Raw genomic sequence first — 49,074 nt, forward strand, 5'->3', positions numbered from 1 at the left:
TTGTCGGTAAAATGCCGCGGAAATCGCGCAAAATATCATTTAAATTATCTTGCTCAATCGTCTCATCGGCAAAATAAACACCACTGGTGAGTGTGTAATCAGCAAATTCGTTTAATAACCTGAATTCTTGGCTAAAAAGTTGAGTATCTAACCCTAATACCCCTTCGCACAAACGACCTGGCGAGCCATCGCAGTTAAAAGCGTGGCTTCTTTCGAGATCGTTAAAGCTCGAAAGCGAGGTAAAAGTACTTTGCTCGTTTAAATGCCAATTCAGTTCAGCAATAAAGCCATAACCATCAGATTTATGAGGTGAGTCATTGTTAACGCTCACTGCAAAAAAATCATCACTGCCATCATTAAAACCAAAGTTATCAAAACAGCGGGTTGACCCTGCATCTGCAGGTGAACACAACTCACCCGTTAAAGGGTTTGCGACAACACCAATATTGCCTACAGGCTGGGCAATACCATCCCAATCTTCAATATGTGCTTGCAGGTAAAGTTCAACGTTATCCCACTCAGACAAAAAAGACACACGGGCATTTTTTTGCTCCATGCCAGCTGTGGGTGAGTCTGCATAGATATTATTTGTTGAGTATTCGTAGTCTTGATAGTTAACCGCAATTCGCAATGCACTAGAATCTGATAGTTGTTGGTTCCACATACCATCAACGCTGGTGGCGTTGTTATTGGCAACACCTAATGTCAACGCGCCATAGCTATCAAACTCAGGGCGATTTGAGCGTATAAGTATTGCACCACCGGTAGAATTACGGCCAAACAAGGTACCCTGCGGGCCGCGTAAAATATCGAGCTGTTCAATATCGTATAAGTTAACAATTTGATTATTAGCAGACCCCACCGCAACGCCATCAAGATACATGGCAACAGGTGAAGTATTCGCCGTATTATAATCAAGTAACCCCACCCCACGGATGCTCACAGCGGGAGGTGTCCCCTCTGCGGCGTTTTGGGTAATTTTAACGTTTGGCGCAAACAAACCAATTTCAGTTGAATCTTTAAAATGCTGAGCTTTTAAAATTTCGCCATCCACTTGGCTTACCGCTACACTTACGTCTTCAATTGCTTGCGGACGCTTTTGTGCATAAACGCTAATAACTTCCATGTCTTTTTCAGTCTCAGCTCCTTGTGCAACAGCGCTTGCCATTACACATGCCGCCAAGCTGGTGCTCGACAACATCATAAACTTAGGATCTTTAAGAAAAGGACGCTTCATTGGCTTTTAGACCTTAAAAGAGGGAAACTTGTTAAATTGTTGTAATTTAGTGGTAAGTATAGACCAAACAATAGATTAAAGTCGCATATAAATCATGAAATTTCATGACTTATACGCATACTTTTTTACAACTTTATTCACACTAACCTTTTTCGAATGCATGCTCTCCGCTGATTTCGCTTGGCCAACCACATATTGCCCGCGCTGTTTGCATACCGGCCATCACAGCAGCCTCAACACAGCCTGCATTAACGCCGGTTTTTATCCAGTCGCCAGTGATGCGCAAATTGACAAACTGACTGCCATCTGTAGCAAGGCGGTATTTACTCGAATCAACCACAGATAGGACATAGCGCTCACTGGGATCGACATTTACGCGCCAATATTGCTGCTCTAGTACAGGTAAAATGCTATGCGGATCACTGTAAAATACCTGCCAATCAAACTTGTTATCAATATAGGCTTCAGGCCAAAGTGGCCGCATATCTGCGCTAAACAAATTATGCATATTCAATTTTACTTCGGCTTTCATTTGCTCTGGGAATTGATGTGCACTGGCAGGTGGGTAGTTTTCGCAGCTAAATGCACTGCAAAAATAGGCAATGTTCACAGGCGTATTTTCACTTGGCCAATCTTCTTTATCGAGTAAGTTACCCATTGCCGCCCAAGTATCAAACGGCTCTACAAAGCCACTTAAAATAGGCCCTTCATGAGCAGCATTAGTTTGTGTAAAGCCAAGTTGTGCGTCGGTTTTATTCAACCATACTTGGCAAGCCTGAGTCGCCACACTTTGCACTTTTGTTGCTTGTTGAGAAAGCGCGTAATCTACAGCTAAAAGTTCAGAGGCAACGTGTTCAAGAGAGGCAACCGACACACCTAAAATCAGTGTATCAAAATCAATACCATAGCGAAGCGTCACTGTTGGCAATGGGGTACTAAAGTGTTCTTGATACACCTCTGGCCAATTACTCCAAAATGACTCTAAATTAATTTGATATTCTTGCAATAAGTGCGCTTGTTCAGGGCTGATTTGCTCATACAGTGGCTCACTTGGCCAGCATGGCAGCTGTTTTACATCAATGAGCGGTTGATAATCTTGGCCAACTAAACTCACCTGTTGGCAAAGCTCAATTTCACTCACCAGCGGCTCACCTTGGGCAGTTTGCCCAGCAGATAAGTTAGTTAACTGATGGAAAAACTTAAACTTAACACCGCGCTGCTTTAAAAGTTCATAAATTGGTGCGAAAATAACATCGCCCATGCCTGCTTGCATTTTCCACATTACGCCGCCTTTATAGCAAAGACCTATACGTAACATAGCAAGGGCGGCAACGCCGGCTTCAACATTGGGTTTACTAAAGTCACCTTTCGGGTAAGCAAACACCAAATCATAAAAGCCGCGCACTGGCGCTGAATCGACACTGTAAGTTTTATTCGCACCATTTTTTTCGAGCCACTGACGAAAATCGTAGCAATTAATGACACCAAAACCGTCGCGATATACTTTGTCTTTAATCAGTCCGGTGAGCATTGCAATCGCAAGATCAGCACAAATATAAAGTCTGCGCAGCTCCGGGTTGTCATCGAGTAAATCAATAACTTGGTCTTTAAACCAACGTTTTAACTTTCTGACGATATACCAGATCACCAGCCGATCGGCCTGTTTATCTGTATGGGTGGCCTGCTTTTCGGTGAACTGCAGCAAATGAGTTATCAGTGTTCGTGGGTTCGAGGCAATTTCTGCCGCACCTGCTTCAATATCATCAATAAACTGCTTTGCGCCATTTAAATGGGTATCAATGTCTGCTTTGATCTCTTGATACATGTGTTTGAGTAACGATTGATCCCGTGATTTTTTAGTCACTAAAATGGTTTTAGCATCTTGCTGCTGACAAACATGCTCAATGCCTTCGGTCCATTTTTTTAGCCATGCTAATGTCATGGTGACAAAGTCCCACACTGTTATATCTAGACTGCCATCAGCGGGGTTCCCTTCAACGGTAGGAAAATCTATCGGCCAAGTTTGCCATTCGTTATCAATAAACTCTTGTAAGGCAATAAAACTGTGTGGTTTAAATGCCTGCTGCCAAGTAGCCAATGAACAACTAGCAGGTCGATTGAGTGAGTTATACACCCCTTCTAAGGTGCGAAAGCTATTCACGTAGGCGCCAAACCAAACATGCAAACCATGCTCTTCGATTCGCTGTCCAAAATGGGCGTTTCGGCCACTCGCCCCTTTACCGCCAAGGCGCCAACCCTGTTGATAAACGGTAATCTCGCGCTGGCTTTGCCAATTAGCTTGCTCGGTTAGGTACACTGCCGCAGTCATCGCTGCAACACCGCCACCTACAATGGTGATTTTTTCTTTTTCCATGGTTACCCCTGTACTGGTAACAGTTGTGTTGCGCCAAGCTGATCAAAGTCCATATTGACGTAAAAAGGTAAATGAACCGCTTGTTTGCCAAGTGCAATGCCAAACATGTCATTCAGAGGAAAGCTCGCAAGAGCTTTTACATCCAAACTAAAATCATTGTGTAAAAGTTTTAATTGGTGAATTTTTTTGATTAACGATGGTGAGTGAACCACGCTTTGATAAACGGCTTTATCTCCTTGGCCATCGGGAAATTGTTTAAACAAAATCTGATCCATCTGCGGATGAATAAACCCGTCTAACAATTGTTTAAGAAGCGATAAATCAATGCCTTTAATTTGCGCATCAAACAAATCGGTAACGTGTTTAGAAAAATGCGATAAGTTATCGAGTAGGTTTTCCTTGGTACTTGCCTTTGTTTGTTCAATGGTTAATAGCTCATGCATTGCTAATTTAGAGTCTGGGTTAAACACATCAAAACATTCTAAAGAAATACTAAAGGCGCCCGCATCACTCACAGTCGTAGGCATTTGATATTCACACAGGTATTTATTGTAGCCCCAGGCTTCTCGGCCATTAATCAAAGCATAAATGTTATTGACGCTAATAAATGCCGGATACCAATATAAATGACTAATATCACCACCTTGCATTTTTGCTACTGGGAGCCAAATAATAATATCAGTTTCTTGCATCCAGCCATGCTCTGAAAACGGTGGCGTTAACGAAGAAATTTTTTCGATATCAGTGAAGGTAAGTAAACACGTGCTCCCTAACACATTAAACGAGGTTGATTCGGTTGCTAATAAATTTAAAGTTGCATCAACATACTGCTGCATTTTTTGCTCACACCCAGCAACAAAAAATCCGTACATTTGCGCATTGATCATTCGACAAGGTGGTTTAGCAACCGGGTTAGATAAGAAGTGGCTGTAATTTGATTGGTCCGTCATAGTCATTACTTATATTATTGTTTAGTAATGACTATAGACTAGTTTTTAATGGTTGGTGGCAACTTCTAGATGACAACTTTCTTTTAACAGTTGTTCTGTAAATTGCTGATAGCCAAGCTGATTAAAATTTTCAGATAATGGATTCATAAAACCATGTCCAAAGTCGGCTATTTCACAGCTCACCTTCGCTTTACTTTTTAATGTTGCAATCACAGGCTTTATATCAAAATGTTCTTCACTGTGAGGAAAAATAAATCGGCAAGGGACTTTGGCTTCAAGCTCAAGATGATGCCTGACTTGGGATGGATAAAAGGCAATAATTTTTTTAATGAATGAATTTTTTAACTCTGCTTGAGCTCGCCAAACAGCCGCTGCGCCTGCACTAAATGCAATAATGGTGGTTGGCTGACGAATAGCGGCCATTTTGACATGCACCCGTTCAAAATAACTATCATGACCGCAATGAGTAATAAAATGCTGATATTGAAACTGCTCGTTTATAGGGAGCTGAATTTCTCCTAAATAGGGATCGCAAAGACTCACTTTACCGCGAAGCTGCTGAGCAAGCAGCGATAAATGCGCTGTTTTACCAAATATATCTGACACCAAAAGGTAATTCATAAGCATACTTCTTATTGTTATTTTGTGCCTAATCACAATACGCCTGTTTCTGTTAAACATCCAGAAATTATTTTTGATGTTTAAAAAATAAACCTTGCGCTTAGTTAATTCTTACAGTAATCTACTTGTCTGGTTTTTAGAAACCACGCGGTTAACCCCTTACCTTGATCCAGTAATTCCCGCATATTCGTATAAATACTTGCAGCTTGTTTGCTGAATGACATTTCGATGAATTTTCAAATCATCACCAAACTGTCACAAACTTAGTCAACACTGTTAGCAAGACAACAAATGTCGGTCTGTATTTTTAAATGCCTTTTAAAGCTCTACAGACACTGACAAAAGAAAGAGTGAGTTTTATTATGTCATATAAATACAACGGATCTTTGATCCAGATCGCACATCCAGTGCAATCAATCTCGGTAAATAAACAGCGTGTAATTTTTAGTGACACGCAGGGCTTAAAAAATGCCATCTTCCAAAAGGCCAGTGATGCACGCCAATTTGTGAAGTGGTTAAAAGCCAACTAAACCCTACCGATAAACGCCAGCCAACAAGCTGGCGTTTTAGTTTTCACCACCAGCCTGCATATAGCTAAATTCCTGCTACACTTATATTTTTAGCCCATAAATAGGTAGTAAAAATGCGTTGTGTGTGGTCTATTTTACTATTACTTTTTTGCCTGCCTGTTGCTGCAACCAAGCAACCTAAGACCATTGAGTGGATCATGGTCGATTTTGCCCCCTACTACATCATGAATGATAAGTACGAAGGCACAGGTCGTGATGAAAGTGTGATCAAATTACTAGAAAAAGCACTCCCTGAAGTGTCATTTAAACGCACTTTATTGCCGGCTAGTCGTGCCGTGCATGAACTATCAAACCCGCACAACAATACTGTATGCTGTCGTTGTATCAAAACGAACACCGTAAGCAGCATATTCAGTTTACGAAACACTCATCAACAGTGGGTTTATCACCCTCCATTGCCATACGTAAAGAGTTAGCCGCAAAGCTTGAGTTAGACGTCACAAAACCAGTGTCCTTAAAATCGTTATTAGACGATAAACACTTGGCATTAGGGGTATCAATGAGCCGCTCTTTTGGCGCCGATATTGATAGCGTGATTAACGAAAGCCATGATTCAAATATCATCTCACGCCCTGGTAGAGACACCCTCGCAAGCTTGACTTATATGCTACAAAAAAAGCGCATTGATATATTACTTGGCTACCCAAGCGAGCATTACTATTTGGCGCATTCTATGGGCTTTGAAGATGAATTGACCCAACTGTCACTCACTGAAGCACCTGCATTAAGTGTTGGTTACATAGGTTGTACAAACAACGAACAAGGTAAAGAAACAGCAAAATTATTAGATGAAACCCTTGAAAAAATAGCGCATACAGATGCTTTTCATGACGTTTTAGTACGCTGGCTACCGGATAATTTGCAACCAATTTTAGAAAAGAGGTTAAAAGATAGAAACGAAAGTGCCGCTCATTGAGCGGCACTTTTATATTGACCAATCCGAGAATAAAGCGAATTGGTGGTCGTATGAATGGTGCTTACTTACGCACACCTTCAATAAATAAACCAATATCAACATGCGTTGAAGCAGGGCCAAGATTGTAGTCGATACCAAAGTCAGCTAGTTTTAGGCTTGTTTCACCTTCAAAACCAACACGGTAACCACCCCATGGATCTTTACCTTCACCAATTTTATCAATTTCAAAAGTAATGGTTTTAGTCACACCATTTAAGGTAAATTCACCTGTTACATCTGCTTCATCACCCTCTTCATCAAATTTGATTGAGGTACTTTTAAATGTTGCAGTTGGGTATTTATCAACATTTAAGAAATCTTTGCTGCGTAAGTGCTTGTCACGCTCAGCATGGTTTGAGTCGATGCTTTTAGTTTCAATCGTTACATTAATTTTAGACGCATTTGGCGCTTTATCGTCATAGCTAAAATCACCTGAGAAAGTATTAAAACGACCATGTAACCAGCTGTAACCTAAGTGCTTAATTTTAAATGTAACAAATGCGTGGGCACCGTCTGTATCAATAACGTAGTCAGCTGCATTTGCGTTTGCTGTTGAGAAAAGTGCAGCACTTAGTGCTGTGCCTAATAGTAATTTTTTCATGTTAATCATCCTTCAATGGTTTGATCATTCTAATTAAGGTTTTATCTTTATCGATAAAATGATGTTTTAGTGCCCCTAAAGCATGTAAAACAACCACAGCTATTAGCCCATACGCGGCATAAAAGTGAATTTTACCTGCAATATCTTCTTGGTTCGCCACCGACTCTGGTAATGCCGGCACAGCAAATAAATTAAATACTTCAATTGCACGGCCATCAGCCGTAGAGATTAAATAGCCAGATGTCACAATGACGATTAAAGCTAAATAAATTAGTTTATGGACTGAGTGAGCAACATGATTCATTGCTTTTGAGCTACCTGCAACAGGCTCAGGTTGAGTACCTAATAAGCGCCAACCAAATCGAAACAACAACAATGCCGCTAAGGTAATACCCACGCTTTTATGCAAGTCCAAAGAGCCTTTGTACCAAGCGTCGTAATAAGTTAGCTCAACCATATAAACGCCTAAGCCAAACAAACCAAACACCCCAAGTGCCATTAACCAGTGCACTAAGATGGCCACCCAGCCATAACTTGACTTTGAATTCTTTAACATACTCATTTCCCATGAGAATCGTGAAACTAGATACATCTTAAATGACGGCTTATATAATTAAAATAGCGTAAAACGAACAGCTTCTGTGCGTATATGCACACCCAGGGAAAGAGGAAAGTTGTAAGGGGAAAGGAAAAAGAAGGTGCTAGGTGCTAGGTGCTAGGTGCTAGGTGCTAGGTGCTAGGTGCTAGGTGCTAGGTGCTAGGTGCTAGGTGCTAGGTGCTAGCAGTAGTATGAATCCTCGTTAATAAAAGCGTCTAATTCTTAACGTGATAAATTTTTAGTTTTCTCACAACCGATTAATCGCTCACCCCAATAAAATCAGCCGATTTCAAAAGAAGTAACACCGAAAATACAGTTTAATGGCAAACTCGGAGAGTCGTTGGTATACATTCTGGCGGTTTCAAATGACACCTGCATGTTGTACTTCTGTGCTAAAGCAACAGCAGCTTGATTGATTTCTGGCGTATCAAGGAAAATAGCGTCAGAGGCACCCACTTTAGATTTTATAGCTAGAAATAGAGATTCAGCCATTTCTGGTGAGTCGGCAAATAGAGGGCCAATTTTAAAGCCATTCTGACATTTGCGAATAACGCCGTATCCTGCCAATTCCCCATTTTGCATTACGCCAAACGCATCGCACTGGGGTTGGCTTAACCACGCTTTAGTAAAGTTTGCCCTATTTACCGGGAAAAAAGCCTGTTCGTATGCGTCAATAATTTCGAATGGCACGGCATTAAGATCTACAATATCTGCATTTTGCGGTGACCTACCACCGCCTACTCCTGCAAAACGGATATTGCGATAAGCCAGATTAAAACCAGATTTTTTATAGTTTTCTTGCTGTTCCACCACACCATCAAGGCCGATATTCAACCCTTCAAGGCGCTTTAATGCGGCATTCCAGATTTGTATTCCGTAACCTTTGCCACGGTAACCGGGTTTAACAATGTAGAAGCCAATAAAGCCAAATGCATTGTGGTAATTAATGGCAGAAATTGTAGCGATAGGCTCATCGTCTAGAAAACCAACTAGAAATCCTTCAGGATCAGCTGCAAAATAACACTCTGCATCATTAAGGCCTGGATTCCAACCTTCTGCTGCAGCCCAATCAATCATGAGTTCGACTTCCTTTTTGGTCATGGTTTTGATTGTAAAGTGTTTACTCTGCATTTGCTTTCCTTAAAAAATTGAAAATAACTAAAACTTAATAGCTCTTTGTAAAGGGTGCTGCTTAGAGTATGCTATTTTTACAATTGCATACCTTAATACAGACAGCTAACTAATTGGAGCATGCTTAAGTTAGCCGCTATAAAAACGTATAGATATTCTAGAGTAATTATATTTTACTTGCTGTTATTTCAATCCTATACACTTCAACACCCTCCGTTCCAACCTCAATCGTTGCAGGTTCGTTAAGGTTTACCATTAACTTAGGTTCTTGAAATTTATTGTAAGAGCCATTTTCAAATTTATAGAGTGCTGATGTTAGTGTCACAGTTTGCTCGTTCAACGTAGGGGTTACATCAAATTTAAGAATATCATCTGCAGTCACTGTTTGAGTTTTGTCTTCTTCAGTTTTAACAACGTGCGTTTTTACAAGTTGATTATTCAAATAAAGGTTAAGGTCTAATTGCAAACTTTCTGCAGCTGAGGCACCAAATGCAGCGAGAGATAACAGTACCATTCCTAACTTTTTCATTATATTTTCCTTAATAGTTGGCTTACCCCAAAATGGGAAAACCAACTTATCAGTTACTGAGACTTGGCGCAATTGTTTAACACTCTGTAAGTTAAGTGTTTTATTCGCATATGAAGCAAATTTTCGTGACGAGCTACTTCTTCACTGATGATAGCCACTTGGCATGAAAGAAGTCACAACTTTGAAACTTAAAACTTACCGCTTAAAGCTTCTAACTATTAACTTCCAGCTATTCGCTTTCTTCCACTAAACCAACATAAATCTGGCTATTGGCATCTACCTGAAAGAAGCTGATCAGGTTTTCTTTCACCAGCTCTAACATGGCAATAAAGCTAACAACAACACCACTTCTGCCCTCTTCTACCGTAAAAAGAGTGCTAAAAGGCAGCTGTGATTGAGCCTCTGAGAGTTTATCTAAGATTAAGCTCATCCGTTCACGGGTCGATAAGGCTTCTGCGGTAATATGATGGTGTTCAAATGTTTTAGCTCGGGCCATAACGTCGCTTAGCGCAACTAACAAGTCTTTCATGTCAACGTCAGGTAACAGTACCTCACGCTCACTGAATTCTGGCACCAGTGCTTCGGCAACAAAAATATCGCGGCCTTCGCGAGGGATCTCATCAAGATTTTCGGCGGCTTTTTTAAATTGTTCGTATTCTTGTAAACGTCTTACAAGCTCAGCTCGTGGGTCTTCTTCCTCTTCAAGCTCTTCATGTTTTGGTAATAATAATCGTGATTTAATTTGTGCTAATAGCGCCGCCATCACAAGGTATTCACCTGCCAGCTCAAGCTGAAACTCGCTCATCATTTCAACATAACTCACGTATTGCTCAGTAATACTAAAAATAGAGAGCTCTAGCACATCGAGTTTATGTTTTTTGATTAAATACAGAAGTAAATCGAGAGGACCTTCAAAGGTTTCTAAAATGATCTCTAGCGCATCGGGGGGAATATATAAATCTTCAGGTTTATCAACCACTGCTTTGCCATGCAAAAAAGCCAGTGGCAGCTTTTGCTGTACTGGCTCTTGCAAATTATCTGGCGCGTCAAGCTCTGGGCTAGTCAATGAAGTCTCTACTCAAATGGTTTGGTATCACCACAACCGACACGTAAGATTTCGATGCTATCATCTGACAAATCAATTACTGTGGTTGCCTGTTCAGGAAGATAACCACCATGAATAATTAAATCAACTTGCTTTTCAATGCGATCGCGAATTTCATCAGGATCAGCCTCGGTATATTGCTCACCCGGTAAAATTAAAGAACACGACATTAACGGCTCACCCAATTCAGCTAATAAAGCGCAGGTGATTGGGTGTTCGATAACACGAATACCAATGGTTTTCTTCTTTTCGTTTAATAAACGCTTTGGTACTTCTTTAGTGCCTTTAAAGATGAATGTATAAGGCCCTGGGGTGTTATTTTTAATCAATCTGAATAACTGATTATCAACGCGAGCATAGGTAGATAGTTCCGATAAGTCACGGCAGACCAAAGTAAAGTTATGGTGTTTTTCAATGCCACGAATACGTTCGATGCGCTCTTTTGCTTGCTTATTACCAATGCTGCAACCAAGTGCGTAACCCGAATCGGTTGGGTATACAATAACACCGCCTTGCTTAATAATATCAACCGCTTGGCTGATTAAGCGTGGTTGCGGATTATCTGGATGAATATGAAAAAACTGACTCATTACACGCTCCTATTGCCCTTCCCATGCTTGCCAAACCCCTTGGCAATCTTTTGGTAAGTATAAATTTTTACCTAACTCCAACCAACTGGTCGGAAAATGAAAATCTGACCCTTGCGACGCAAGTAAACCATATTCACGGCAAAGTTCACCTAAAAACTGGCGCTCACTCGGCGCTTGCTGTGGCTGTGCAACTTCCATCGCATCACCACCTGCGTCTTTAAACTCAATAATTAACTTACGTAGCCACTTATTCGACATTTGATAACGCCCAGGATGGGCAAGAACGGCAACCCCACCCGCTTGGTGAATGGCAGCAATTGCCGTTTTCATATCGCACCAACTACTTGGTACATAGCCTGTTTTTCCTCGCCCTAAGTATTTTTTAAATACCCCCGGGAAGTTTTTAGCTACACCACGTTCAATCAGTGCACGGGCAAAATGCGCGCGTGTGATCTGGGCGTTTTCGGCAAATGTTTTTGCTTGATCGTAAATGCCTTCAAAACCATTTTTAGCGAGGCGACGACCTATCTCTAAAGCGCGCTCTTCACGCTTGCCTTGTTGCGCTTGTAATAATGACAACAGTGCGTCGTTTTCATCATCAACATTTAAGCCAACAATATGAATTTCAAAGCTTTCCCATTTTGTTGATACTTCAACGCCAGCAATTAATTTAAGCGGTAAATTATCATCTGCAATGACTTGGCGAGCTGGTTTTATCGCACTTAACGTATCGTGATCGGTAATTGCAAACACATCTATGTTTTTCTCAACCGCGCGGTGTAACAATTGCTCGACTGATAGCTGACCATCTGAGTATGTGGTGTGGCTATGTAAATCGTATTTTATCAAAGGGAAAGACTGCTTTACGTAAGTTCTTGAATCAATGATGTGAGTATAACAAAAATTTACTGCGAGGGCGTGATTATCTTATATAACTGTGTGTTTTACCCCCATAAATGGGCAATTGCGATGGGTAAATGCCGAACTCGTACTAATATGTAAATTAATGCTTGACAGTATCGGCATAGGTACGCTTTACTGTATGCACTTTCAGACACGTTAAATAAGCAATAACAATGAACAAAACAATTCAAATCACAATTTGGTGGTGGCACTCGTAACTAGCGGGTGACGAATTGTCGTGTCTAACGATTTCAAAACCCGCTCAAGTAGCGGGTTTTTTTATATCTAAATTTTAAGGTTTTATAATGAATTACATAGCAACTCTTACACATCATTGGTGGTGGCGCCTGGCTTAGCGGGACGGTAAGGGTCTATCTAATTTATAGGCATCTTTATACGAACCCCGCCAAGCATCGCTTCGCGGGGTTTTGTTTTTTAAAGAGTTTTTGGGAATGAGGGAGAATGAGGTTTGATTTTTAGTCATATAACAACGACACCGGGTGAAGTAACCAGTATCACTCAAGTGCGCGACTACATCAGTAGCCCACTTGCGTTATACAGTTTACTCGATAAGCCTAATTCACTGCTGTTAGAGTCTGCTGAAATTGATTCTAAAGACAGTTTAAAAAGTCTAATTTTGGTTGACTCAGCGCTACGTATTGTTTGCCAAGGCAAACAGGTCACACTCACAGCACAGTCTAATAACGGCAAGCAATTACTGCCTTATTTACAAACTCATGTGCAAAACTGCTCTGCAGAGCTTGTAGAAGATACATTAACGTTAACCTACAACGAGGTCGCAAGCGATATTGATGAAGCCAGTAAATTAGTAGCAGATAATGCATTTAGTGCGCTACGTAGCTGCATTAACAGTATTAAAAGCACCACAGACAACCCATTCTCTGTGTTCTTAGGCGGTGTGTTTGCCTACGACATGGTTGCTAATTTCGAATCCCTTTCTGATGTACCTGACGGTGAAAACAGCTGCCCTGATTATGTTTTCTACCTCGCCGAAACGTTAGTTGTCATCGACCATCAAGCAAAAACAACCGAGCTAATTGGCAATGTATTTAACGGTCCTGAAGTTCATGCTAATTGTTTTGAGGTTGGTCAACAGTTAGAGCGTTTAAATGCCGTATGTGACAATGCACAAAGCTATCAAGGGCAAAAGCAAGCAGGCTCAAACCCAATTTCTGTTGATGTTAGCGACGAGCAATACTGCGAACATGTCATCAAGTTAAAAAAGAACATCGTTGATGGCGATATTTTCCAAGTTGTACCATCACGAACTTTTTCTCTCGCCTGCCCTGACTCACTTCATGCTTACAGCCAATTAAAACAACAAAACCCAAGCCCATATATGTTTTACATGCGCGATGAAGAATTTGTGTTATTCGGCGCATCACCCGAGTCAGCCCTCAAATATTGCGCTGAGAGTAAACAAGTTGAGGTATACCCTATTGCCGGCACTCGCCCTCGTGGCAAGTTTGCTAACGGGCAAATTAATCCAGACCTAGACAGCCGCATTGAGCTTGAACTTCGCAACGACCAAAAAGAGCGTGCAGAGCACCTGATGCTAGTTGATTTAGCGCGAAATGATGTTGCCCGTATTAGCGTACCAGGCACACGTCACGCGAAAGAATTATTAAAAGTAGACCGCTACTCACAAGTGATGCATTTAGTTTCACGCGTTGTGGGTACTTTAAAACCTGAACTCGATGCGCTACATGCTTACCAAGCTTGTATGAACATGGGCACCTTAGTGGGTGCACCTAAAGTGCGCGCTGCTGAGTTAGTTCGTCAAACCGAACAAAAACGCCGCGGCAGCTATGGTGGTGCTGTGGGTTATTTAACAGGTGATGGTGCCATGGATAGCTGTATTGTTATTCGCTCTGCCTTTGTTAAAAACGGCACAGCCTATGTGCAAGCAGGTGCAGGTGTGGTGTTTGATTCAGATCCACAATCAGAAGCCAATGAAACCCGCGCTAAAGCACAAGCTGTGATCACTGCGATTCAATCGACTTACGAGGCACAATAATGACGACAACATCAGCCTATAAAATCTACTTTTTAGATAACTTTGATTCATTTAGTTATAACTTAGTCGATGAACTTTCTATGTTAGGGTGCCAGTTAGTGGTATACCGTAATAACATCAGTGCACAAAGCATCTTCGACAAAATGTGCCAAGAGACAGTGCCTGTATTATTAGTGCTTTCACCTGGTCCTGGCGCACCATCTGATGCGGGTTGTTTAATGGAGCTCATTGAACTGTGTAAAGGCCGCTTCCCGATGCTGGGTATCTGTTTAGGGCAGCAAGCACTAACACAAAGCTACGGTGGGGTTATTGGTCATGCAGGCGAAACTGTGCATGGCAAGTCATCAATTATTACGTTGACTGAGCACCCAGTATTCGCGGGTATGGGCGATAAAATGCCAGTTGCTCGTTATCATTCATTAATGGCAACTAAAGTCCCTGATGACGTTGAAGTAATTGCTTGTTATGAAAATATTCCGATGGCAATTTACCATCAACAAGATAATGCCCTTGGCTATCAGTTTCATCCTGAGTCAATTTTAACGCCAAATGGCGCATTGCTATTACAACAAAGCATTGAATTTTTAACCGCACGCGTGCAGTAGAGGAATAACATGGAAGCAACAACTCAAACCCAGTTAAACCAATTATTAGCAAAGCAAGATTTATCATTTTCGCAAGCAACTGCATTGTTTGACGCCATCATGAATGGCCAGCTAAATGATATTGAATTAACTGCTGCACTTATCGCCCTAAAACTGAAAGGCGAAACAAGTGATGAAATCGCCGGTGCGGCGGCATCAATGCGCGCCAATGCAGTGCCATTTCAAACCAGCAAAACCTTACTTGCTGATAGCTGTGGTACCGGAGGCGATGGCTCAAACACAATTAATATTAGTACCACAGCTGCTATTGTTGCCGCCGCTGCGGGCATCAATATGGTCAAACATGGTAATCGCAGTGTGTCGAGTAATTCTGGCTCAGCGGATTTACTTAAAGCCTTGGGTATCAATATCGATATGAGCCCTGAGCAAGCAGCGCATTGTTTAGACAATACTGGGTTTACATTTTTATTTGCACCGCATTATCACAGTGGTGTACGCCATGCGATGGGCGTGCGTACGGCCCTTAAAAGCCGCACAATTTTTAATATTTTAGGGCCACTGGCGAACCCCGCTGCCCCTGAGGTGCAATTGCTTGGTGTATATGACCCTTCGCTGTGTTTACCAATGGCCGAAACCTTAAAAACCCTTGGCACAAAACGCGCTATGGTGGTTCACGGTGCAGGCACTGACGAAATTGCCTTGCATGGGTCAACCAAAGTGGTTGAACTTAATAACGGTGAACTGAGCGAATACACGCTAACAGCGAGCGATTTTGGTCTTGCAAACTATTCACTTGAACAACTAGCAGGCCAAGGCCCAGAATATAACGCAAAAGCAAGCTTAGCGATTTTACAAGGTCAAGGTGAAATGGCGCATAACGCAGCCATTATAGCCAACGTTGCCGCTCTTCTTTATTTAACTGATAAAGCAAGTGATTTAAAAGCAGCCGCAGATCAAGTAAGCGAATTATTAGCATCAGGCAAAGCGATGGACACATTGAACGCAATTATTGAGGTAAGTCATGGCTAACGTGTTAGACAAAATTGTTGCCGACAAACGTATTGAATTAGAACAAAGAAAAGCACAGCGCCCGCTTGAGTCATTCATTAGCGAGGTTGTGCCAACCAGGCGAGACTTTGAAGCGGCATTAGCAGCAACCGGTACGCAGTTTATTTTAGAATGTAAAAAGGCCTCACCGTCAAAAGGGCTTATTCGCGAACCATTCAATTTAGACGAAATTACATCGGTTTATAAAAAGTACGCAACCTGTATGAGCGTACTAACGGATGAAAAATATTTCCAAGGCAGCTATGAGTACCTCGAATACGTGCGCAGCCAAGTTGAACAGCCGCTTATTTGTAAAGACTTCTTTATTGATGAGTACCAAGTTTATTTAGCACGCTTATCTGGTGGTGATGCCATTTTATTAATGCTCTCTGTCCTTGATGACGAGCAATATTTAGCGCTTCACAAAGTGGCTGACTCTTTAAACATGTCGGTGCTCACTGAAGTTAGCAATGAGCAAGAAGTTAGCCGTGCTCTTGCACTTAATGCCAGCCTTATCGGTATTAATAACCGCGACCTTCGTGATTTAAGTACTGACCTTGCAACAACAGAGCGTTTACGTCAGCTTATCCCAAATGACAAAGTGGTGATTTCAGAGTCGGGCATTTATACCCATAAAGATGTAAAACGCCTTGCGCCATTGTGTGATGGCTTTTTAATTGGCAGCTCACTGATGGCTGAGCGCGACTTAGAAGCCGCGTGTCGTAAAGTGATTTTAGGTGAGAACAAAGTGTGCGGTTTAACCCGTTCACAAGATGCGATGGCAGCCTACGCAAGTGGTGCTGTGTATGGTGGCTTAATTTTTTATCCTAAGTCACCGCGCTATGTTGATATCGACTGTGCCAAGCAAGTTACGCAAAGTGCCCCACTCGCGTATGTAGGTGTGTTTGTTAATGCACCGCTTGAACAAGTGGTCGATTATGCGCAAAGCTTAAAATTAGCGGCCGTGCAATTACATGGTGACGAGAATAGCGAGTATATTCAAACTCTCAGAAAGCAATTACCGCTTGGCTGTGAAATTTGGAAAGCCCAAGCCGTTAAAAGTGAATTACCTAAACCGCTTGAAGGGGTTGATCGCCATTTATACGACACTTACAGCAAAAGCCAAAAAGGCGGTACAGGCGAAGCATTTGATTGGTCTGTGCTTGAGACGGCAACCGTGCCATTTATGTTAGCCGGGGGTTTAAACCCAGAAAATATTCACGCAGCGCTTTATCGCGGTGCTAACGGCCTTGACCTAAATTCTGGCGTTGAAGCGTCAGCGGGTAAAAAGTGCCAAACAAAATTACAAAATGCGTTTTCGCATATCAGAAATTATTGAGGTTAGAATGCAAAATCCAGCTTATTTCGGTGAATTCGGTGGTATGTTTGTACCACAGCTGCTTGTACCAGCACTCAAGCAACTAGAAGCAGAGTTTAATAAATCACAAAACGATCCTGCTTTTCAGGCTGAGTTTGAAAAACTATTAAATGAATACGCAGGTCGCCCTACACCATTAACACTGACACGTAACTTAGTTAAAAATCCTAAGGTAAAACTGTATTTAAAGCGTGAAGATTTACTCCATGGCGGTGCGCACAAAACCAATCAAGTACTTGGTCAAGCACTCCTTACCAAACGTATGGGTAAAAAAGAAGTCATTGCAGAAACAGGTGCCGGCCAACACGGTGTTGCAACGGCCCTAGCCTGTGCCCTACTTGGCTTAAAATGCCGTATTTACATGGGCGCAAAAGACGTTGAACGTCAGCAACCAAATGTATTTCGTATGAAACTAATGGGCGCAGAGGTTATTCCTGTCACGGCAGGCTCTGGTACCTTAAAAGATGCCGTAAACGAAGCACTGCGTGACTGGTCAGCTAATTACAAAGATGCTCACTATTTACTAGGCACTGCAGCAGGCCCTCACCCATTCCCTACCATGGTGCGTGAGTTCCAAAAAATGATTGGTGAAGAAGCAAAACAACAAGTGATTAAAGCTGAAGGTCGCTTACCGGATGCTGTGCTTGCATGCGTGGGTGGTGGCTCTAACGCCATTGGTATGTTCACAGACTTTATTGATGAGCCAAGCGTAAAACTAATTGGTGTAGAGCCAGCTGGTAAAGGCTTAGATACCCATCAACACGGTGCTACGCTATGTAAGGGCACTAAAGGCATTTTACACGGTACCTATACCTATATTATGCAAAATGATGATGGTCAAATTGAAGAGTCTTACTCTGTTTCAGCAGGTCTTGATTACCCAGCTGTTGGTCCACAACATGCTTATCTTCATGAGACAGGCCGTGCAGAATATGTTGGCATTACTGATACTGAAGCACTTGAAGCATTCCAACTACTGGCTAAGAACGAAGGGATTATTCCAGCGCTTGAATCAAGCCATGCCCTCGCATATGCCCTTAAATATGCCGAGCAACAAACCGAAGACACTATTTTAGTGGTTAACCTAAGCGGCCGAGGCGATAAAGATTTGGCTCACGTACACAGTGTTTTATCAGAAGGAGGCGCGCTATGAGCCAGACTAACCGTTACGGACAACTGTTCGCCACATTAAATGAAACAAACCAAGGTGCTTTTGTACCCTTCGTTACGATTGGTGATCCTAATAAAGCACTGAGTGTAGAGATCATCAAAAGCTTAATTGATGGCGGCGCTGATGCTCTTGAGCTAGGTATTCCATTTTCAGATCCGATTGCAGATGGCCCGGTGATCCAAGCTGCTAACATTCGTGCACTTGATGAAAACATCAATACCCAAGATTGCTTTGATATCATTAAACAAGTGCGTGAGTACAATGCCGATATTCCAATTGGCCTATTATTGTATTCAAACTTAGTATTTAAGCGTGGCATCGAAAAGTTTTATCAAGATGCTAAAGAAGCCGGTGTTGATTCAATTTTAGTGGCTGACGTGCCGCTGCACGAATCAAAGCCATTTCGTAAAACAGCAATGCAAAATGGTATTGACCCAATTTTTATTGCTACACCGAATGCTGATGATGACACTTTACGAGAGTGTGCGTCATATGGTCGTGGTTACACATACCTTCTTTCACGCGCAGGTGTGACAGGCACAGAAACCAAAGCACAAATGCCAGCAGACTCATTAGTTAAAAAACTAAAAGATTACCATGCTGCACCGGCTTTACTTGGCTTTGGTGTTTCTACACCGGAAGATGTTAAATCAGCACTTGAGTCAGGAGCCGCTGGTGCAATTTCAGGCTCTGCGGTTGTTAAAATCATCGAGGCAAATCTTGATGACCAAGCAGCGATGCTAACTGGTTTAAAAGAGTTTGTAGCCAGTATGAAAGCAGCTACAAAGTAATTTATTGTATTGCTTAAAAAAGGGCCTTAAAGGCCCTTTTTTGTGCTTAACAATTTATGATTAATGATGGCGATGCTCACCCTCTTTAATTTCTTCTATGAATTTTCGATTAAAAGCTTCCAGGTCGGCTGGGCTTCGACTTGTAACTATGCCCTCATCTACACACACCTCTTGATCAACCCAATTAGCTCCTGCATTGATCAAATCCGTTTTAATACTTGGGTATGACGTTACTTTGCGATCACGTAGTTTGTTAATTTCGGCTAATAGCCATGGGCCGTGGCAAATCGCGGCAATGGGTTTGTTTTTACCGGCACTGAAAAAACCATCAACAAAGGCTTTTGCTTCACTATCTTGACGTAACGTATCAGGATTGAATAAGCCTCCAGGAAGCAGTAACGCGTCATACTCTGCAGAGTCTGCTTCGCTGACTACGCGGTCAACACTGACTCGCTCACCCCATTGGTTTTCATCCCATGCGGTGATATCGCCACGCTCAAGTGACACAACTTCGACAAGTGCACCAGCTTCTAATAATGCGCTTCGTGGTGACAATAGCTCGCTTTGCTCAAAACCATTGGTTGCAAGAATGGCAATCTTTTTACCATTCAGTTGGCTGTTTAAATTTGACATGTTATCTCCTTATTTAGGTAAACCTAAACAATTAACAGCAGGCAACATGCCAAACTTAATAGATTGAAAATATTGAATAAATTTTCAGGTGTTCTATGTGTGCTCTGTAAATACTACAGCCGCTTTGCAAATCCTGCTTATAAACCGTCTTTAAGTGCTTTTGCTGGTTTAAATACGGGCTTATTAGCGCCTTCAATTTCAATTTCTTCACCGGTTTGCGGGTTGCGCCCTTTACGTGCAGGGTAATAACTTAGGGCAAACGTACCAAAACCATTAATTTGCACTTGGTCACCCTCAGAAAGAGACTTTTCAATCGCATTTAACATGCTCGTTAAAGCAGCTTGAGTGTCTTTTTTTGTTAATTCACTATGGGCAGCCATTTGTGATACTAACGCGGCTTTATTCATAAAAATGCTCCAAAATACGCCGCTTAATCATCTGAGGTTAAGCGGAAAAAGATAAGGTAAAACAACCTAAACGCAGGTTTAGGCCAGATTGGCTCGGGAGGCTAAGCTTTCAGGGCTGCTAAGTCAACCTTGTATCTTGCGTGATAACTTGATACAACCCAGTATCTTTTTAAATTAGAGCATTTATAAATTTATGCATGCGATTATTGAATACATCCCGCTGATCCTGTTTTTTGCGGTTTTCAAGTTAGTTGATATTTATTGGGCAACAGCCTTGCTGATGCTAACCACATTAATTCAAGTTGCTTACTGTTATTTTAAAGATGGTAAAGTGCCAACCCGTCATTGGGTGTTTTTTGCCATAGCGGTGGTATTAGGCACGCTCACCTTAGTGTTCCACGACGAGCAGTTCGTAAAATGGAAAGCCACCATTGTGTATGCCATTTTCAGTGTTACTTTGTTAGTAAGCCGCTATGTACTTGGCAAAAACTTAGTGAAAAAAGCACTTAGCTCGATTTTAGAAAATGCCTCTGAGAGTAAACAAGAGATCAACGTACCAGAAACATTATGGAACAAACTTAACCTATTTTGGGTTGCAGTGACTGCTGGTATCTCGGCGCTGAATATCTACATTGCCTATAACTTCTCGCTCGATTTTTGGGTTAACTTTAAAGTGTTTGGCTTAATGGGTATTACTTTTGTTTGCGTATTAGCAACGATCATTACCCTTTTCAAATACTTACCTGAAGATGACGAAAAGAAAGATCCAAAGCAATCTTAATGTCATAAATCTGTCGTCTTAGCTTGTTAGCGTAAACAAAAAACACGCTGAGACGACATTGAACGCTAACCAATACCGCTGGTTTGAATTTACCCTCATATTTGTTTCTTTGCCGCTATTAGGCTTTCTTCTGCGTGCCTATCTCGCTAACTGGCTTATTCCTGCTCTTATTATATTAATGACCGTGTGCGGCATGTTGCTTTTATCTGATCCCCACTTTAAGCGCTTTCGTTTGACCAGTCTTGGGCAATTTAGTGCGGTAAAACGTCGCTTATTTAGTTTCTTCTTTTTGGGGGCACTATTCTCTGGGATGTTTTACGGCATCATGAATCAAGAAAACTGGTTTTCACTGCCACGAAACTCATTTAACGATTGGCTAATGTTGCTATTGCTCTACCCCATTTTATCGGTGATGCCGCAAGAGCTTATTTTTAGAACCTACTTTTTTCATCGTTATAAACGCATTATGCCAAGTAAAACCGTGCGTATAATTGTAAGTGCATCGGTGTTTGCGTTGGCTCACATCGTCTATGCGAATGTACTCGCCGTACTTCTAGCATTTTTAGGTGGGCTACTTTTTTCTTACACCTATGCGCAAAGCCGCTCTACCTTCGTGTGTGTAATTGAGCACAGTTTATGGGGACTTTGGATGTTTACCCTTGGCTTGGGTGATGTGCTCGATGCAGGGGCCTTTTAAAATAATAAAGGTAGGCATAAAAAAGCCGCGCAAAGTGCGCGGCTAAGTATTGAACTGGTTCTTAAAATCCGAAAATACTAAATGCGAAGAACTTAGTCGCCACTGTATTTACAAAGATTAGTAATAAAATGGCAGGGATAAACGTTGAAAGCGAGAAGTTCACATACTTCTCAGTAAAGCTACCAACATAGCCGTCACAGCCTTGGCTTAGCTCTGCTGATAAGTTTGCTTTTTTCCAACGATACATAACGAATAAACACACCATTAAACCGTTAAGCGGTAAAATTGTGTCGTAAAACACATCATAAACAATATCAAATAAGCTCTTATCTGCACCGCCATAGCTAACAAACTTAGTAAGTGAGTCAACCATACCAAACGACATGGTACACAGCACAGTTAATACACCTGTAGATAAGGTTAAGATAGCCAGTGCTTTTTTGCGGCTGATACCCTTACGATCGCTTAATGTTGCTGTTGGTACTTCTACAATTGATACAAGCGACGTAATTGCAGCAAAAAAGACAAGTAAGAAGAATACAAACGCAACAATTGATGCACCCACGTAACCAATGTCAGCTTGAAGTGCTAATAAAATTTTTGGTAAATATACAAAAATCATTGATACCGAAGAGTCTGATAAAGTACTCGGATCAGTATTCGGATTAAAACTAAAAATAGCTGGAAGCACCATAAGACCGGCAATAAATGCAACCAATGAATCGGTTACCGCAACCATTTTTGCACTGCCAACAATGTCGTCTTTCTTAGAAATATACGATGCATAGGTCATTAAAATACCCATACCTAACGACAATGAGAAAAATGCTTGAGCCAGCGCACCATTTAGTACACTCGCATTCATTTTACTGAAATCAGGAACGATATAGTACTTTACACCCGCCATCGCGTTATCAAGTGTTAATACATAAACAACCAGCGCGGTAAGTAGCACAAATAAAGCCGGCATCATAAACTTAGCCGCTTTCTCGATGCCCTCTTTAACACCACCCACTAAAATCAAGTTAACGATGATTGCAACCACAGCCATATAACCAAACACGGTGTAGCTATTGATAAAAGTGCCAAAATTATCAGGCTGGGCCAAGGCATCTAAATTACCAAATGCAGTTTGCGATAGATAACCGAAAATCCATACTGTGATCACCATATAAAAAACAGCAATCATAAATGGCGTTAATACGGCTAAAAAGCCAGCAAAGTTCCATTTTGGATCATTGCCTGCTAATAATTTGTATGAACCAAGTGGATCTTTTTGCGCTTTACGACCCATGGCCATTTCAGCCATCATCACTGGCAAACAGATAAAAATGACAAACAATGCATAGACTAAAAGGAAAGCACCACCGCCGTTTTTTGTAGCTGAAACAGGAAAACCTACTAAGTTTCCGATACCTACAGCAGAACCGGCTGCCGCTAAAATAAAACCGAGGCGGGAGCTAAAATGCTCGCGTTTTTCGCTCATTTAAAAACCTTATTATTATTTTCTCAACCCAGCGACTCTACCAGTGTTACACCGCGTATTTCAAGCTTTATAAGTTAAAGTTATATGGGTTTGTGTAAAGATTATTACGCGAATAATCTCTCGTCTATTGCTAAGAATATGCTACTATTTTTTAAAAATAACATTGAGAACACACCATGCTGTATATGATTTATTCAACGGATGTTGAAAATAGTTTAGAAGCTCGCAAATCTGCGCGCCCTGCTCACTTAGCACGCCTTCAAGAATTAGACGATCAAAATCGTTTATTTACGGCAGGCCCCCTTCCAGCGATTGATAGTGAAGATCCGGCTGATGCTGGTTTTACTGGTTCATTAGTGGTTGCAGAATTTGACTCATTAGAAGCAGCACGTGAATGGGCAGCAAACGATCCGTATATTGCTGCGGGTGTTTACGACAACTCAGTGGTAAAACCATTTAAAAAAGTATTTGGTTAATCCCTGAACTTAACTGAATCAATAATTCAGTGTTTGTTCACGGCTTATTAACTAAGATCTGGCTATCGAATTACAGAATTTAACGTAATTACTTGAATTTTAGTTAATTGGTTAATTAAACTAAATGGGTCTGGTTTAGGAGTTCCCCGTCATGCGCATAGTATTAGCCTTCAGTTTTAGTCTTTTATTTGCATTATCAAGCTTTCATGCTGATGCCAATAAGAAGCAAGCCCCAGAGGTGACTAAAAAGCAGGCTGTGATGATTGCCCAAAAATCTGAAGACGGCCGAACCCTGAAAATCACAGAGCAAGATAAAGTATTTACCGTAAGAATTTTAAAAACGAACGGCCACGTGGTTGATGTCCATGTGAACAAAAAGACTGGCGAAGTGAAAAAGGATTAAGAATGCGAATTTTAGTTATTGAAGATGATTTACACTTAGCAGATAACCTTCGTAATGCCCTAGAAAAAGAGCGTTACAGCGTAGACCTTTGTCACGATGGTGAAGCTGGTTTATTCCATATTACCGAGTACCCGCTTGATATGGCGGTGGTAGATTTAGGCTTACCAAAAATAGATGGTATCGAATTAATTACCAAAGCTCGTGCGCAAGGTATTACCATTCCTATTTTGATTTTAACGGCACGTGACCGTTGGCAAGATAAAGTAGAAGGCTTAGACGCAGGTGCAGATGACTACCTAACTAAACCTTTCCACGTTGAAGAGCTAATCGCTCGCTGTAATGCCCTTATCCGCCGCAGCGCAGGTAAAGCAAACCCAGAAATGACAGCAGGTCCTATCAAAATTCATACTCGCTCACAGCAAGTATGGGTAAACGATAAAGAACTTAGCTTAACAGCATACGAATACAAAGTTTTAGAATACCTAATGGTTAATCCACAAAAGGTAATTTCTAAATCTGAACTAACAGAGCACATCTACGACCAAGACTTCGATCTTGATTCAAACGTAATCGAAGTATTCGTGTTGCGTTTACGTAAGAAGCTTGACCCTGACGGTACCCTTAACCCAGTTGAAACATTACGCGGCCGTGGTTATAGGCTAAAAAGTCAGTGGTAGCATCGCAGATACCGCTTAAAGTAAGGCAAGGATTTATCCTTGTCTTTGTTTTATTAGTCGCCCTACCAATTCTGTTTTTCTCAATTGGTAAGGCTTACTACGCCTCCTTGGTCGAAGCGACCGAAAAAACCCTCGAAGCTCACTTATACTCATTAATCTCTGAAGTCGATTTCACTGAACGCGGCATTGTTATGCCAAGTACTATCTTAACGCCAGAGCTAAACCGACTAAATTCAGATACCTACGCGATGATTTATCGCGGTGACTTACCCGTTTGGTATTCTGAATCGGCTACCAATATCAATTTTATTCCTGATAACTTTGAAGCCCCTGCAGGCTCTGCGGATTTTCGCCGTGTTGAATATAACAATACTGTGTATTGGCAATTAACGCTTACCGTTATTTTAGAAAACATTGACCAATCTGAGCATGCGCGTTTTATTCTATTAAAGCGTAATGATGCCCTACTCAGGCTGATGGATGGCTTTAAACAAACACTCGTAAATTGGATGTATGTCATGGGTGTGGCCATTGCTGCGCTAATGGCGATTGGTTTTGTTTGGAGTGCAAGACCATTGCAACGACTCGATAAAGAAATTAAAGCCATTGAATCGGGTGATAACCAACAAATTAAAGGTCTTTACCCAGTTGAGCTGCAAACCATTAAAGCCGATTTAAATTTATTACTTGAATCACAGCAGCGCCAAAAAGAGCGTTATCGCGCCTCATTGAGCGACCTTGCTCATGCATTAAAAACACCATTAGCGGTGCTTAAATCTAGTCCTTTGGCCAATGATGCTGATGCACAAGAGCAGTTAGACCGCATCAACGTGATGATCGAACACCAATTAAAACGTGCTGCCACAGGTGCGTCTGACACCTGGAAAAAACAAACTCACATCAAGCCTGTTATTGATTCAATCTTAAGCGCAATGAGCAAAGTTTATCGCAACAAAGATATTATTTTCACCTGTGAAGTCACAGAAAAAGACTATTTCTTGGGTGATAAAACCGATTTAATGGAACTACTCGGTAATTTAATCGATAATGCCTGTAAAGCTTGCCGCTCACAGGTCGATATAAAGGTTAAGCAGAACAAAAAGTTAACGCTCAGCATTAGTGATGATGGCCCAGGTGTCCCTGAACACAAGCGTGAATCATTACTGACTCGCGGTACCAGACTCGATACCTACGAAAGCGGCCACGGTGTCGGCATGGCTATCGTGTCTGATTTAGTCAACTCGTATAATGGCATCTTAACCATTAAAGATGCAGAGAAACTAGCGGGCGCTGAGTTTATATTAGAGTTTAATTACAATGATAAGAAATAAAAAATCGTTACTTATTAAAGGTATGCTACTAGCCCTATGCGCTGGTTCAGCGCATACTCAAGCTGAGCAAAGTTGTGAGCTTACGAGTAACAATACAGATGAGACTAAACGTTACATTCAATGTCTTGATCAAGTTATTGCCGATTTGCATCGCGACCAAAAGATGTGGATTAATAAGCTCACGATGGATCTTGAAAAAATTAAAGAAGATAGCGGTAACAGCCAATTGCTGCCTATATTCAATCGCAGCATCAAGAACCAGGAGCGTTATTTAGAAGACAGTTGTCGCTGGCGCTACTTACAAAAAATGCCAAATGGTACGAAAGCTGCTATTGCCTACAAGCAATGTGAAATTGAAATTCTGAAAAGCCATATACAGGTTTTACAACGGCCTCTAAAGTAATAATACCAATCCGCAATAATACTTAATCATTTTGAGGGATTAAACCTGTCGCTACCTGCGTTAAAAATTTCTGATTTAGAACAACTAAATAACGAAATTTTTGCCTTGTTATCAACAAGGTTTTATTGCCTCAAAATAGACCATTTAATTAAGCGAATTGGTATAACACTTAATCATTTTGAAAGATAAAAAGGCGCTTAAGCGCCTTTTTTAATCTTCAAGTTTTAGCTCTTCGCCATTGCCAAGCAAGGTAGCAAGCCATCTCCCTTCTTGGCTGGTTTCTAAAGCAATTTTAACTATCATGGTCAATGGAACTGATAACAGCATACCCACGGTACCCATCAACCAACCCCAGAAAATTAATGATAAAAATACCACCAACGTCGATAAACCCAGCCCTTTACCCATAAAGCGCGGTTCGACAATGTTTCCCATTACGGTATTAATCACTAAATAACCACCAGCAATAAACCCTGCAACCAATGGGCCTTGAGTGATCAAAGCAAGTAGTACAGCAGGCACAGCTGCAATGATAGACCCAATGTTAGGAATATAATTAAGCATGAACGCCACTACACCCCACAGTACAAAGTAATCAACATCAAGTGCCCACAGCATAAAGCCTGCAAGTATACCTGTGCCTAAGCTAACCATGGTTTTAATTGCAAGATAAGAATTAATAGAATCTAAAAAGCGATCAATTTGCTGCATTTTCATTTCAGGATCGTCCAGTGCAAAGTGCACTTTCTTGCTCAGCATAGGTCCTTCAAATAACATGAACACCACGGTTAAGATGATCAAAAACAGATTCGCCATCACCCCACCAAGGCCAGTCAGCATGTTGGTTGCAACATCAATCATTTTACCCGGATCGAATAAAGAGATGATCTGCTCTTTATCAATCAGAATGTTATAACTTGCGGCAACATTAACCACCCAGACAAACTCTTCTTTTAGTTGTGCTTTGTACTCAGGCAGTTTTTCAGAGAAATCGGTCATAGATTGCCCAACCAACCCGGCAAGGCTTATCCCTACACCGACGATCATCAGCATCACAAACACAACAGCAATCCCTTTAGGGATACCGTATTTGGCAAAGAAACGGATTAAGGGATTACAAATAATGGCAATAAAAGCCGCCAATACAAATGGAATAACAATCACACTTGCGGCTTTAATACCCGCTAAAACAACGACTAAAGCAGCAAATATCACTAAACTTTTATTTACACCAGTCAGGCTCGACAAAATAAAATCCTTGTTAGTTTTTTTAACAGTGTAAGTGAAATACGCCGCAAAATAAATCTCAAAGCAGCTGGCACAATTAATGCTCTTTATACGTGCATAATTTGAACAATTTATGATACATATAATTAAGCGTGCTTTAAAAGGAGCTTTATATGGCACATTTATCCGACCAAGAACTTACTTTTTTCAACCGTTTATTCGAGGCTGAACGGACTAACAGCGATCCAACCGACACAAAAATGTCTGTTAGGCTCAATTTACCTGATAAATTAAACGGCTTACTTACCAATGCCAAACTAACACTACTGGCTGAAGTAGGGATTTATCAGTTGTGGTTTCCGCTTGAATTTACTAATGACGAACATGGCCAACTGATCCCCGTACTTAGCGCACCAGAAGTTATCGATACTAAGGGTATCGAACGCAGCTGGCGTACCCCTGAACTTGAAATTCACACAGAGCAATTTCAGATACTGTCTTTATCAAGTACAGGCGTGTTACTCAAGCCAAAGCGTCAATCACCCGATCTTAATAAAGAGATACTGTTGGCATTTAATTTACCTACTGAAGATCACATTATTCTTAGTGTGAAGCCAATACGAACGACCAGCAAAGGAATTGCCGGAAAAATAGTGCAAGTGTGCCAAGGTGAAGATGCACTGCGTAAATACTTATTTGAGACCCATAAGCACCATCATGCAAAGCTGTACGAGCAAGGTAACTTTACGACTGAGCTTATCTAGTTGCAGCAGCTTAACAGCTTAGATAAGCTTGGCGTTTTGCAGCAAGTCAAAACAAGGTATTTTATGAGTTATCCGATTGGAACCCCTGGTAAACCGTGGAACGACGCAGATAAAAAAGCATGGTTTGAGTTACAAACAGTAAAACGTAGTTATTTAGATGATGTTGTGTCGCAACTAGACTCTTTATCAAGTGATTTCAACATTGAGCAATATGGCGCATTAAGTTACGACAGCGACAAATACCCACTTTACATTTTAAAGAGCAAGCAATGGCACGCTGATAAACCAACTGTCTTGGTTACCGGTGGTGTGCATGGCTATGAAACAAGTGGTGTGCACGGTGCTTTAGCGTTTGCTAAGAAAAACGCAAAATACTATTTTGCTGAATTTAATATCTTAGTGGCTCCGTGTATTAGCCCGTGGGGTTATGAAACGATTAACCGCTGGAATCCAAATGCCACGGATCCAAATCGTTCATTCTATGCAGATAGTCCGGCTGAAGAGTCAGCAGCAATTATGCAGTATTTAGCCGACAACGCAATCGCACCTTATGTGCATATTGACCTGCATGAGACAACAGATACTGATAATAGTGAGTTTCGCCCTGCTTTGGCTGCACGTGATGCCACGACACACGATAACTGGAACATCCCTGATGGCTTTTATCTTGTCGCTGATAGTGAGCGCCCGCATGATGCATTTCAAACAGCGATTATAAAATCAGTTGAAAAAGTAACCCACATCGCACCAAGTGATGAGAATAACCAGTTGATTGGTGTACCACAAACCCAGTTTGGTGTAATTAATTACGAAGCGAAAAAACTGGGGTTATGTATGGGCTTAACAGATGCAGAATATGTCACAACAACAGAGGTTTACCCTGATAGTCCACTCGCAAATGATGAAATTTGTATTGATGCACAAGTCGCCTCAATTACTGGTGCTTTGAACTATATTGTTAACAAATAGTTAGTTATATTTTAAATGTGGGGTGAATGATTTATCCACCCCAAACCTAAATAACTAGATAAATTTTACACATATACAAACTTTATGAAAAAGTTATGTTTTTTAAAATTTGTATACTAAATAACTAGACACATACATAGAATTGTATAAAATTCGCGCTCTTTTTAATTCAAAAGGGAAGCAAATTGGAATTTAAGAATCACTATGGCAGTGTCAGTATCATCACTGATGGTCCAATTATTATTGGGCAATTTTCTGGTAATATTAACGCACGTTTGGTCAATGACTTTGCAGTCGATTTAAAAAAGCATATTTCTGCTTTAGCTGGAAAGCCGTGGGCGTATATTAGTCATTCTACCCAATTACTTGCTACTACCCCTGATGCCGAACGCGGCTTCACGCATTTATTTCGTGCTCTACACGGCACTAATTGTATCGCAACTGCTTATATGTTTAGTTCGTCTATTGTGCTTAATCAGATGAAACGCATCATTGCGCAAGCGCAATCACCGATTCAAATAATGGACTGTTTATTTGATGATTTAGACAGCGCTAAGGCGTATGTCCTGAAGCAGCTCGAATTCGCAGAAATGGCTTGTTAAAAACAAGCCATTTTCGTTTCTGGAGCCGTGATTGAGGTTAATCTCGGTAAAACTTAGTTTCTTTAGTTATTGTGATATCAGCATCTTCTAATGCTTGAATGTGAAAACTGATAGGCGTTACTTTTGATTTCAATTCGTAGCCATCTGCAACCACAGTGACAGGCACACGTTTCATCTGCCCTGCTTCAATCGTAATGGTATCTGGTACTTGTAAGCTTGCTTCTTCAATACCACTGATACCAATTGAATAGCTCAAGCTATGCTGTGTTTTGTTGATAATTGATAAGGTATATGGATTCTCAACTAAGCCTTCAAAATTAACACGATACAGTGCATTACGGTCACGAATGACAGAAGCCTCTATAGGTGTACGCATTGCCATCCACACAACCATGCCCACAACAAACAGCGCCGTTAAACCACCATAGCCAAGCAGTTTTAACCTAAATGGGTTGGTCGCTTTGCCTTCCATTTGTTTTTCAGACGCGTATTTGATCAGGCCTTTTTGATAGTTGAATTTTTCCATAGTGCTATCACATGCATCAATACATAAGCCACAGTTTATGCATTCATACTGTAAGCCATTACGAATATCGATACCCGCCGGACATACTTCGACACATAGATTACAGTCTACACAGTCACCTAAGCCTAACTCTTTAGGATCGGCTTTACGCTTACGCGCACCACGAGACTCCCCTCGCGCTTGATCGTAGGTAACAACTAACGTGTCTTTATCAAACATCACTGATTGAAATCGTGAATATGGACATGCAACAGTACACATTTTTTCACGTAAGAATCCCGCATTGCCATAGGTACAAAATGCGAACAGGAATACCCAAAAGCTGACAATCCCAGACATTTCTAAGGTAAATAAGCTCATGTATAAAGACTTAGCGGGGATGAAATAAGCCATAAATGACATCGATGTAAGCAAAGAGATCACCAGCCAAGCTGCATGCTTAGTGATTTTCTTTTGCCATTTACTCACTGACCAATCTGCTTTATCAAGTTTAATGCGCTGATTACGATTACCTTCAACTTTGTGTTCGACCCAAGTAAACATCAACATCCAAATTGTTTGTGGGCAAGTGTAACCACACCAAACACGCCCTAACCAATTAGTGACGAAAAACAAAGCAAACGCTCCTGTCATAAATAACATGGCTAAGATCATAAAATCTTGTGGTAACAGCGTTAAACCAAATAGGGTAAATTTTTGGCTGGCTACATCGAGTAATACGGCTTGACGGCCATCATAGGGGATCCACGGAATGGCGATAAATGTCAGCATCAGCACCCAGCCTAAATAACGACGGATGCGTTGGAAGTATCCCTTTTGCTCACGAATATAAATTGGCCCTTCTTGGTTGTAGGGCTTGATGATTAAGTCTTGCTCTTTAATATCAAATTTCATTTTGCTACTTACTTTTGTGTCGGTAATAGCCTGATAGAGCAACTATCAGGCCAACACAAAATAAAAATAAACCATTGATATTAAACGACTAAATTCACATTTAACCCCTCAAAAGCACGATATATCGCGAATGATCGTGATATATCGCGAATTACCGTTTTATAGCTAGCTTTTTCATTTTTGATCTCAAGGTACTTTCTGGAAGTCCCAGCAAGGTTGCGGCACCATTTTCACCTGATATTTGCCCGTTACAGCGCTTTAGCACCTCACAAATATGCTGCTTTTGTACTGCATCAAGAGAAACCACCTGCTCATTTGATTGCTCGTTACTCAAAGGTGCTGAAAGCTGCAGTACCATTTGCTTAGACAAAATAGCTTCACGCTCAAGGATATTTTGTAGCTCACGAATATTGCCTGGCCAATCATAATTCGCCAGTTTGGTGAGTGTTGCTTTGCTTAGCCCTTTTAACTGTTTACCTAAGCGCTTATTCAGCTGCGTAATAATATTTGCTGCGAGTAGTGGAATATCTTCTTTTCGCTCACGAAGCGCAGGCACACGAATAGGAAACACATTTAAGCGATAATACAAGTCCATTCGAAAACTGCCCTGCTCAACCATTTGCCACAAATTACGATTTGTTGCAGCTAACACTCGGATATCCACTTTTAAGGTTTGACTGCCCCCGACGCGCTCGAACTCTTGCTCTTGTAGCACGCGCAGTAATTTACTTTGTGCCTCTAATGGCAGCTCTGCCACTTCATCTAAAAATAGAGTGCCTTTATCAGCCAGTTCAAAACGCCCTTTTCTGCGTTCATTAGCACCGGTAAACGCCCCTTTCTCATGACCAAATAACTCAGATTCAATTAAGTTGGCTGAAAACGCCGCGCAGTTTACTTTTATGAAAGGTTGCTCAGCACGATTGCTCAAACGGTGAAGGTTTCGTGCCACCAGCTCTTTACCTGTGCCGTTTTCACCTAAAATCAAAACCGTACTATTGGTTTGGCTTACCAGGGTAATTTGCTCGAGCATACTTTGAAACGAATGACTTTGGCCGACCAAACCTGAGTCTTGCCAATCTTCGTTTAACTCTGAAATAAGGTACGCATTTTCAGCTTGTAACTGCTCAGATAAATGTTGAACTTGCGCTAGTGCGTCACGTAAAGCCACTTCTGTTTGCTGCTGTTTTGATACATCACGAAAAATCGCGACTGCTCCAATCAAAGCACCGTTTTTATAGACTGGTGTTGAAGTATACTCAACAGCAAAATAGCTTCCATCTTTACGCCAGAATACTTCATCGTTTACATGTCGATGTTTGCCATCAAACATAGTGCAATATATTTGGCATTCATCTGCAGGATATGGTGAGCCATCTTTACGAGTATGGTGATGATATTGGTGTATTTTTTTACCAAGGAGTTCGTCTGCTTTCCAGCCGGTCATGCGCTCAGCAGCAGGATTTACAAAAACCGCATTACCCGATAAATCGAAGCCATAAATACCTTCGCCTACAGCATTTAGCAATAATGTGGGGTCGTTTAAAAATTCCTTGATCATAGCAATCACTCAATTCGCGAAATATCACGAGTAATTATGACAAGGTTAAATTTGCTTAACAAGCAATTACAAAAAAAGCGGCGTGAAGCCGCTTTAAAATATCAAAGAGTTTTACAGTGTGGGCACTAAGATAATTTCACCCTGAGATACTTTCATATCTAATGGTAATTTGCTCAATAATGCGACTTTAGGGTCATTCATATTTAGCTTATAGACAGGGTTAACCGCTAAAAAGCCGTTAATCACTTGCATTGCTTGATCATCTAATAAGTTTAAGCTGCCCTTGAAACCCGCGGTGTCGATTGTTGTATCAACCAATTTTACATTACGTAAAAAGACTGCTTTTTTCTCGCTGTCATAAAATGGGCTACCTTCGATTTGCAGCTTTAAGCGTACTGGATACTTAAGTGCGAAAGCTTTAATAACAGCACTAGAATCAGCCCCTAAAACCACCACGTCACGCTTATCTGGGCCAACATTGACACTTAGGTCGTTTACAGCAAAATCAACGGGTAAGCCCATCAATTTTATTTGTTCGCTTAATTTTGGTAATTGATCAGCAAGGGCTGCTTCAATTTCTGAATTGGTAAACGAGTACACCGACATCCCTTGATCTGTACTTTTACAAGCCCCTAAAAATAAACAGGTAAGTAGTAATAAAATTCTCATTGTTTTCCTCAAAAAAACACGGAAAAAAACCGCTATAAAAAGCGGTTTTTATTCGTTAAATTGCAAATATTGCTTTAAGCCTTGCTAGTGTGTCAGCTGAAACTGAACCCTCACTGACTGCAAGTAATTGCTTTAAGTAATAATAAACATCTGCGTGCTCACCACGGTGTTTATCATCTAACATCGCAACTTGCTCTGTCATACGTAACTGACTATCGGCCGATTCAACGCCCGCCAGAATTTCGATACGTGTTAACAGCTGCCCGGCATTTAAGTTTGTCGTTAATGACGCTTGAAACTGCGATGGCAGTTCACTGCCGCTCTCAAGAGCAGCAAATAAAGCCGTTAACTTAGACTGTTCAGCTTGCTTGCTAATTAGCGCTGTTTTTGCACTAATCGCAGCTTCTAACTGAGCAACACGCGCTGATAACGCTTTTGAGTACTCAAGCTCTGCCAGCTTAACAGTTAAATCTTTAAGCTGTGCAAGATGAACGACAACCTCAAGTGCAGATTCAAGCTCAGCTAACTGCGCTGCTGCAACTTCATCATTTTGCTGCTGAACTTGCTTTTGCTGTTCAAACTCAGCGCTTCGCTTCGCAAAAGTGTCGTCATTAACACGTCTAAATTGCTGCCATAAGGTGTTTTCAGCTTTCATTCCTGCAAAGCCGATTGTTTGCCACGTTTGTTGAAGCGCTTTAAGTTCTTGGCATGCAGCCGCTAAATCATCGCTCTGCGATAACAGTGTCGCTTGCTCAACAAGTGCTGCTTTTTGTTCAGCATTTGCTTTATGAAATGCAATTAGTTGAGATTGTACTTGTGATTGTGCAGCTTTGAATTGTGCTTGCAGCTCACGATACGTTTTAGGGTCAACATTACCCGCTGAACGCCATGTTTTTGCAATTCGATTGAATTTACTTTCAAACTGCTTCCAATCGAACTCGTCAGACTGAGTATTTAGCTCAGTAAGCTGCTGCATTTGCGTGATTATTTCAACACGCTGTGCTTTAGCTTGCTCACGTTGCTGCTCTTGCTCTGCAAAATACTCGCGGCACGGCGCAAACAGTAATTCAATCTGTTGATCGAATAACTCGCCTTGTTGCTTTTCTGCATCAGTATCTAGACGCCCTAATTCATTCCAACGACGACGTAACTGTTTAACTTGTTCAGCACGTTGTTTAGGGTCAGTACACTCAGTTGCAGCAAGTTCTGTTACTTCCACGAGTAATGCATCACGCTTTGGCGCTGATGCGTATTTTTGCCAATCTTTTGCTTCTGCTAATTGTGTTTCTAAATCAGCTTTTAAGCTAGTTAATGGCTGCTTGTAATACTCTGTAAGCGTGGCATATAACTCTTCAAAGCCTTTGAATACACCAAATGCAACATTAAAACGACCTTGCTCAATTAAACGTTTTACATCACGGGCTTTACGTTTCGCTGCTTGTTGGTTCTTTTCAAACTTATTAGTAAGCGGTGCCATCGCTTGCTGCCAGCTATTTACTGCTTCAGCTAAATTTGCTTTAAAGCGACCTTGTAAGCGATTAGGAATACTTGCCAGCTTTTTACGTGCAAGTTTTTGTTGATGCTCAAACTGCTGTTTTAGACTATCAAACTCGCTTTCGTCTTCAGACGTTGCCACTGTGTTTAATTTATCAAATGCCTCTTTAAACTCAGCAATCGCGCTAACTAGCTGCGGTAACTGTTCAACTTGATTGAATAAATTTGTTAAGTGCTGTTTTACATCACGGACATTTTGATTTTCCGTTAAGTTAGCCTCTGCTAGCGTATCTTTTGCCTCTGCAACTTTAGCCTCAAGCCAATCTTGCTGAATTTGCTCCGGCGTTTCTAAGCCTAATTGCAAAGCGTTTTCTATTTCTTCACCAATTGCTTCAAGGCTCGCAAGCGCTAATACTTGACGCTGTTGCTCAGCTAACACTTGCTGCGCAGCTTCGTGCTCTTTGCTTAGTTGTGCAATATGAGACTCAAGCTTTTGCGTAATTGCTGAATACTTTTTATCAAGTGTGCTGACTTGTTCTTCGCTCAGCCACTTTAATTCGATAGCTTGCCACTGCTGTAATAATTCAGCATGTTGCATCGATACTAATTGAAAATCATGCTTATCACGCAGCGCATTCAGCTTTGCCAATACCACGCGTGTATCTGCTTCTACTTTGGCGGGCATTTCTATCGCTAAGCGTTCATTCTCAAGGTGAGTCGCCAGTTGTGTGTGTGCTTCACCTTGCGCATGTTTTAGTAGTGGTTTTGCAAGTTGGTGATTAATAACAAGCTCAACAAGCTGTAATTGCAGCTCTTCGCGGCCTTCTTTAAAGGCTTTATCAATTAGGCTTGGATTGGCTAAACGCTTTAATAATTTAACGCGAACTTGAATTTCTTTTTCAGCAAACGCTAGCTTTTCGAGTGTTTTTACTGGCGCATAACGCTCAATAAACTCGTTTTTGATATTTGCATCTAATTTGCTATCGGTATTTAAAACCGCTTGGTTGATATGCTGCTCTGCAATTTCTTTAAGTGCTTGGTCTTGCTTATAAACTTGCCACCATAATACAAGATCATTGACTTTGTTTAAGGCTTTTTTACGGATCTCAGCTGAGCTATCTTCAAGGGCAATGCTATTTAAGATGCTAAGGTCACGTTCTGTATCAAGGCGTTCAACCGCGGCTAAACGAACTTGGCTTTTAGGGTGCTTCCATTTCGGAGTAAACAGGTGTTTAAAGATCATTTTCACTAAACCTAGCTATTTCATTTTCTGATGCGAATTCTTTTTGCAATTGAGCTTTGCTCTTTTGCACCATTTCACCATTTGCGCCAATGGTAAACTGCTCATTGGTTTGCGAAACTTTAGCTTGGTAAAGCATCACGAGTTGAACGGTTTGTTGTTTTTGTTCGTCAGTTAACGGTGTGCCATCGGGCCATTTACCCGTTGAGGCGCCATACTGAAGACGTTCAAATACTTCTGGGGTGATATTTTTTACGATGTGATCAATATTCATGTTACTTTTTCTTTTTCAAAACAACTAAATAAATGCGGCTTATGATATACCACACAAAACCTACTGCCATTGCCGCTGAATAGGCATACCACTCAGGAGATTTTGCTTCGGGGTGCATAAAATAAAAACAGAAAAAGCCCCCTAAAAATAAAATCAGTGCGAGGAAAGACTGATTCATAAACTTTTGTTGTCTACGAATACGCGTTTCTTTTTGCATTTGCTGCAACTGCTCATTGCTTAGATCGGTGACTTGGCATTCACAATGCGGACATTGTTTATGTTTGTCAGATATTGATTTTGCACATTGCGGGCAACTAATAATCGCCATATCTTTCTCCATACTACGCATAAAAAAGGCGCCTTTAGGCGCCCTTTATTGTACTTGTTTTATGAGTCGATGTCTTATTTGAATTTCACTCAATTGTGAAGATTCGAAAACCTGCACAACTAAATCCTCTACAAAAACTCAAAAACCAGATTTATTGTTTCTCTTTCGCCTTTTCAGCTAAACGCTTTTCCCAGAAAGTCGCATTTTTAATGCCTAATTTAACTGGGTCAAAAGTAATTTCACCACCGGCTTTCTTTTGATCTTCGTAATCACGTAAACAGTTAAGCGCTGGTTTTGCGACGAAGAAAATAGCTAATATACCGACAATATTGATCCATGCCATTAAGCCTACGCCAATGTCACCAATGTTCCAGATATAGCCAGAGCTATTTACCATGCCGTATGCCACCATAAACATGATCACAAGTTTCACGGCAACCAGTGGAATATTACCTTTGAAGTAACGGTTCAAATAAGCAACGTTAGTTTCTGCAATATAGTAATAAGCAAGAATGGTCGTAAATGCGAAGAAGAATAAGGCAATACCTACAAACGCTTCACCAAACCCACCAAATACGCTAAATAACGCCATTTGTGTGAAAGCAGCTGAGCCTACTTCTGTTGCTGCATCAACATTTTGCACAATAAATTGACCCGCAGGTAATTCACCCACAATGTTGTATTGATTTGTGATTAAAATCATTAGCGCCGTTGCGGTACACACAAAAATAGTATCAACATACACAGAGAATGCTTGCACCAAGCCTTGCTGTGCTGGGTGATCAACTTCAGCTGCTGCAGCTGCATGCGGGCCCGTACCTTGACCAGCTTCGTTTGAGTAGATACCACGTTTAACACCCCAGCCAATGGCAGCACCAAAGCCTGCTTGTGCTGTGAATGCATCAGATAAAATCATTGAGAAGATACCTGGTACTTTATCTAAGTTTAAGAACACCACAATTAACGCTAATACGATGTAACCTAGCGCCATAAATGGCACCACGATTTGTGTGAAGTTTGCGATACGCTTAATGCCACCAAAGATAATAAACGCTAGCACAATTAAGATGATTGCAAGGGCAACTAACTTAAAGCTACCTACTTCACCAAAGCTGGTGCTAACGAGAGTGCCTTCACCGAAAACTTGTGTAAATGCATTACCGACTGCATTCGCTTGAACACCCGGCAGGAATACACCACAGGCAATAATCGCTGATACTGCAAATAATACAGCTAACCACTTTTGCTGTAAGCAACGGTCAAAGTAATAAGCAGGACCACCTCGGTACTGACCATCTTCTTCTGATTTATAAATTTGACCAAGGGTTGACTCGGCATACGCAGTACTTGCGCCTAAGAACGCAACTACCCACATCCAGAAAATTGCACCCGGACCACCAAAGCCAATAGCTGCTGCAACGCCAGCAATATTACCTACACCAACACGGCCCGATAATGATACAGCTAACGCTTGGAACGAAGAAATACCCGTATCTGAATTATTAGAGCTAAGCAATAACTTACACATTTCTTTAAAATGTCTAACTTGCGCGAATCGGGTTAAAACGGAATAAAACAGACCTGCACCTAGACATAAATAAATGAGTGCATTACTCCAAATTATGTCATTAACGGCGCTTACTAAAGCTTCCATGGATATCCTCTATGATTATATTTTTTATTGTTAGTTACGATACTCAGCGTGAGCTTGTGAGAATGCGCGACATGATGACTGTGAGAAATAAATATAAAATTAAATTACCTCTCAGCTAAACGTATTGATATTAACTTAAACCAACCAAGTTTGTTAACAGTTAATTTTCAATATGACAAATGTACCTACCTAGTTAACATTCGATGCATCCTGCTCTGCACCGTCATTTTTCAGTTAGCAGATACAATTACGGGCATCAGTTTTGCTGATGCCCGTAAGGTTCGTTATCTTAATTTATCAACCACGTTAACGATAGCCGCTAACGTATCTTGACCAAATTGATACGAGCGACGATCTGACCAGCCGTAATCAGGGTCTGGTAAATCATCGTTATCTTTAAATGGCATCTCTACTGTATACGCTAATGCATTAAACTCATGCGCGACAGCAGAAGAACCAACAGTTAGGTTAGCCTGGCCCGGTTCATCTTTAGGGTAACCGTGCTCGTCTTGGAACTCTGGCGTTACTGTTAAAAGCGCAGCTTTAAAGCTATCTTCTAACTCTTTTAAGCGGTCATCGTAGCCCGGGATACCTTCACTGCCCGCAACAAAGTTATAAGGAATAGCTTCGTCGCCATGAATGTCTAGGTGCATATCAAGGCCAGTTTCACGCATTTTATTTAGCACTAGGAATACTTCAGGGCTATTTTCCATGCTCGGTGTTTGCCACTCACGGTTTAGGTTAACGCCTTTAGCATTCGTGCGCAGGTGACCACGCACACTGCCATCAGGGTTCATATTTGGCACAATGTAGAATACGGCTTTTGATAATAATGCTGCTGCATGTGGATCTTCATCATCAAGTAGTTTATGAAGCAAACCTTCAACATACCACTCGGCCATTGTCTCACCTGGGTGTTGGCGTGCTGTGATCCAGATTGTTTTCTTGTCACTGCTAGGAATACCCACTCGTAATACACTCATATCGCGACCATCAAGGGTTTCGCCTAATGTTTCTAATTCACACGCATGTTGGCTTTGTACCCATGCAAGTAAATCTAAGTGACGGTCGTAGCTGTATGGGGCAAAGTAAGCAAAGTACATGCTGCCGCACTCAGGCTCTACTTCAAATGATAGCGTGCCGTTTGCATACTCAGATGGCACACGGAACCAAGTTTGACGGTCGTATGATGCAACCGCGTGATAACCTTCCCAGCCATCAGGATATGCTGAGTTTTCTAAGTTATTAATGTGTAATTTATGGCTTTGAAACGGCGTTGTTTCAAGACGAAAGTGAAACCACTGGAAAAAATCAGACTGATTGTCTTTATTAATTTCTAATTGAATATTCAGCGGATCAACGGCTTCAATAACCTTGATATTACCACTGTCAAAATTGCTGGTGATTTTCATTCTATAAACCTATTGGTTAAAAATAATTCTTAGCTATTCGCTTGTTAGTTAAGAATTAAGTCAACGCTCTTTGGTAGAACGTTTTGTTAGTAAATTAGTGTAGACGTAGCACAGCCTACCACATGAAGAAAATTTGCAAAAACTTTCACGACTAAAAAAGCCAGCATAATGCTGGCTTCTAGATTGTTTATTTTTTAGCTATTAGCGAGGTAAGCTTGGGAAAGTTACTTCAGCCATGTCACGCATACAACGTACTACCTGACAGCTATAACCAAACTCGTTATCGTACCAAACATAAAGCACAACACGGTTGTCATCTACGATTGTCGCTTGTGAGTCAACAACACCTGCGTAACGGCTACCCACTAAGTCAGTCGATACGATTTCAGTAGACGCTGTGTAATCGATTTGGTCACGAAGGTCTGAGTAAAGTGCAGTTTCACGTAAGAATGCATTTAGTTCTTCAACTGTAGTGCCTTTTTCAAGGTTTAAGTTCAAGATTGCCATTGATACGTTTGGTGTAGGAACACGGATAGCGTTACCTGTAAGTTTACCTTCAAGCTCAGGTAAAGCTTTAGAAACCGCTTTTGCAGCACCCGTTGAAGTGATAACCATGTTAAGTGCAGCAGCACGACCACGGCGCTCAGCGTTGTGGTAGTTATCAATTAAGTTTTGGTCATTTGTGTACGAGTGAACTGTTTCAACGTGACCATTCTTGATACCAAACTTATCGTTAAGTGCTTTTAACGTCGGGGTAATAGCATTGGTTGTACAGCTTGCTGCACAGACAATTTTATCTTCAGGTTTGATATCTTGGTTGTTTACACCGTATACGATGTTCTTGATGTTGCCTTTAGCTGGTGCAGTTAATAATACTTTTGCTGCGCCTTTTGCTTCTAAGTGCTGACCAAGACCTGCTTCGTCTTTCCAGATACCTGTGTTATCAACAACAAGTGCATTCTCGATGCCGTAAGCTGTGTAATCTACTTCGCTTGGAGAGTTAGCGTAGATAACTTGAATGTAGCTACCGTTAGCTTTAATTGCGTTACGCTCTTTATCAATTGTGATAGAGCCATTGAATGGACCGTGGATAGAGTCACGACGAAGTAAGCTTGCACGCTTTTCTAGGTCACCGTCTTTACCGCCACGAACAACGATTGCACGTAAACGTAAGTCTGCATAAGGACCTGATTTTTCGATTAATAGACGTGCTAATAAACGGCCGATACGACCGAAACCGTATAACACAACATCACGTGGCTCTTTGCGCTCTGAGTTTGCGATTTCTGCTAATTCGTCAGTTAAGTATTCTTCAACTGAACGACCTTTTGCAGCATCTGTAAACAAATAACCATACGCTAGTTTACCAATATCGATACGTGCTGAGTTTAATTCCATTTTGCTAATCGCTTCTAAGAAAGGGAAGCTTTCACGTAAACGTAGTTTTGTACCTTCAAACTGAGCAACTGTTTTGTGCGCTTTGATGATATCGATTGTACTGGCATTAACGAGAGGACGGCCATATACAGCGATTTCGATACCACGATTACGATAAAGTCTACCAATGATAGGTTGCATACTTTCTGCGTAATCTTGACGTTCTTGCCAGCTGCTTGTGTATTCTAACTCGTGAGATGAGGTCATTTTTTTTACCTAATTAAACAATTTTGAACGGATAGCCTTAAAAAATGTGTTGTGATTTGAGAGCAACACATCTCAGGCAGGGGTATTCTAATTTAAACTCGAACGATTCTCCACTGTTACAGAACAAATCATTGCGCTAGAATAAAGTAGTACAAATTAAGTTGAGGTTAAGGAATGTTATTAAGAGCAAGCGTGTTGCTTGGTTTATTGGCATTAGCAGGCTGTGAAGATCCGCTTACACTAGCGAAAGTGTGCGACGAAACGCCTGGCTTCTGTAGTGATTTAAATAAAGACAGTCACTGTAAAGAGCAACGTGCCGAGGTCATCATTCAACGTTATGTTGAATATAAGTCGCCAACAGACGAAAACAAATACCAATTATTAAAAGATTTCGAGAAATACGATCAGTGTGTGTCGCTTGCGGCCAAGATTGAGCATATAAAACTAAAAGAAAAAACCACCTCTCGCGTTGAAGGTCATTTAACAAGCATTAAAGAAATGACACGTATTTTTCAAGATACCAAAAATACAAACCATCCAGGTTTGTTGTATTACCATTGGTCACGTAATAACGACCAATCAGCGTTAACTAAACTACTCGCCCTTGAAGAAAAACAAGATAAACGGGTGACCGAAGATGCTGAGATGCAGTTTTTCTTGGCAAGCTACTACGTGAAGTTTGATGATGAAAAAACCATTGATTTGCTATACAAAACGCTCGAGTTAAATAAAGCAGGTGAAACACCGAATCCAGAGATCTACCCGACTCTGGTCAGCTTATTTTACAAACACGAAAAGTATAAGCACGCATACACTTTTGCACGCGTGGCACAATTATCAGGGTATGAAAATGTCGATATTTTACCTATCGAACATCAACTCGCTGCCATTGGTAAGAGCCTAGACAGCCTAGATGATTTAGCACAAAAAACTTACGACAGTATCCAAGCCGGCACTTTTGTGTCGCCGCGCGGATTCTAGCCACTCGCAAGTAATGTTTTTAAACAAATAAAAAAGGCAGCTAACGCTGCCTTTTCTTATTTTGCTTTGCTTGTGCCAACTTCTACACGAGTCTTGAGCTTTTGACCTGGTCTAAAAGTCACTACTCGGCGTGCCGAAATAGGGATATCTTCACCTGTTTTCGGATTGCGGCCTGGACGTTCTTTCTTATCTCGAAGATCAAAGTTACCAAATCCAGAGAGCTTAACCTGCTCGCCTTTTTCTAGCGCTGAGCGGATTTCTTCAAAAAACGCTTCAACTAAATCTTTGGCATCTTTTTTATTGATCCCGAGTTTTTCAAATAGGTGTTCAGCTATGTCGGCTTTAGTAAGCGCCATATCTAGTCCCTCAACGATGCGTTAAATTGTTCGGCCAATGCGGCCACCACATTATCAACTACTTGATTGATATCTTTCTCTTCGAGCGTTCTATCAACCGCTTGCAGTGTTAGAGCAATCGCCAAACTCTTATAATTTGGCTCAATACCTTTGCCCTTATACACATCGAATAAGTTTAGGTCAACCAATTGATTTCCGCCAACTTTTTCTATGACATTTAAAATATCGCCAGATTTTACGTGATCTTCCACTAAAATCGCGATATCACGGCGGTTTGACGGGAATTTCGACACTGCTACCGCTTCTGGTAATTTTCTTTTTTCTAGTGCAGACATTTCGATTTCAAACACAAATGCTGTGTTGTTGATATCTAGTGACTTTTGCACCTGTGGGTGCACTGCACCAAAGAAGCCAACTTTTTTACCATCAACATAAATAACCGCTGATTGACCTGGGTGTAAGCCGTCAGACTGCTCTGCTTTTATCTCAAAACGTGATGAATCGTTACTAATTGCTAAAAGTGCTTCAACATCACCTTTTAAGTCATAAAAATCAACGCTACGCTTTTCTTGAACCCAATGTTCACCGTGTGCAAGACCAGAGATTACACCACCGATAACAGCAACTTGGTTTACACCGTTTTCAGCATTTTCGTCACGTAAGAATTTTAAGCCGTGCTCAAATAAACGTACACGTGGTTGCTGACGGTTTTGATTATAAACTAATGACGCTAATAGACCCGGCATTAAACTTACACGCATTGCCGACATTTCAACCGAAATTGGGTGTGGCAATACAAGCGCATCACTTTGCGGGTGTAAAATTGCTTGTGCTTTTGGATCAACGAAGCTGTAAGTAATTGCTTCTTGGTAACCACGTGTTACAAGCGTATTGCGGAACTTAGTGACCGCAACATGTGACTCGTCATGGTTAGTCATTTTTAATTTAGCAGTTGGTGCAACGTTAGGAATGCTGTTATAGCCGTAAACACGTGCAACTTCTTCAATTAAGTCTTCTTCGATACGAATATCAAAGCGATAGCTAGGTACGTCAGCACTCCATACACCATCAACAATTTTCACGTCTAAACCTAAACGCGTTAGGATGTCAGTTACTTTTGCATCATCAATATGGTGGCCAATTACGCGGTCTAAACGCTCACGACGTAAACGCACTTCTGTTACTTTTGGTAACTTGTCAGTTGCGACTGCTTCAACAACTGGGCCTGCATCACCGCCAACAATCTCAAGAAGTAATGCTGTCGCACGTTCCATTGCATCTTTTTGCAGTGCAAAATCGACACCACGCTCGTAACGGTGTGACGCATCAGTGTGTAAACCGTAACTACGTGCTTGGCCAGCAATCGCAACCGGGTTAAAGAAGGCGCTTTCTAATAAGATATCTGACGTTGATTCCGTTACACCTGATTTTTCACCACCAAAAATACCTGCAATAGCAAGCGCTTTGTTGTGATCAGCAATTACAAGTGTAGACTCGTTAAGTTTTGCAGTGTTGCCATCAAGAAGAACGATTTCTTCACCTGCATTCGCGCTACGTACTTTAATGCCACCTTCAATTGCATTTAAATCAAATGCGTGCATTGGGTGACCAAGCTCTAATAACACGTAGTTTGTAACATCAACAACTGGGTCAATTGAGCGAATGCCACTGCGACGAAGTTTTTCTACCATCCAAAGTGGTGTTTCTGCATCAAGGTTAATACCTTTGATCACACGACCTAAATAACGAGGACACGCATCATCATTTACAAGCTCAATTGATACTTTGTCTTCAATCGTCGCCGCAACAGGTGCGATTTCAAGTGTATTAACATCAATACTATTCAGTACGCCCACTTCACGCGCTAGACCTTTAATACCTAAACAGTCACTACGGTTTGGTGTTAAGTCAACATCAATAATGCTGTCGTCCAGGTTTAAATACTCGCGTAAGTCAGTACCGATTGGCGCATCACTTGGTAATTCCATGATGCCATCGCCTTCTTCGCTGATGCCTAATTCAACGAATGCGCACAGCATACCGTGTGAAGGTTGACCACGAAGTTTGGCTTTTTTAATTTTGAAGTCGCCAGGTAATACAGCGCCAACAGTCGCAACAGCGACTTTTAAGCCTTGGCGACAGTTAGGTGCACCACACACGATATCAAGTAGCTCATCACCACCTACGTTTACTTTAGTTACACGTAACTTATCAGCATCCGGGTGTTGACCACACTCAACCACTTCACCAACAACAACGCCTGTGAACTCAGCCGCTGCAGGCTCAACACCGTCAACTTCAAGACCAGCCATTGATAACTGTTCCGAAAGAGCCTGTGTGTCGATTGCTGGGTTAACCCACTCTCTTAACCACTTTTCACTAAATTTCATTTTATATCTTCACTCTTAACGGAACTGGTTTAGGAATTTTAAATCGTTTTCGAAAAATGCACGTAAGTCATTTACGCCATAACGCAACATCGTCAAGCGCTCAACACCCATACCGAATGCAAAGCCTGTGTATTTTTCTGGATCAATACCCACTGATTTAAGAACGTTAGGGTGAACCATGCCACAGCCTAATACCTCTAACCACTTGCCGTTTTTACCCATAACATCAACCTCAGCTGATGGCTCGGTAAATGGGAAGTAAGAAGGACGGAAACGAATTTCCATATCTTCTTCAAAGAAGTTACGTAAGAAGTCGTGCAGAATACCTTTTAACTCAGTGAAGCTTACATCTGTATCAACCATTAAGCCTTCCACTTGATGGAACATTGGCGTGTGTGTTTGGTCGTAATCGTTACGATAAACACGACCTGGAGAAATGATGCGCAGTGGTGGCTGCTCAGTTTCCATCGTACGGATTTGTACACCACTTGTTTGTGTACGTAACACAAGCTTAGGGTTGAAATAGAAAGTATCGTGATCAGCACGTGCAGGATGGTGCTCAGGAATATTTAGCGCATCGAAGTTATGAAAATCATCTTCAACTTCAGGACCTGACTTAACCGCAAAACCTAACTCACCAAAAAAGCTTTCAATACGTTCAATAGTACGAGTTACTGGGTGTAAGCCACCTGTTGGCATAACACGACCCGGTAAAGTTACGTCGATCGTTTCTGCCGCTAGCTTCTCTTCAAGAGCCTTACTTGCTAGTAACTCACGCTTTTCGTTAATGGCTGTTTGTACTTCTTGTTTTGCTTGGTTAATCACTTGACCCGCTTCTTTACGCTCTTCAGGGGCAATCTTGCCTAGCGTTTTAAGTAAGTTGGTGATTTCACCTTTTTTACCAAGGTAATTAACCCTGATATCTTCTAATTGCGCGATTTCGTTCGCACTGGCAACAGCCTCAAGTGCTTGCGCTAAAATATTTTCTAAGTTCATTGAGTACCTGGTCTTTCACAGAAGGATTTTGTAATAGCTAATGATAACTGAAAGCAAGGACTAGATTCTAGCCCTACTAAAGCTTTAACGTTGATTTTATAAAAGGAATTGTTAATTTTCTTTGTGCAGCCATTGAGGCGTGGTCAAGTTTGTCTAAAACGTCCAATAATGCACGCATATCACGGCTTAATCGCGTTAATAAAAAGCGCGCACACTCATCCGTCAATTCAAGGCCACGCATATGAGCACGGCGTACGAGCGCTTCGGCTTTGTCATCATCGCTCATTGAACGGATCTGTAATGTTGTGCCCCATTTCAAACGCGAAACTAAGTCAGGTAAATTGATATGTAGCATGTCAGGTAATAAATCAGCTGTGACCACAAGGTATTTGCCAGGCTCATTGAAGCGATTGAAAAAGTTAAATAATCCTTTCTCCCATGCATCGTTGCCTGCCACCAAGTGAACGTCATCAATACATAACACGTCAAGGTTTTCGAGACCTTCAAGTACCACAGGACCGTAGTCAATCACTTCACGCATTGAAAGTAACATGGTTGATAAACCGCGCTCTTGAGCGTGAATACAGGTCGCGTACAACAGATGCGATTTACCTGAATCACCTAAACCGCATAAATAGGTATATTGAAATTTGTTACTCAGCTTTGTGAACGCATCTTTAAGGTGGCTCACTTCAAGCGAGTTTTCGCCACCAAAATAAGAAGTAAATGTTTCATCATCTGGCAAAGTAACTGGCAATGCCATTTGCATTGGTTCTTGCACTGCGATTAAAGCCCCTGCCACTGATATTCAAGCTCGTCTTTATTGACCACTTGGTAAAAATCACGCGGGTCTTGATACGCTTTAAAGGCATTATCAAGTTCTAACGCTTTTCTAAAGTCGTTCATGCTGCCTGTGTGATTTACTGTAAATTGTACGGTATCGGGTGTACGCACAGATATTACGGCACGAGTAACAACACTTAAGCTCTCTAAACGGCGTTTAGCAAATTCAATATCAACAAAGTTATTGATACCTTTTAGATAGAAGGTTGCTGTCGCAAGTTGACCAATCATCGTTGGATCAATGGCATATTCTGCTGCTAAGCCACCTGCTAGACTATCAATCATATCTGCAACAATTTGCTGTTTATCACCCATCAAACGATTAGTATCGAATAATTCCGCATTAGTGAAACGCCAATCAAGGATCCAGGTTTCTGAATCTGCTTGTTGGTACATTCTTGCAGTAATACTGCGCTCTGCACTATAACGACTCGACGCTCGCTCTACCGGCTCAGAGAAATTACCCCATACTTCTGGTATCCCAACAATAGCACGGTCTTCTAAATCAAGCAGTGGCACAACGACAGGTAAACCACGACGGCCAGCTTTGTCGTATATAAGCTGTTCAAGCTGCGGATATGACTCTTGAGTCACCAGTTCACGGCGCCAGTTATCTTCAATAGCTAACCAGATAGCCACTAAAGGACGACGTGTCCCCCAAAGAGGCAGGCCAAGATCTTTGATCAATGCATTAATTTTATTCGCTTCAAATTTAACAACTAGATTTAAACTGCCATCTGCTTTTTCATCATATTCAAATTTGAGCATGTAATCGGAAATGTCGCGGGTACGTTCTTTAGCTACAGGGTTTTGATCTGCGCTTGTGTCCCCACTTACTTTCACCAACACATTTAGCAGCGCTTCACGACTTGCTGCCAAACGAGCATCACGTGATTTGTCTGCAACTTTAAGAGTATCTTGATATAGGTTAGTCACCTCAACAGCAAAGGTTGAAGCACTCGAAAAAAATAATAATAAACAAATAAGTAATCTAGACACAGGCCATTAGTTCTTGCTTTTAAACTGATTTGATCCTAAATCAAAGCCATAAACAAAGCAAAGTTAATTTAATGAACGACAGATGAGCAACTTCGTGAGTTACGAGAGTATAGTTAGCGAGGGGAAAGTTGAAAGAGTAAAGTTTTAAGTTCTGGTGTAGGTTGGGTAGAGCGAAGTGAAATCCAACACAGAGCTATCAGCTTTAAGCCGTCAGCGATCAGCCGCGCGGTGTGGGTGTTTGGTGCTGCGTCTTCCTCTGGTTCTAGGTTCTAGGTTCTAGGTTCTAGGTTCTATGTAAAGTGTACTTGTAGGAATGGCTTTAGCCATGAATATGTTTGTTCTGGTCTAGATTCGGCACTGAAGTGCCTCCTACGGGGTTTTGTTGCTGAGGGTGACTCTCTACTAAACAACCAAACAGTTCAACTTTACCCTTGCTAACTAGCAACTCGCTAACTATTTAGCCATGAATGTGTTTGTTATGGTCTGGATTCGGCACTGAAGTACCTCCTACGGGGTTTTGTTGCTGAGGGTGACTCTTTACTAAACAACCCCACAGATCAACTGACCTCTAATATCTGACGTCTGATGTCTCCTGTCTATTCGGCACTGAAGTGCCTCCTACCCGGGGTTGTTAGTGAGGGTGACTCTGTACAAAATGATCTGACTCCATAAAAGTAGACACCTTTTTGGAGCCAGTAACCATGAAAGTAAAACCATATCGCAAACATTCGCTCGAATTTAAAATA

At 41.3% G+C, this 49,074-nt stretch carries 49 protein-coding genes (1 of these 49 only partly in view); 20 read left to right on the forward strand and 29 right to left on the reverse strand.

The features are described from left to right. From C2M25_RS07630 to C2M25_RS07645, 4 genes are all read right to left on the reverse strand, one after another. On the reverse strand, positions 1 to 1,237 hold the 5' portion of the coding sequence (locus tag C2M25_RS07630; RefSeq protein ID WP_234003547.1) for a TonB-dependent receptor. 1,028 nt of this gene lie to the left of the window's left edge; 1,237 of the gene's 2,265 nt are visible here — the first part of the coding sequence; it begins with the start codon at positions 1,235 to 1,237; the stop codon falls past the left edge of the window. A gap of 142 nt (positions 1,238 to 1,379) precedes the next feature. Then, the gene (locus C2M25_RS07635; RefSeq protein WP_105180798.1) at positions 1,380 to 3,611 is read right to left on the reverse strand and encodes an NAD(P)-binding protein; all 2,232 of its coding nucleotides are present in this window, start codon (positions 3,609 to 3,611) and stop codon (positions 1,380 to 1,382) included. Positions 3,612 to 3,613: 2 nt separating this feature from the next. Then, complete coding sequence (locus C2M25_RS07640; RefSeq protein WP_105180799.1) at positions 3,614 to 4,561, reverse strand: acetoacetate decarboxylase; 948 nt, start codon at positions 4,559 to 4,561, stop codon at positions 3,614 to 3,616. Between the two features lie 45 nt (positions 4,562 to 4,606). Beyond that, complete coding sequence (locus C2M25_RS07645) at positions 4,607 to 5,182, reverse strand: hypothetical protein (protein ID WP_063704584.1); 576 nt, start codon at positions 5,180 to 5,182, stop codon at positions 4,607 to 4,609. A gap of 362 nt (positions 5,183 to 5,544) precedes the next feature. On the opposite strand from C2M25_RS07645, the gene C2M25_RS21835 reads away from it, so the two are divergent. From C2M25_RS21835 to C2M25_RS22240, 3 genes are all read left to right on the forward strand, one after another. After that, positions 5,545 to 5,712, forward strand: a complete 168-nt coding sequence (locus C2M25_RS21835; protein WP_165381452.1) for a hypothetical protein — start codon at positions 5,545 to 5,547, stop codon at positions 5,710 to 5,712. A gap of 113 nt (positions 5,713 to 5,825) precedes the next feature. Next, positions 5,826 to 6,188 (forward strand): hypothetical protein, encoded by a 363-nt coding sequence (locus C2M25_RS22235; protein ID WP_325051029.1) that lies wholly within the window; start codon positions 5,826 to 5,828, stop codon positions 6,186 to 6,188. 83 nt (positions 6,189 to 6,271) lie between these two features. Continuing rightward, entirely contained in the window at positions 6,272 to 6,688 is a 417-nt protein-coding gene (locus C2M25_RS22240) for a hypothetical protein (protein ID WP_325051030.1), read from the forward strand. Between the two features lie 61 nt (positions 6,689 to 6,749). On the opposite strand, the gene C2M25_RS07660 is transcribed toward C2M25_RS22240, so the two are convergent. From C2M25_RS07660 to rnm, 7 genes are all read right to left on the reverse strand, one after another. After that, the gene (locus tag C2M25_RS07660; RefSeq protein WP_063704580.1) at positions 6,750 to 7,328 is read right to left on the reverse strand and encodes a YceI family protein; all 579 of its coding nucleotides are present in this window, start codon (positions 7,326 to 7,328) and stop codon (positions 6,750 to 6,752) included. 1 nt (position 7,329) lies between these two features. Further along, on the reverse strand, positions 7,330 to 7,884 hold the full coding sequence (locus C2M25_RS07665; RefSeq protein WP_063529650.1) for a cytochrome b: 555 nt from the start codon (positions 7,882 to 7,884) through the stop codon (positions 7,330 to 7,332). 321 nt (positions 7,885 to 8,205) lie between these two features. Continuing rightward, positions 8,206 to 9,057, reverse strand: a complete 852-nt coding sequence (locus tag C2M25_RS07670) for a GNAT family N-acetyltransferase (RefSeq protein WP_105180800.1) — start codon at positions 9,055 to 9,057, stop codon at positions 8,206 to 8,208. Positions 9,058 to 9,223: 166 nt separating this feature from the next. Then, a complete protein-coding gene (locus C2M25_RS07675; RefSeq protein WP_105180801.1) occupies positions 9,224 to 9,586 on the reverse strand; it encodes a hypothetical protein in 363 nt (120 codons plus the stop codon). A gap of 229 nt (positions 9,587 to 9,815) precedes the next feature. After that, positions 9,816 to 10,619, reverse strand: coding sequence for a segregation and condensation protein A (locus tag C2M25_RS07680; protein ID WP_105180819.1), 804 nt, complete (start codon positions 10,617 to 10,619; stop codon positions 9,816 to 9,818). Positions 10,620 to 10,660: 41 nt separating this feature from the next. Further along, positions 10,661 to 11,281, reverse strand: a complete 621-nt coding sequence (locus C2M25_RS07685; protein WP_063704570.1) for an L-threonylcarbamoyladenylate synthase — start codon at positions 11,279 to 11,281, stop codon at positions 10,661 to 10,663. 9 nt (positions 11,282 to 11,290) lie between these two features. Beyond that, entirely contained in the window at positions 11,291 to 12,130 is an 840-nt protein-coding gene (gene rnm / locus C2M25_RS07690) for an RNase RNM (RefSeq protein WP_105174331.1), read from the reverse strand. Between the two features lie 523 nt (positions 12,131 to 12,653). Between rnm and C2M25_RS07695 the strand changes: the two genes are divergently transcribed. From C2M25_RS07695 to trpA, 6 genes are read left to right on the forward strand one after another with little or no spacing between them, the layout of a single operon-like run. Next, on the forward strand, positions 12,654 to 14,222 hold the full coding sequence (locus C2M25_RS07695) for an anthranilate synthase component 1 (RefSeq protein ID WP_105180802.1): 1,569 nt from the start codon (positions 12,654 to 12,656) through the stop codon (positions 14,220 to 14,222). After that, positions 14,222 to 14,827 (forward strand): aminodeoxychorismate/anthranilate synthase component II, encoded by a 606-nt coding sequence (locus C2M25_RS07700; protein WP_062565123.1) that lies wholly within the window; start codon positions 14,222 to 14,224, stop codon positions 14,825 to 14,827. Before C2M25_RS07695 ends, C2M25_RS07700 begins: the two co-directional genes overlap by 1 nt. Positions 14,828 to 14,836: 9 nt before the next feature. Next, the gene (gene trpD, locus C2M25_RS07705; protein WP_105180803.1) at positions 14,837 to 15,856 is read left to right on the forward strand and encodes an anthranilate phosphoribosyltransferase; all 1,020 of its coding nucleotides are present in this window, start codon (positions 14,837 to 14,839) and stop codon (positions 15,854 to 15,856) included. Then, positions 15,849 to 17,213, forward strand: coding sequence for a bifunctional indole-3-glycerol-phosphate synthase TrpC/phosphoribosylanthranilate isomerase TrpF (gene trpCF, locus C2M25_RS07710; RefSeq protein WP_105180804.1), 1,365 nt, complete (start codon positions 15,849 to 15,851; stop codon positions 17,211 to 17,213). The genes trpD and trpCF overlap by 8 nt, the downstream gene beginning before the upstream one ends. 7 nt (positions 17,214 to 17,220) lie before the next feature. Continuing rightward, a complete protein-coding gene (gene trpB / locus C2M25_RS07715) occupies positions 17,221 to 18,405 on the forward strand; it encodes a tryptophan synthase subunit beta (protein ID WP_105180820.1) in 1,185 nt (394 codons plus the stop codon). After that, a complete protein-coding gene (gene trpA, locus C2M25_RS07720; protein WP_105180805.1) occupies positions 18,402 to 19,214 on the forward strand; it encodes a tryptophan synthase subunit alpha in 813 nt (270 codons plus the stop codon). Before trpB ends, trpA begins: the two co-directional genes overlap by 4 nt. Positions 19,215 to 19,274: 60 nt before the next feature. On the opposite strand, the gene C2M25_RS07725 is transcribed toward trpA, so the two are convergent. Further along, positions 19,275 to 19,847 carry a type 1 glutamine amidotransferase domain-containing protein gene (locus C2M25_RS07725; RefSeq protein ID WP_054552914.1) on the reverse strand — a complete coding sequence of 191 codons (573 nt, stop codon included), beginning with the start codon at positions 19,845 to 19,847 and terminating at the stop codon, positions 19,275 to 19,277. A gap of 137 nt (positions 19,848 to 19,984) precedes the next feature. Continuing rightward, positions 19,985 to 20,254 (reverse strand): HU family DNA-binding protein, encoded by a 270-nt coding sequence (locus C2M25_RS07730; RefSeq protein WP_054561225.1) that lies wholly within the window; start codon positions 20,252 to 20,254, stop codon positions 19,985 to 19,987. A gap of 193 nt (positions 20,255 to 20,447) precedes the next feature. On the opposite strand from C2M25_RS07730, the gene C2M25_RS07735 reads away from it, so the two are divergent. Together C2M25_RS07735 and C2M25_RS07740 are read left to right on the forward strand one after the other, a co-directional pair. Further along, positions 20,448 to 21,035: an inner membrane-spanning protein YciB gene (locus C2M25_RS07735; protein ID WP_105180806.1), complete on the forward strand. Its 588-nt coding sequence runs from the start codon at positions 20,448 to 20,450 to the stop codon at positions 21,033 to 21,035. 58 nt (positions 21,036 to 21,093) lie between these two features. Beyond that, positions 21,094 to 21,732, forward strand: a complete 639-nt coding sequence (locus C2M25_RS07740; protein WP_105180807.1) for a CPBP family glutamic-type intramembrane protease — start codon at positions 21,094 to 21,096, stop codon at positions 21,730 to 21,732. Between the two features lie 61 nt (positions 21,733 to 21,793). On the opposite strand, the gene C2M25_RS07745 is transcribed toward C2M25_RS07740, so the two are convergent. Next, positions 21,794 to 23,218 (reverse strand): sodium-dependent transporter, encoded by a 1,425-nt coding sequence (locus C2M25_RS07745; protein WP_063704554.1) that lies wholly within the window; start codon positions 23,216 to 23,218, stop codon positions 21,794 to 21,796. Positions 23,219 to 23,394: 176 nt separating this feature from the next. Here C2M25_RS07745 and C2M25_RS07750 point away from each other — a divergent pair, with 176 nt between their 5' ends. The 5 genes from C2M25_RS07750 to C2M25_RS07770 all read left to right on the forward strand — a co-directional run bounded on the left by C2M25_RS07750 (position 23,395) and on the right by C2M25_RS07770 (position 26,508). Continuing rightward, positions 23,395 to 23,694: a YciI family protein gene (locus C2M25_RS07750; protein ID WP_063704552.1), complete on the forward strand. Its 300-nt coding sequence runs from the start codon at positions 23,395 to 23,397 to the stop codon at positions 23,692 to 23,694. 151 nt (positions 23,695 to 23,845) lie between these two features. Then, positions 23,846 to 24,097: a PepSY domain-containing protein gene (locus tag C2M25_RS07755; RefSeq protein WP_063704550.1), complete on the forward strand. Its 252-nt coding sequence runs from the start codon at positions 23,846 to 23,848 to the stop codon at positions 24,095 to 24,097. 2 nt (positions 24,098 to 24,099) lie between these two features. Then, positions 24,100 to 24,774 carry a response regulator transcription factor gene (locus C2M25_RS07760; protein ID WP_063704548.1) on the forward strand — a complete coding sequence of 225 codons (675 nt, stop codon included), beginning with the start codon at positions 24,100 to 24,102 and terminating at the stop codon, positions 24,772 to 24,774. Further along, positions 24,768 to 26,105, forward strand: coding sequence for an ATP-binding protein (locus C2M25_RS07765; RefSeq protein WP_105180808.1), 1,338 nt, complete (start codon positions 24,768 to 24,770; stop codon positions 26,103 to 26,105). Before C2M25_RS07760 ends, C2M25_RS07765 begins: the two co-directional genes overlap by 7 nt. Continuing rightward, the gene (locus tag C2M25_RS07770) at positions 26,092 to 26,508 is read left to right on the forward strand and encodes a hypothetical protein (RefSeq protein ID WP_105180809.1); all 417 of its coding nucleotides are present in this window, start codon (positions 26,092 to 26,094) and stop codon (positions 26,506 to 26,508) included. The genes C2M25_RS07765 and C2M25_RS07770 overlap by 14 nt, the downstream gene beginning before the upstream one ends. 210 nt (positions 26,509 to 26,718) lie before the next feature. Here C2M25_RS07770 and C2M25_RS07775 read toward each other — a convergent pair whose 3' ends face one another. Next, positions 26,719 to 27,756 carry an AI-2E family transporter gene (locus tag C2M25_RS07775; RefSeq protein WP_105180810.1) on the reverse strand — a complete coding sequence of 346 codons (1,038 nt, stop codon included), beginning with the start codon at positions 27,754 to 27,756 and terminating at the stop codon, positions 26,719 to 26,721. Positions 27,757 to 27,908: 152 nt separating this feature from the next. Here C2M25_RS07775 and C2M25_RS07780 point away from each other — a divergent pair, with 152 nt between their 5' ends. The 3 genes from C2M25_RS07780 to C2M25_RS07790 all read left to right on the forward strand — a co-directional run bounded on the left by C2M25_RS07780 (position 27,909) and on the right by C2M25_RS07790 (position 30,070). Next, positions 27,909 to 28,499, forward strand: a complete 591-nt coding sequence (locus C2M25_RS07780; RefSeq protein ID WP_105174337.1) for a hypothetical protein — start codon at positions 27,909 to 27,911, stop codon at positions 28,497 to 28,499. A 63-nt stretch (positions 28,500 to 28,562) separates the two neighbouring features. Next, a complete protein-coding gene (locus C2M25_RS07785) occupies positions 28,563 to 29,468 on the forward strand; it encodes a M14 family metallopeptidase (protein WP_105180821.1) in 906 nt (301 codons plus the stop codon). Between the two features lie 185 nt (positions 29,469 to 29,653). Next, complete coding sequence (locus C2M25_RS07790; RefSeq protein WP_063704538.1) at positions 29,654 to 30,070, forward strand: hypothetical protein; 417 nt, start codon at positions 29,654 to 29,656, stop codon at positions 30,068 to 30,070. 37 nt (positions 30,071 to 30,107) lie between these two features. On the opposite strand, the gene ccoG is transcribed toward C2M25_RS07790, so the two are convergent. The 9 genes from ccoG to C2M25_RS07835 form a co-directional block, all read right to left on the reverse strand. Then, the gene (ccoG, locus tag C2M25_RS07795; protein WP_105180811.1) at positions 30,108 to 31,490 is read right to left on the reverse strand and encodes a cytochrome c oxidase accessory protein CcoG; all 1,383 of its coding nucleotides are present in this window, start codon (positions 31,488 to 31,490) and stop codon (positions 30,108 to 30,110) included. Between the two features lie 151 nt (positions 31,491 to 31,641). Then, on the reverse strand, positions 31,642 to 33,048 hold the full coding sequence (locus C2M25_RS07800) for a sigma-54 interaction domain-containing protein (RefSeq protein WP_105180812.1): 1,407 nt from the start codon (positions 33,046 to 33,048) through the stop codon (positions 31,642 to 31,644). Between the two features lie 111 nt (positions 33,049 to 33,159). Further along, the gene (locus tag C2M25_RS07805) at positions 33,160 to 33,717 is read right to left on the reverse strand and encodes a DUF1439 domain-containing protein (RefSeq protein WP_063704534.1); all 558 of its coding nucleotides are present in this window, start codon (positions 33,715 to 33,717) and stop codon (positions 33,160 to 33,162) included. A gap of 55 nt (positions 33,718 to 33,772) precedes the next feature. Further along, a complete protein-coding gene (locus C2M25_RS07810; protein ID WP_105180813.1) occupies positions 33,773 to 36,454 on the reverse strand; it encodes a DUF349 domain-containing protein in 2,682 nt (893 codons plus the stop codon). Then, positions 36,444 to 36,725 carry a YeaC family protein gene (locus tag C2M25_RS07815; RefSeq protein WP_063704530.1) on the reverse strand — a complete coding sequence of 94 codons (282 nt, stop codon included), beginning with the start codon at positions 36,723 to 36,725 and terminating at the stop codon, positions 36,444 to 36,446. Before C2M25_RS07815 ends, C2M25_RS07810 begins: the two co-directional genes overlap by 11 nt. A gap of 1 nt (position 36,726) precedes the next feature. Continuing rightward, positions 36,727 to 37,053 carry a hypothetical protein gene (locus tag C2M25_RS07820; protein ID WP_063706116.1) on the reverse strand — a complete coding sequence of 109 codons (327 nt, stop codon included), beginning with the start codon at positions 37,051 to 37,053 and terminating at the stop codon, positions 36,727 to 36,729. Positions 37,054 to 37,204: 151 nt separating this feature from the next. Then, positions 37,205 to 38,707 (reverse strand): alanine/glycine:cation symporter family protein, encoded by a 1,503-nt coding sequence (locus C2M25_RS07825; RefSeq protein ID WP_063704528.1) that lies wholly within the window; start codon positions 38,705 to 38,707, stop codon positions 37,205 to 37,207. Between the two features lie 284 nt (positions 38,708 to 38,991). Beyond that, complete coding sequence (locus C2M25_RS07830; RefSeq protein WP_105180814.1) at positions 38,992 to 40,119, reverse strand: M14 family metallopeptidase; 1,128 nt, start codon at positions 40,117 to 40,119, stop codon at positions 38,992 to 38,994. Between the two features lie 201 nt (positions 40,120 to 40,320). Next, positions 40,321 to 41,763, reverse strand: a complete 1,443-nt coding sequence (locus C2M25_RS07835; protein ID WP_063704524.1) for a glyceraldehyde-3-phosphate dehydrogenase — start codon at positions 41,761 to 41,763, stop codon at positions 40,321 to 40,323. Positions 41,764 to 41,937: 174 nt separating this feature from the next. Between C2M25_RS07835 and C2M25_RS07840 the strand changes: the two genes are divergently transcribed. Beyond that, positions 41,938 to 42,744: a DUF2989 domain-containing protein gene (locus C2M25_RS07840; RefSeq protein ID WP_105174338.1), complete on the forward strand. Its 807-nt coding sequence runs from the start codon at positions 41,938 to 41,940 to the stop codon at positions 42,742 to 42,744. A 56-nt stretch (positions 42,745 to 42,800) separates the two neighbouring features. Here C2M25_RS07840 and ihfA read toward each other — a convergent pair whose 3' ends face one another. The 5 genes from ihfA to C2M25_RS07865 form a co-directional block, all read right to left on the reverse strand. Beyond that, positions 42,801 to 43,100: an integration host factor subunit alpha gene (ihfA, locus tag C2M25_RS07845; protein WP_002960690.1), complete on the reverse strand. Its 300-nt coding sequence runs from the start codon at positions 43,098 to 43,100 to the stop codon at positions 42,801 to 42,803. Between the two features lie 2 nt (positions 43,101 to 43,102). Continuing rightward, positions 43,103 to 45,490 (reverse strand): phenylalanine--tRNA ligase subunit beta, encoded by a 2,388-nt coding sequence (gene pheT, locus C2M25_RS07850; protein WP_105180815.1) that lies wholly within the window; start codon positions 45,488 to 45,490, stop codon positions 43,103 to 43,105. 15 nt (positions 45,491 to 45,505) lie between these two features. Continuing rightward, positions 45,506 to 46,486: a phenylalanine--tRNA ligase subunit alpha gene (pheS, locus tag C2M25_RS07855; protein ID WP_062568835.1), complete on the reverse strand. Its 981-nt coding sequence runs from the start codon at positions 46,484 to 46,486 to the stop codon at positions 45,506 to 45,508. Between the two features lie 76 nt (positions 46,487 to 46,562). After that, positions 46,563 to 47,273, reverse strand: coding sequence for a DnaA regulatory inactivator Hda (hda, locus tag C2M25_RS07860; RefSeq protein WP_171038282.1), 711 nt, complete (start codon positions 47,271 to 47,273; stop codon positions 46,563 to 46,565). Beyond that, positions 47,273 to 48,328, reverse strand: a complete 1,056-nt coding sequence (locus C2M25_RS07865) for a DUF2066 domain-containing protein (protein ID WP_105180816.1) — start codon at positions 48,326 to 48,328, stop codon at positions 47,273 to 47,275. The genes hda and C2M25_RS07865 overlap by 1 nt, the downstream gene beginning before the upstream one ends. Positions 48,329 to 49,074: the final 746 nt, after the last annotated feature.

It is taken from the genome of Pseudoalteromonas sp. T1lg21, from assembly GCF_002964625.1.
Taxonomy (GTDB): Bacteria; Pseudomonadota; Gammaproteobacteria; order Enterobacterales; family Alteromonadaceae; genus Pseudoalteromonas; species Pseudoalteromonas gelatinilytica.

Coding starts and splice junctions, on each gene's coding strand:
- C2M25_RS07835 (WP_063704524.1), bottom strand. CDS start 41,763: ATGACCTCATCTCACGAGTTAGAATACACAAGCAGCTGGCAAGAACGT.
- C2M25_RS07825 (WP_063704528.1), bottom strand. CDS start 38,707: ATGGAAGCTTTAGTAAGCGCCGTTAATGACATAATTTGGAGTAATGCA.
- trpCF (WP_105180804.1), top strand. CDS start 15,849: ATGGCTAACGTGTTAGACAAAATTGTTGCCGACAAACGTATTGAATTA.
- C2M25_RS07745 (WP_063704554.1), bottom strand. CDS start 23,218: ATGAGCGAAAAACGCGAGCATTTTAGCTCCCGCCTCGGTTTTATTTTA.
- C2M25_RS07665 (WP_063529650.1), bottom strand. CDS start 7,884: ATGTTAAAGAATTCAAAGTCAAGTTATGGCTGGGTGGCCATCTTAGTG.
- C2M25_RS21835 (WP_165381452.1), top strand. CDS start 5,545: ATGTCATATAAATACAACGGATCTTTGATCCAGATCGCACATCCAGTG.
- pheT (WP_105180815.1), bottom strand. CDS start 45,490: ATGAAATTTAGTGAAAAGTGGTTAAGAGAGTGGGTTAACCCAGCAATC.
- C2M25_RS07820 (WP_063706116.1), bottom strand. CDS start 37,053: ATGGCGATTATTAGTTGCCCGCAATGTGCAAAATCAATATCTGACAAA.
- C2M25_RS07755 (WP_063704550.1), top strand. CDS start 23,846: ATGCGCATAGTATTAGCCTTCAGTTTTAGTCTTTTATTTGCATTATCA.
- C2M25_RS07815 (WP_063704530.1), bottom strand. CDS start 36,725: ATGAATATTGATCACATCGTAAAAAATATCACCCCAGAAGTATTTGAA.
- trpD (WP_105180803.1), top strand. CDS start 14,837: ATGGAAGCAACAACTCAAACCCAGTTAAACCAATTATTAGCAAAGCAA.
- C2M25_RS07770 (WP_105180809.1), top strand. CDS start 26,092: ATGATAAGAAATAAAAAATCGTTACTTATTAAAGGTATGCTACTAGCC.
- C2M25_RS07760 (WP_063704548.1), top strand. CDS start 24,100: ATGCGAATTTTAGTTATTGAAGATGATTTACACTTAGCAGATAACCTT.
- C2M25_RS07730 (WP_054561225.1), bottom strand. CDS start 20,254: ATGAATAAAGCCGCGTTAGTATCACAAATGGCTGCCCATAGTGAATTA.
- C2M25_RS07780 (WP_105174337.1), top strand. CDS start 27,909: ATGGCACATTTATCCGACCAAGAACTTACTTTTTTCAACCGTTTATTC.
- C2M25_RS07700 (WP_062565123.1), top strand. CDS start 14,222: ATGACGACAACATCAGCCTATAAAATCTACTTTTTAGATAACTTTGAT.
- ihfA (WP_002960690.1), bottom strand. CDS start 43,100: ATGGCGCTTACTAAAGCCGACATAGCTGAACACCTATTTGAAAAACTC.
- trpB (WP_105180820.1), top strand. CDS start 17,221: ATGCAAAATCCAGCTTATTTCGGTGAATTCGGTGGTATGTTTGTACCA.
- trpA (WP_105180805.1), top strand. CDS start 18,402: ATGAGCCAGACTAACCGTTACGGACAACTGTTCGCCACATTAAATGAA.
- C2M25_RS07830 (WP_105180814.1), bottom strand. CDS start 40,119: ATGAAAATCACCAGCAATTTTGACAGTGGTAATATCAAGGTTATTGAA.
- C2M25_RS07660 (WP_063704580.1), bottom strand. CDS start 7,328: ATGAAAAAATTACTATTAGGCACAGCACTAAGTGCTGCACTTTTCTCA.
- C2M25_RS07750 (WP_063704552.1), top strand. CDS start 23,395: ATGCTGTATATGATTTATTCAACGGATGTTGAAAATAGTTTAGAAGCT.
- C2M25_RS07810 (WP_105180813.1), bottom strand. CDS start 36,454: ATGATCTTTAAACACCTGTTTACTCCGAAATGGAAGCACCCTAAAAGC.
- C2M25_RS07645 (WP_063704584.1), bottom strand. CDS start 5,182: ATGAATTACCTTTTGGTGTCAGATATATTTGGTAAAACAGCGCATTTA.
- C2M25_RS07840 (WP_105174338.1), top strand. CDS start 41,938: ATGTTATTAAGAGCAAGCGTGTTGCTTGGTTTATTGGCATTAGCAGGC.
- C2M25_RS07675 (WP_105180801.1), bottom strand. CDS start 9,586: ATGAAAAAGTTAGGAATGGTACTGTTATCTCTCGCTGCATTTGGTGCC.
- C2M25_RS07785 (WP_105180821.1), top strand. CDS start 28,563: ATGAGTTATCCGATTGGAACCCCTGGTAAACCGTGGAACGACGCAGAT.
- C2M25_RS22240 (WP_325051030.1), top strand. CDS start 6,272: ATGAGCCGCTCTTTTGGCGCCGATATTGATAGCGTGATTAACGAAAGC.
- ccoG (WP_105180811.1), bottom strand. CDS start 31,490: ATGAAATTTGATATTAAAGAGCAAGACTTAATCATCAAGCCCTACAAC.
- C2M25_RS07685 (WP_063704570.1), bottom strand. CDS start 11,281: ATGAGTCAGTTTTTTCATATTCATCCAGATAATCCGCAACCACGCTTA.
- C2M25_RS07635 (WP_105180798.1), bottom strand. CDS start 3,611: ATGGAAAAAGAAAAAATCACCATTGTAGGTGGCGGTGTTGCAGCGATG.
- C2M25_RS07735 (WP_105180806.1), top strand. CDS start 20,448: ATGCATGCGATTATTGAATACATCCCGCTGATCCTGTTTTTTGCGGTT.
- C2M25_RS22235 (WP_325051029.1), top strand. CDS start 5,826: ATGCGTTGTGTGTGGTCTATTTTACTATTACTTTTTTGCCTGCCTGTT.
- C2M25_RS07800 (WP_105180812.1), bottom strand. CDS start 33,048: ATGATCAAGGAATTTTTAAACGACCCCACATTATTGCTAAATGCTGTA.
- C2M25_RS07805 (WP_063704534.1), bottom strand. CDS start 33,717: ATGAGAATTTTATTACTACTTACCTGTTTATTTTTAGGGGCTTGTAAA.
- C2M25_RS07640 (WP_105180799.1), bottom strand. CDS start 4,561: ATGACGGACCAATCAAATTACAGCCACTTCTTATCTAACCCGGTTGCT.
- C2M25_RS07725 (WP_054552914.1), bottom strand. CDS start 19,847: ATGTCAAATTTAAACAGCCAACTGAATGGTAAAAAGATTGCCATTCTT.
- pheS (WP_062568835.1), bottom strand. CDS start 46,486: ATGAACTTAGAAAATATTTTAGCGCAAGCACTTGAGGCTGTTGCCAGT.
- C2M25_RS07670 (WP_105180800.1), bottom strand. CDS start 9,057: ATGCAGAGTAAACACTTTACAATCAAAACCATGACCAAAAAGGAAGTC.